Genomic DNA, 57,671 nt, shown 5'->3' with positions numbered 1-57,671 from the left:
TGCCTGTAATGCCAAGGTGATACATTTAGATATCGATGCCGCTGAGCTTGGCAAGTTGCGTCAAGCCGAGGTCGCCATCGCTGGGGATTTACGTGAAGTGCTGCCAGCGTTATCGCAAACTTTGTGCATTAATCCTTGGCTGCAGAGCGTGTATGAACTTGAGCGTCGCCACCGATGGGACTATCAGTATCCGAGCGGGCAGCACCCAGAGGATCTTATCTATGCCCCAGCTATGCTGCGCCGCTTGGCGAATTTATTACCCGAAAACAGCGTGGTCAGTTGTGATGTAGGCCAGCATCAGATGTGGGTGGCCCAGCACATGTGGTTTCGCCGCCCTGAAGATCATCTCTCTAGTGCAGGCCTTGGCACCATGGGCTTTGGTTTGCCCGCCGCCATCGGTGCGCAAGTGGCACGGCCCAATGCCACTGTGGTTGCCGTGTCTGGGGATGGCTCCTTTATGATGAATGTGCAGGAGCTCACCACGATTAAGCGCCGTAAATTGCCGGTAAAAATACTGCTGATAGATAATCAAAAGCTTGGCATGGTGAAGCAGTGGCAGCAGCTATTCTTTGAAGAAAGGTACAGCGAAACGGATTTATCGGACAACCCAGATTTTGTGCTTATGGCCTCAGCCTTTGATATCCCAGGGCGCAATATTCGCCGCGCCGATGAAGTGGAACAAGGGCTAGAGGATTTACTCAATGCTAAAGGACCTTATTTGCTGCATGTCTCAATCGATGACAGCTTTAATGTCTGGCCACTAGTGCCACCGGGTGCGAGTAATAGCGATATGATGGAACAAATGGAGAAGCAAACATGAAGCATGCACTGGAACTCACCTTACAACCTAGCCCCGAAGTGCTTGAGCGAGTGTTACGTGTTATGCGTCACCGCGGTTTTAGCGTCACTAATATGCAGATGCAAATTAATGAGGATGCCAGCATAGCCTTAGCGGTGGAAGTGGAAACCGAGCGCGCCATTGAGCTATTAAGCAATCAATTAGACAAGCTCTATGATGTTGCCGAGTGCCGCCTAATGCCAGCGCCTTTTGCGCTTAATTCGGCCCTAGTTACACAGGCCTTACCCACACAGTCTTTTGCGGCCAACGCTTAAACACTATTTTTGCTTTATAACACTATTTAAATTAATACATTTTAAAAGGATCTCACCATGCCAAAGTTACGCTCAGCAACCAGCACAGAAGGCCGCAACATGGCAGGCGCTCGTGCCCTATGGCGAGCCACAGGCATGAAAGATAACGACTTTGGCAAGCCCATTATCGCCATTGCCAATTCTTATACTCAGTTTGTCCCAGGCCATGTGCATTTAAAAGACATGGGCGACTTAGTGGCAAGCGCTATCGCAGAAGCGGGCGGTATCTCTAAAGAGTTCAACACCATAGCCGTCGATGATGGCATCGCCATGGGCCATGGCGGCATGCTGTATAGCTTGCCGTCACGTGAGCTGATCGCCGACAGCGTCGAGTACATGGTCAACGCTCACTGCGCCGATGCTTTAGTGTGTATTTCTAACTGCGACAAAATCACCCCAGGGATGTTAATGGCCGCATTAAGGCTAAATATTCCCGTGGTGTTTGTCTCTGGCGGGCCGATGGAAGCGGGTAAAACTAAGCTTTCCGATAAAATCATCAAGCTCGATTTAGTCGATGCCATGGTCGCCGCCGCCGATAGCCGCGTAAGTGAAGAAGACAGCGCCAAGATTGAGCGTAGCGCATGCCCAACTTGTGGTTCTTGCTCTGGCATGTTTACTGCAAACTCCATGAACTGTCTCACAGAGGTCCTAGGCTTATCTTTGCCCGGTAACGGCTCGATGCTCGCCACCCACAGCGATCGCCGCGAACTGTTTTTAGAGGCGGGTCGCAGGGTAATGGCGTTAACTCAACGTTATTATCATGAAAATGATGACACAGCATTGCCGCGCAGTATCGCAAGTTTTAAGGCATTCGAAAATGCCATGGCGCTGGATATCGCCATGGGTGGCTCGTCCAATACCGTGTTGCATTTATTGGCCGCCGCTCAAGAGGCGGAAGTGGATTTCACTATGGCGGATATCGACCGTATGTCTCGCAAAGTGCCCCATCTGTGTAAAGTCGCGCCTTCAACCCCCAAATATCATATGGAAGATGTCCACCGCGCAGGCGGGGTGATGAGTATTCTGGGGGAGCTAGATAGGGCTGGTTTACTGCACACCGATGTGCCCCATGTGGCGGCAAACTTGGGCGAGAATTTATCCCATGTTTTGGCGCGCTATGACTTAGTACAAACCCAAGATGAAAATGTGAAGCGCTTCTTTAGTGCAGGCCCTGCGGGTATTCCCACCACCAAAGCCTTTAGTCAGAGCTGCCGCTGGCCGAGCGTTGATGATGACAGGCAAAATGGCTGTATTCGCAGCCGTGAATTTGCTTTCAGTCAAGAAGGCGGCCTTGCTGTGTTATCGGGCAATCTCGCCCCTAAAGGCTGTATCGTCAAAACCGCTGGTGTGGATGAAGATAACCTCACTTTTGTGGGTCGCGCCCGCGTTTATGAGAGCCAAGATGATGCGGTAGCAGGCATCTTAGGCGGTGAGGTAGTGGCAGGCGATGTAGTGGTTATTCGCTACGAAGGCCCTAAAGGCGGCCCCGGCATGCAAGAAATGCTCTATCCCACCTCTTATTTGAAATCTCGCGGCCTTGGCACGCAATGCGCCTTAATCACAGATGGACGTTTTTCGGGCGGCACTTCGGGCTTATCTATCGGCCATGTGTCACCAGAGGCTGCATCTGGAGGCGCTATCGCGCTTATCGAGCAAGGGGATGAAATTATGATTGATATTCCCGCGCGCACCATAGTGCTCAATGTCAGTGATAGCGAACTTGAAGCGCGCCGTAATGCCATGAACGCCAAAGGCGTACTCGGCTGGAAACCGCTTGACCGCCAGCGGTATGTGTCGTTAGCCTTGAAAGCTTACGCATTACTCGCAACCAGCGCCGACATGGGCGCAGTGCGAGATCGCACTCTGTTGGAGGGCTAGCATGTTGGCATTAGCATCAGAAACCCAGCGGGATTTAGCCCAATATTATTTGCAGAAAATCTTGCTGTCTTCCGTGTACGACATCGTTAAAATCACGCCGCTCACTAGCCTTAATAAGCTGTCGGCGCGTTTAGGCTGTCAGGTATTTTTAAAGCGCGAGGACATGCAGCCAGTGCATTCTTTTAAGCTGCGCGGCGCCTACAATCGCATCGCTGAGCTTTCTTCGGATGAATGTCAGCGCGGTGTGGTGTGCGCCTCTGCGGGGAATCATGCCCAAGGGGTGGCCATGTCGGCGGCAAGTCGCGGCATAGATGCGATTATCGTTATGCCAAGTACCACCCCAGATATTAAAATCGATGCGGTGAAGCGCCTTGGCGGTAATGTGCATCTTTATGGCCAAGGTTTTGATCAGGCTAATGAATATGCTATGCAGCTTGCTAAGACTCAGGGGCGAGTTTATATCGCCCCCTTCGATGATGAAGCGGTAATCGCAGGTCAAGGGACTATTGCCCAAGAGATGCTACAGCAGCAGCGCGACATTGAAAGGGTCTACGTTCCAGTGGGCGGCGGCGGCTTAATCGCTGGCATCGCCGCTTATTACAAGGCCGTTATGCCACAGGTTAAAATCATTGGCGTCGAGCCAGAAGATGCCGCCTGCTTAAAGGCGGCGCTGTTAGTCGGTGAGCCTGTGACTTTACCCCAAGTGGGGTTATTTGCCGATGGCGTTGCGGTAAAGCGCATTGGCGCTGAGCCTTTTCGTCTCGCCAAAGAATACGTCGATGAAGTCATCACCGTAAGTTCAGATGAAATCTGCGCCGCCATCAAGGATATTTTTGAAGATACCCGCGCTATTGCAGAACCTGCTGGCGCGCTAGCATTAGCAGGGCTTAAGAAACACCTTGGCAAAACAGGCAAGGGCGAGAAAGTGGCGGCTATTTTAAGTGGCGCTAATGTGAACTTTCATAGCCTGCGTTATGTGTCTGAGCGCTGCGAACTCGGCGAGCAAAAAGAAGCGATTTTAGCAGTCAAGGTGCCAGAAAAACCCGGCAGTTTTCTGCGATTTTGCGAGCTATTAAATAAGCGGGTGATGACAGAGTTTAATTACCGTTTTAGTGGCCGGGATCAAGCTATGGTGTTTGCGGGTATTCGCTTAAGCAATGGCGCCGAGGAGCTGGCTGAGATTATCAAAACCCTTGAGTCGCAAGGGTTTGAAGTCCAAGACTTATCACAAGATGAAACCGCAAAACTGCACGTGCGCTACATGGTGGGTGGTCGTCCACCCGAGCCTCTGCAAGAGCGCTTATTTAGCTTCGAATTCCCAGAGCACCCCGGCGCCTTGCTTAAGTTTCTAACCACCTTGCAAAGCCAGTGGAACATCAGCTTATTCCACTATCGCAACCATGGCGCCGCGTTTGGACGGGTGTTAGCAGGCTTTGAAGTACCAGCCAGCGATGCCTTACCCTTTGCGCGCTTTTTAACCGAGCTTGGTTTTGTCTATCAAGAAGAAACCCACAGTCCAGCGTACCAGTTATTTTTGAATACGCCGGCGGTGTAAGTTTGTGAGCATGGAGTGAGTGAAAGCTGTAAGGTGGTGAACCTAGCAAGCTAAGGCATAAGGCTGCTAGGTTCATCTCTACTTGCACTCGAAATTCGCTGTGTCAAAAAAGTGTATGCTGAAACTCAATCGTACGGGCTTGCCATGGCTCATTTTTTTCATAAAAAGTCTCGTCGACATGCGCCTTTTTGTTAAATCAAAAGCCATCCCTGAGGGCTCGAACATCCCGTCCATGGGATGGACGGTCGTCTCGCCTTTCTCGTGGTGAAGCGTCATGCCTCACCTATTGAGATTAGGTGTTGTTTGCGTGATCTTAAAAATAACTCAGATACTAATGAGAGGGTATGGGGCTAAATGGCTCGAGTTGTTGTATTGAGTTAGGCAGCAGGGATGCTGCGCCCGAGCCCACAAGGAAATCTTCTTACTTGAGAAGGGACGTCGTCACTCGGGACATTAGCACAATGGCCGAGATCGCCAATTAAGCTTATTTAAAAAACATCTAAATGTCTTAAAGCTTGATGCCAGCTTCTATGAAGTTATGCCACCTCAGCCTTCAAACTTATTCTCGGTGCCAAAACACCCTATTTTGGCGTATAAATAACCACTTGAGTGTGATAGTTTGAAGTAAGAAAGAGTGAATACTCTATTTTTTGTTCGGCCCTACAGCTATATAACTAGATGATAACTAGATCCATAAGGAAAGCTCAGATGATATCAGCCCCTACAGTCAATTCATTTACCCCGCCGCGCCGCATTTTGATGGGGCCCGGTCCTTCTGATGTGTATCCTGAGGTACTGGCAGCCCAAGCTAGGCCGACCATAGGGCATTTAGATCCCCTATTTGTCGGCATGATGGATGAGCTTAAAAGCTTAATTCAATACGCGTTTCAGACTAAGAATGAAATGACGCTGGCAATTTCTGCCCCTGGTAGCGCGGGGATGGAAGCCTGCTTTGTGAATCTGGTTGAGCCGGGCGAGAAAGTGATTGTGTGCCGCAATGGCGTATTTGGCGAGCGTATGCGCCAAAATGTTGAGCGTGTCGGCGCTGTTGCCGTGGTGGTGGATAACGAGTGGGGTGAGCCAGTGTGCCCAAAAGCGGTGGAAGCGGCGCTTAAGGCCAATCCCGATGCTAAGTTTTTAGCTTTTGTTCACGCAGAAACCTCAACCGGGGCGTTATCGGATGCCAAAACCCTATGCCGCTTAGCGCAACAGCATGATTGCCTTAGCATAGTGGATGCAGTGACCTCATTAGGTGGTGTTGAGCTATTAGTGGATGAGTGGGGCATAGATGCCATCTATTCTGGCAGTCAGAAATGTCTTTCCTGTGTTCCCGGTTTATCGCCAGTGTCATTCTCGCCAAAGGCAGTGGAGAAGCTTAAAAATCGCAAAACCCCTGTGCAGAGCTGGTTTTTAGATCAATCCTTAGTGATGGGCTATTGGGGTAATAAAGACAGTGGGCTTAAGCGCAGTTATCACCATACGGCGCCTGTAAATGCGCTGTATGCCTTGCATGAAGCGTTTCGTTTATTGGCTTTAGAAGGTTTAGAGAATGCTTGGGCAAGGCATAAAAAAATGCACCTAATCTTAGCTGCAGGGCTTGAAAAATTAGGGCTTAAGTTCGTGGTAGCAGCCGAGCACAGATTACCTCAGCTTAATGCTGTGTATTTACCTCAAGGCATTGATGATGCTTTAGTGCGCACTCAGTTACTTGAAGAATACAATTTAGAAATTGGCGCAGGCCTTGGGGCGTTAGCGGGTAAAGCCTGGCGCATTGGTTTGATGGGCTTTGGCGCCCGCCGTGAAAACGTGGCGCTTTGCTTAAAGGCGCTGGAAGAGGTGATGAGCTAATCAGTTAATGGCTCAAATCATCAAAATGCTGGGCTGAAGATGGCTTGGGCGGATGGCTTTCTAGCCCCCGCCCAAGACGCTTAAGCCTGTTCGGCTAACTTCTTTTCTAATTCATTAACTTGCGCTTGCAAGGCTTCTAGCTTTTCGCGGTTTTTTAGCAGCACGTGCTGCTGTACTTCAAATTCTTCCCGAGAGACAAAATCTAACTTCATTAATTGATTTTGCAGTATTTGCTTGCTGCGCTCTTCAAATTCGCCGGCAAACTGTTTAAGTCCGCTAGGTAAGTTATCACTGAGCTGCTTGGCAACATCTTCGATTTTCTTTGGGTTAAACATAGTCATTATTCCATAACAATTTTAATTAGTGTAACCGAGCCGGCTCTTGAGAAAAAGCTTCACTCTAATACTCATGTCGATAATAGCGCTTTGGGTAAAAACCTTACGCTATATAAAGCCATTCTGCTATGATCCAGCTCCCACGCGCTTTAAGGATGCACTTTTTCAATGAAACTTAACCCCGCCCAAAACGATGCCGTCCATTATGTCTCTGGTCCTTGCCTAGTGCTGGCTGGTGCCGGCAGTGGCAAGACGCGGGTTATTATCAATAAGATTGCTTATCTGGTAGAAAAATGTGGCTACAAGGCAAGAAACATCGCCGCGGTAACTTTTACCAATAAAGCCGCCCGTGAAATGAAAGAGCGTGTGGCTCAGTCCATGGGGCGCAAAGAAGCGCGCGGTCTGTGGATCTCTACCTTTCATACCTTGGGGCTTGAGATCATTAAACGTGAATACAAGGTATTAGGGTTGAAGGCGGGTTTTTCATTATTTGACGATCAAGACACTTTGGCTTTACTAAAAGATCTCACCGAAGATGAGTTTGACGGCGATAAAGACTTACTCAAAGCCCTCGCCGGTGCCATTTCTAATTGGAAAGGCGATCTGGTTATTCCAGCTCAAGCTCGTAAGCTTGCTAAGGATGAACAGAGCCAGTTATTTAGCTTCTTGTATCAAAAATATGCCCAGCAGATGAAAGCCTATAACGCCTTAGATTTTGATGATTTGATCCTGCTTCCCACCTTGTTACTTAGGCACAATGAAGAGGTGCGCACTCGCTGGCAGACTCGGATTCAATACCTGCTGGTGGACGAATATCAAGATACCAATACCAGCCAATATGAGTTAGTCAAACTCTTAGTGGGCGAGCGTTCACGATTTACTGTGGTAGGGGATGACGATCAGTCCATCTATTCCTGGCGCGGTGCTAAGCCGCAAAACTTGGTACTGCTGGGTAAAGACTTCCCGGCACTTAAATTGATTAAATTAGAGCAAAATTATCGCTCCAGCCAACGTATTCTGCGCGCCGCTAACATCTTAATTGCTAATAATCCTCACGTGTATGACAAAGCTTTATTTAGTGAGCTTGCTTATGGCGAGCCGCTCAGGGTGTTAATTGCCGCCAACGAGGAGCAAGAAGCCGAGCGAGTAGTCGCAGAAATTGTTAGGCACAAATTTGTTGGCCGTACCCAGTTTGGCGATTATGCGATCCTCTATCGTGGTAATCATCAATCACGCTTGCTAGAGCGAGCTATGATGACTAACCGTATTCCCTATAAAATCAGTGGTGGCACCTCATTTTTTGCTCGCGCCGAGATTAAAGACATCATGGCTTACCTTAAGCTTGTGGTGAATCCCGATGACGACAACGCCTTTTTGCGAGTGGTGAATTTACCTAAGCGCGGCATAGGCCCAGCCTCCCTTGAGCGCTTGGGCAGTTTCGCCAATGAAAAGCATATTTCGCTATTTTCGGCGATTTTTGAAGGAGAGCTTAATCATCATTTAGCGCCAGCGGCGACTGCGGCTCTTTATCAATTTGGCCGTTTTATTGTTGAAACCGGCGAGATAGCCACTCGCGGTGAGCCAGTGGATGCCATTAAGCAGCTCATTCGTAAAATCAATTACGAAGATTACCTCTACGAGACCAGTAATAGCGCCAAAGCGGCGGAGATGCGAATGAAGAACATCTCTGAGCTATACCGCTGGGTGACAGAGATGCTGCAAGGGGATGAGCTGGATGAACCTATGACGCTGCCAGAAGTGGTAACCCGTTTGACGCTTCGCGACATGATGGAGCGCAACAGCGAAGACGAGGGCGGCGATCAGGTGCAGCTAATGACCTTACATGCCTCTAAAGGTTTGGAGTATCCCTTTGTGTTTATGGTGGGCACAGAGGAGCGTATCTTGCCTCATCAGGTCAGCATAGATGAAGATAACGTCGACGAAGAGCGCCGTCTTGCCTATGTGGGTATTACTCGTGCTCAGAGAGAACTGTGGTTTACCTTGTGTCGTGAGCGGCGTCAATTCGGTGAAACCATGCGCTGTGAGCCTAGCCGCTTCTTACTTGAGTTACCTCAAGATGACTTGATTTGGGAAAACCGTAAACCAGTACAAACAGAAGAGCAGAGGCAAGAGACAGGCAAGTCACATATCGCCAATTTGCGTGACATGTTTAAGAAGTAGTGTGGCGCCGACAAGTAGAGCCGGAGAAGTGATGGCTCCTAAGGAAGCCGTTCTCATTGTTTAAGAGCACTGATTTAGTCGGCAGCAGCGATTAGGCGCAGTTTTTTTGTACTTTAATGTAGTGAAGGTGTTTTTTTTCGAAGGTCTTACCTTGGCCTTGCTGGTAGCCTAATTGGCTGAGTTGACGTTTTTGCTGCATTGTATCCACCCCTTCAACGAACATATCGACCCCTAATGACGTAGCCGCGAGCTGATAGGCTTTAGTGAGTTGCAATTGCTGCTCATTGACTAAATGCTTACTGATATTGCTATCGAGTTTTAAGGCACTGATAGGCAATAAGCTTAGACTACTCAATGAGCTGTAACCTGTGCCATAACCGTTCATACCTATATTCACTGTCATCTGCGATAAATGCTGGAAGGCGCTGATATGGTTTTCTGTGTCTTGGACGAAGGATTTTTCATGGAAAAACACCCAGATATTACTGAGATCTAGCTGGCTCTTTTTAAGGGTGCGCTTTAAATTCCTTAGGCCATGTTTATGTTTAATATGCTGGCTTGAAACCGATAGATGAATGCAAATTTTACTGCTAAATTGCTCGGTCAGCGCAGCATAATGATGGTTGAGATGATCGAAAATATAGGCATCGAAATGAATGATTAGCTGGCATTGTTCGGCCAATAATTTAAGTTGATTATGAGTTTTAAGACTGCCATCAGGATGTTTCCAAGTTGCTTGTGGCTCTAAGGCGATGATAGATAAATCATTGAAGTTCATCACAGGCGCATAACTGATGGTGATTTCTTGCTGTAATAGAGCGCGTTTAAAGGCTTTTTTCATCTCGGCGGCTTGTTTTGCACGCTTGTCGATTTGGCTATCAAAAATAACATAGCAGCCTTTGCCTTTCGATTTGGCTTGATACATGGCGGCATCAGCGTCTTTAAGCAAAGATTCACTGGTTTCGTCTTTATGGCTGCCACTGAATGCAATGCCGATACTGGCGCCGGAAATAAAGTCTTGTTTGCCTAACTTATAGGGTTGGGATACCTGATGCAAAATACGATCACCGACATCCAATGCATCTTGGGTGCCTTGGATGGTATCGAGCAAGATAACAAACTCATCACCACCTAAGCGGGCTAAAGTGTCATTTTCGCGTATACAGGATTTTAAGCGCCGCGCAGTCTCGATTAAAAATTTATCACCTTCGAGATGGCCGAAGGTGTCATTAATTTGCTTAAACCTATCTAAGTCGATAAACAATAAAGCAAACTGATCTTGGCTGTGACGGCGACAATGCTTAATCGCTTGGGCTAACCGCTCCATGCAGAAACTACGATTAGGTAGGCCCGTTAAGCCATCATGTTTGGCATCGTGTAGCAATTGGGCTTCAATTTTACGCCGCTGCATAATTTCTTGTTGTAGATTGTCATTCAATTCCGCCAATGCTTGGGTTCGCTGAATAACCTTGTCTTCTAGTTCATCGTGACTGCGCTTTAAAACCTCAACAGCCATTTTTCGCTCAATGGCGTTGGCTATGTGTAAAGAGACAAAGTTGAGTAGCTCAAGATCTTTAGGTTGATAGTTCTGATCTTGGCTGATGCTATAAATGGTTAAGGCACCGGCAATACTGCCGTGGATAAATAATGGAATACCAATCCACTGATGCATAGCATGAGTTTGATTTAGGCTTGGGGCGATGGCATAGATTTCATCTTGATCTATTAAGGTTTGAATGTCTTTTTGGCTTAAGAGCTTAGGCTGCTTGGTCGCTAAAATATATTCGGTTAAGCCATCCTGCATTGGTCTTGATGCAGGATAAGTTAAATTCATCTGAGATACATAAAACGGAAATGATAGTGAAGCATCTTCTTTATTTATCAAAGCTATAAAACAGTTTTGCGCCGGAATCAGTTGGCTAATTACTTGATGTAGCTGCACATAAAAGCTATTTTGGTCAGCATTAGAGGCGGTTAAGTCAGCAATTTCAAATAAAGCTTTTTGCAAGCGCTCAGCTCTAACGCGCTCTTTAATTTCTTGTTTTACTGTCTCATAAGCATGACTGAGTTCTTTGGTGCGCTGGGTGATGGCTTGTTCAAGTTGTTCATTATGCTTTAAGCGCTCCATCACTCCTGAAATATGGTGGCAAATAAAGCCCATTAATTCGAGCTCAAGCTCGCCATAGGTGATGTCTGGATGATAGCTTTGTACGACTAATACGCCGATACTGATATTATTTCGTTTAATAGGCACGCCGAGCCACTGGTGAGAGGGGGAACCCAGATCATCAATAGCTCCAGTGGCAATCAGTTGATCAAATTGAGCTGTATCGCAAAGTAGCGGAACCCCAGTCTTAAGTACGTAGCCTGTAATCCCGCGTTCAATGATGGATGAAATCTCTTCATCAGGGTAAAGTTCACTGGGATGAGGGTCTTTTTCGTCGGCAAAAAAAGGCAAACTAATGAGGCCTGTGTTGGCATCTCGACTGGCAATAAAGAAGTTATCTGCTGGGATAAGTTTTTTAAGGTGCAGATGCACACCTTGATAAAATAAATCTAAGGATGCGGCTTTGGTGGCAATATTGGAAATTTCCAATAACGCATTTTGAATGATCTCGGCCCGCTTATATTTCCTCGCCAAGCGCTTTAGTCGAATGACTCTTTTTTGCAAGTGCTCGATATCAGATGATATAAAGGAGGGAGCGATATCCATATTCTTAATTCCCACTTAGCCTTAACGTTCTAATGTAGTTTTATCCCAGATCATATTTTTAACATACTTCCTACCTTGTTCCAATAGGGTAAAGGCTTCTTTTTGTATGAAAAATAGCAATATCAGTCAAAACTTAAGCAAACAGTAAAAAAAAGATAAAACAAGTGTAGACGTGAGGCCGTTTTAACCCTAGTATATGCGGCGCTAACCAAGGCGGGCGCCCATAGCTCAGCTGGATAGAGCGCACCCCTCCGGAGGGTGAGGCCGAAGGTTCGAATCCTTCTGGGCGCACCATTCTGTTGAATGCATGTCTAGAAGTTAGTAGAAGTTAGCAAGTATCTTAAGTGATACAGTTTGAAAGCAGTGGTGATTGTAGCTCAGTTGGTAGAGTCCCGGATTGTGATTCCGGTTGTCGTGGGTTCGAGCCCCATCAGTCACCCCATTCAAACTTACAGAATTTGTTTTACAAGATTTTCGGTGATTAGCGCGATTTTATAGCGTATCACGGCCCTTTGAAAGGGTGGAGCAGAGGGTTACCCTCAGCAAGCTTAGATAATTGAACAGATTTTCGGTGATTAGCGCAGCCCGGTAGCGCATCTGCTTTGGGAGCAGAGGGTCAGAGGTTCGAATCCTCTATCACCGACCACATTTTTGGTTTCGATTTTAGTCGAAACCTTTTTTCTTAAAAAAGAAAGATTTTCGGTGATTAGCGCAGCCCGGTAGCGCATCTGCTTTGGGAGCAGAGGGTCAGAGGTTCGAATCCTCTATCACCGACCAAACATAAAAAGCCACTCATCAGAGTGGCTTTTTTACATTTTAGCTTCAGTAAAATAAGGTAGAGGATCAGAGGTTCGAATCCTAGCTCTTTACGCAAGCAGCCGACCAAACATAAAAAGCCACTCATCAGAGTGGCTTTTTTACATTTAAGCTTCAGTAAAATAAGGCAGAGGATCAGAGGTTCGAATCCTAGCTCTTTACCCAAGCAGCCGACCAAACATAAACGTCACTGACCAGAGTGGCTTTTTTACATTTTAGCTTCAGTAAAATAAGGCAGAGGATCAGAGGTTCGAATCCTAGCTCTTTACCCAAGCAGCCGACTAAACATAAACGTCACTCACTAGGGGGGGCTTGGATTCAGTTTGCTGATGGTACTAGCCGAGTTCTTGGTATATTTTTTCTAAGATAGGCAGGTTGGCTTCGGGAAACTCATAATCTTTTAGTTGTGCTTGGTCGACCCAGACTATCTGCTGGCCTTCAACGCCAATCGCTTCGCCACTAAAATCTTGGACTAAATGTATATCGAGTAAGACTTGTTTATCTGGGTAATCATGGCTGATGGTCATAAATGCTGCGCTTGCTGTGACTGATAAGCCTACTTCTTCTTTCAATTCGCGGATCAAGGCTTGGGTGACGGTTTCATCAGCTTCGACTTTACCACCAGGGAACTCCCATTTTCCACCTTGATGTAGGTGACCATGCCGCTTAGCGAGCAATATTTGCTGCTGCGGGTTAATAATGATGCCTACGGCAACATGAATTCGCTTCATAATTTGAATTATTCCTTAAAAAAGTCTTCTTCCTCGAAGCCCGCATCGTCCAGTGAGTCTGGATCTAGAAGCCCTGCTTCAAATGGAGATTTAACCGGGATCACGTGCTTTTCTGAGGCCCAATCACCTAAGTCGATAAGTTTGCAGCGGTCACTGCAAAAAGGTTTGAATTTAGCATCGTCAGTCCATTGGACCGATGTTTGGCAGATGGGGCAGTTGACAACTAATGACATAAGATTAGGTTTCTTTGATAAGCAAGTTAAGGGTATTTTAATGGTTGGAGCTACAGGTAGCCAGCATGAATTGGATACTTTTATCTGAATGCTTTTGTTGTTCAAAATCAACAAAATGGATAGCGAAACGATTTCGGTGGCCACTAATAGTTGGGTAGCACTGGCTATCAGTAGGGAGTTTAACCCTGACGAAGGATAGAATTTGATTGCAGTCTTGCTGGTAGAAGCCTGCCTGAGCCGTAGCAGGGACAAACTCGGCGGTGCTGCGGCTAAGTTCTAGTAATAAGCAAACTGGCTCTAATAGAGCATGAAAATGAGCTAACCAGGTGCTTAAATCTTGTTGCCTATTAACCCAAGGCTTAGCTAGCCAACAATGGAGCTGAGGTAAATCAAAGTTACAACAAGCTCCGAGCATGGCAAACTTTTGCTTAAGGGCACAAATAAACTTATCTTGCTTAAGCGCAATCCCGATACGTTCAGGCTGTTGCAGTGGCTCCTTGGCTTGATTCAGCCTAGCTTTCAATGCATTAATTTGTTGGGTGTCGGCTTGGGGTAATTCTTGCCATTTATTTAACACCATAATCTGTTTATCTAAATCTTTGAGTATTTCAGACTTAAAATCGCATCTATCTGTCATTTCACATAGTGCGAATAGCGGATAGAAGCCGTGATGCTGCTGATCTGAATGAATGCAATGGGCTAATTGTTGAGCAAGGTACTCTAAACGCAGATAACTGCGTACTTTTTCATTTAAGGGGTGCTCAAAAATCAGCGATTCCATTGTGGTACTTAAAACTCCATTTTAATTGAACGTGCTTGGGTTAAATATTCCTGATGTAACCCGAGTACTGATTGGTATAAGCTGTTTAAGTCGCCAGTATTCTCAATAACCTTATTGGCTTTAGCAAGCCGCTGTTCACGACTCATTTGGCTGGCGATAATTTTTTGAACTTGCGTGGCCTCGACATTATCTCGGTGTACGGTTCGAGATATTTGTAGCGGTGGTGAAATATCCACCACTAAACAGGTGTTGACTAAACTATCTAACTCATTTTCAAATAGCAAGGGCGCAACCAGAATGACATAGTCAGATTGTGCTTGTTCAATTTGAGAAAGCATGAGCTGACGAATCATGGGGTGGAGCAAGTTATTGAGCCATTCTCTTTGTTCGGGATGGTCGAATATCTCTTGTCTAAGTGCGGCCCTGTTAAGTTCGCCGTTGGGTTGTAACATTCGCTCGCCAAAATGTTTGGTTATGGCCTTGATGCCATCACTCTCTGCAGCAACAACAGTGCGGGCGGCAATATCGGCATCGACTATGGCGATTCCTAGTGCTTTAAACATGTCTGAGACAGTGGTTTTGCCACTGCCTATGCCGCCAGTGAGGCCAACGATGAATTTTTTGTTCATTACAGTAAAGTGCCTAAATACCAATTGATAATGTCATGACCGCAAATCAAGGCTATCCAACCTGCCATTGCGATATAAGGACCAAAGGGAATTGGGTTACCTTGATTGAGTTTTTTGCTCACAATAAGCCCAATCCCGACAATGGCGCCGACCAATGAAGATAGCAATATTATCAAGGGCAGCATCTGCCAACCAAGCCAGGCTCCAAATACTGCGAGTAGCTTGAAATCACCGTAGCCCATGCCTTCCTTACCTGTGGCTAGCTTAAATAGCCAAAACACCGACCATAGGCTCATATAGCCGGCTATCGCACCTATGATGGCATCTGTTGGGCTGGTGAATAGTCCCTGTAAATTAACCAGTATACCTAACCAGAGTAGTGGCATAGTAAGCTGATCGGGCAATAGCATTTCATCGAGATCTATTCCTGTGAGCGCTATCAACACGAATGTTAGTAAGGATGCAAATAGGAACTGACTTGAAGGGCCGAAATGCCAAGCTAAGGTGGCGATCATAATGCCAGTGACTAGTTCAATGATAGGGTAGCGGGCGGATATGCTTTCGTTGCAGTTAGCGCATTTTCCCTTAAGTAAGCACCAGCCCAAAATAGGTAGATTATGCCAAGGCTTGATAGCTGCATTACATTTAGGGCAGCAAGAGTTAGGTATGACTAAGTTGTAGCGTGTTGGAAAGTTATCTATAGGTTTTTCTAAACGCTTTATACCCACATCTTTAACTATGTCTTGATGGTACTCTTGCAGGTATTGATTGCATTCTGCTTGCCATTCCCGCTTCATCATTACCGGCATACGGTGAATGACCACATTGAGAAAACTGCCAATAGTGGCCGCGAAGATAAAGCTGATACTAATAAACATTATTGGATACTGGCCCATAAGGGCAATAAATTCACTCATTGATGATTAGTCTTTTTTGTTGTTATAAAATAATTATATTGGTTAATCAGGGTTAGCTGACAATTTTACCCATCTGGAAAATAGGTAAGTACATGGCGACAATAAGTCCACCTACTAGGGTGCCGATCACCACCATCATTACTGGTTCTATCAGGCTAGAAAGCCCATCTACAGCATCGTCTACTTGCATTTCGTAGATATTAGCAACCTTATTGAGCATGTTGTCTAATGAGCCTGACTCTTCACCTATCATCACCATTTGGATCAACATATCTGGGAAAAGGTTAGTAGTACGCATGGCGACATTCATTTGCATGCCAGAAGTCACCTCTTGCTTAACTTTAAGCAAGGCTTTGCGATAAACGGCGTTTCCAGAAGCACCAGCTGCAGATTCTAGACCATCGATCAAGGGGACACCAGCCGCAAAGGTGGTGGCTAACGTGCGGGCAAAGCGCGCCATGGCACCTTTATGTAAAATATCCCCTATGGCTGGGACTTTAAGCACCAGCTCATCTACGCTATCACGCACTCTCTGCGAGTTTCTGTGAGCCCTTACAAATAGGAAAATCGCTAAACCTATGGCAGCGAAGATAACATGCCAAGAGGCCTGTAAAGCGCGGGATATACCCAGAACTAATTGAGTGAAAGCCGGAAGCTCTGCACCAAAACCTGCAAAAATATCTTCAAATTGTGGCACCACAAAGAGAAGTAATAACACTGTCACTAATACTGCAACCACAACCACAGCGGCTGGATAAAACATGGCTTTTTTAATTTTAGATTTTAATGCCTCGGCTTTTTCTTTATAAATAGCAATGCGATCGAATACTAGATCTAACGCTCCAGAATGCTCACCAGCAGCGACTAAATCTACATAAAGATCATCAAAATAGCGCCTGTGGGGCCTTAAGGCGTTCGATAGTGGGATCCCCGATTGCACATCGTTAATTATCACTCCCAATAATTCACGCATTTTAGGTTTTTCATGGCCACGACCTAGAAGCTCTAGAGTGGTAACAAGTGGCACGCCAGCTGCCAACATGGTGGCCACTTGCCTTGTCATCATGGTGATGTCCATGGCATTAATTGTGGGCTCAAATAATTTAAATAAGGGTTCAGATTTTTTACTAACGCGCTTAGGTGTAACACCTTGGGATTTTAATACGCTTTTTATTTCACTGATACTAGTGCCGCGAAGTTCCCCTGCCGTTTTTTGACCATCACGATTGAGCCCCTTCCACTGGAAAGTAAATACCTTAGGGTGATGCTTCTGTGAGTTTTTCTTGTTTGCAGGCTTTTTTCTTATACTGGCAGTCGCCATAAAGCCGCTCCTTGAAGTAAATATAACGAGAAAAGTGGTTAAGTTAAGATAGCATTAAAATTAACGGCCTGAAGATGTTGCGCTGGATAATTTATCTTAGCTAAGCGCTAAGAACTAACTATGATGCTCAATAAATATGCTTAAAAAATGATGAATTGAATAGAGTGTCGATCAGCGGGCAAGCCTGCAGGCCTAATAATAAAGGTCATTAATCTAGGAGCTGGTGATGCGATTAATCTCTGCGATACTGCTTAAGCCTTGAATGACCTTTAATAGCCCAGATTGGCGTAAATCACGCATGCCTTGCTCTTTAGCTTGACGGGCTATTTGTAATGAATTGCCACCTTCCATAATAGTGCGAGCTATTTCATCAGACATCTTCATCACTTCGTATACACCTAAGCGGCCTTTATAGCCGCCGGAGCAAAACTCACAGCCAACGGGCTTAAATACGGTGAAACCTTTATCTATATCTGCTTGTTGAAACCCTAAGCGTTGCAGCTCGGCGGTTGGAACTTCTTCAGCTTGTTTGCATTCTGGACACAAACGCCTCGCGAGACGCTGGGCAATAATTAAGTTAACTGAACTGGCGATATTATAACCAGGCACGCCCATGTTAATTAAACGGGTTAGGGTCTCTGCTGCTGAGTTAGTATGCAAGGTCGATAGCACTAAGTGACCGGTTTGCGCCGCTTTAATGGCGATTTCTGCAGTTTCTAGGTCACGTATTTCACCCACCATGACGACATCAGGATCTTGACGTAAAAAAGAGCGCAGTGCTGAAGCGAAGGTCAGGCCAGCTTTTAAATTAATGTGGACCTGGTTAACTCCTTCAAGGTTAATTTCAACCGGGTCTTCCGCGGTAGAAATATTGCGCTCTTCGGTATTGAGAATATTAAGACCTGTGTACAAGGAGACGGTTTTACCTGAGCCCGTAGGGCCTGTGACTAAAATCATTCCCTGAGGTTTGGCGAGCATTTCTTCGTAAAGCTCACGTTGATCGGCCTCATAACCTAGCTTTTCGATACCTAACTGCGCCGATGAAGAGTCCAAAATGCGCATTACAATTTTCTCACCCCAAATAGTGGGTAAGGTGCTAACACGGAAATCAATAGATTTAGTGCGGGATAGCTTCATTTTAATCCGGCCATCTTGTGGTACGCGCCGCTCGGCAATATCAAGTTTTGACATCACCTTTAAGCGGGCTGAGATACGCCCCGAAAGCGCAACCGGTGGCTCGGACACTTCATGGAGTATGCCATCAATGCGAAAACGAATGCGGTAGCGCTTCTCGTAGGGCTCAAAATGGAGATCGGAAGCGCCTTTGCGGATAGCATCGGTAAGGATTTTATTAATATAAATCACAATTGGTGCATCATCACTGCTTTCACCGCCTTGTTCTTCATGGCGGTTATCGGTATCTGTGATTTCTATACCAGCAAGTGCGGCTTCATCCATGCCGCCTAAATCTAGCCCAGTAATGTCATCTTCAGCGATTTTCTCAAGGGCTTTAGCCAGCTTATCTTCTTCCACCAGAATAGCTTCGGCGTGCAGGCCTAGGCTAAATTGAAAGTCTTCTAATGCGGTGATGTTGGTGGGGTCAGATGTAGCAATATAGAGGCGATTACCGCGCTTAAATAGCGGCAGACATTGATGTTTAGCAATGAGTTTTTTATTTAATAAGTCATCTGCTATGGCGGCCACATCGAATTCGGCTAAATCTAACAGCGGAGTGGCGTACTCTTCATGGCACAGCTCGGCAATTTCACGGGCGGATAAGTGCTTGCCGTTAATTAGGGTTGCTACTAGAGAGTGTTTGTTCTTGCGAGATTCGGCAATAGCAGAAGTCATGATTTCTTCGCTAAGGAGACCCTTGCGAATAAATAAAGTGGAGAGGCCGAGATGAAGCGCGGTTGAGGGCATCAAAGATTCCCATTTAAATGAACTAGTTCGGTAAAAAATTTCGCAAAAAGTAAAAAGCTTGAACAACTAGTTCAAGCTTTCCAATTATATTGACTAAGATACTACAGCCCTGCACCTTCTTTACAAAGTGCTGCTGTAGAACCAGTGGCTGAAGCCGCTAGACCTGAAGTGTAAGTTACTATACCTGTACCCGCAATGTCAGCTTCAACATAACAAGTGCCATCACTAAATGACACTTTTGCACCAGTGCCTTGCGACATATCTGCAGTTTTAGCAATGCCTTTAGTCGCATTAGTGCCAGTTGGTATCTCACCATTTATGGATGCACAAGCTATGCCTGATTGTACGCATGTAACAGCTTTAGTTGTAAAAGCTGAGACGCCTTTCATTGCTGCGCCGCCGTGAGCAGAACCAACATAATCTTTATAAGCTGGTAATGCGATTGCTGCCAAGATGCCGATGATCGCAACAACGATCATCAATTCGATTAGAGTGAAGCCTTTTGCGTTTTTCATTTGCTTAATAGATTTCATCTTGCTATCTCCATCGAGTCTGCCTGGCAGCCCTATCCTTACACTTATCATTACATCCTGTATTCTGCCTGCAGTCTCAAATTTAAAAGTTACATAATGGCCACGTTAACGTGGTGGTTTAGATTCAGTTGTCTATCACGTTAGTGAGGTAAACTGGCTTCTTTCGTTTGTCGTTTCGGCAAAGCTGTGATGAAACAATGGCATTTAACTTCACTATTCATTGTCATGAATTAGTGCTACTTACTGCTAATTGTCGCCTTATTTCTTTATGTACAGTTTGGCCGAAAGGCCATCTCGCCTGCGATAAAAGTTAGTATAAAGTTTCCGAAATTGAAATAGCAGCAAGGTATTAAATGTAAAAAACATTTAAACATTGTGAGTTACTATCTTTTTATAGCAACAAGTTATAACAATTTTTTGACTTTAAAGTAGGCCTTGATGTTTATTTGGCTTTTGACGGTTAATGCCTGAATATTGACGCTAGTCAAAAGCCAGTTTGGTGTGGTTACTTTCCTATAAGAAGCTTAATTTTTGCTCACTTTCATCAATGATGGAGCACTCGGATGCTATTGTTTTAATCGTAGCGATAAATCCAATGCTTTAACATGTTTGGTTAGCGCGCCAACGGAGATGAAATCAACCCCTGTTTTTGCAAAGTCAGCTAAGGTGTCTAAGGTGACATTGCCAGACACTTCTAGCTTGGCACCGGCGCCGTTGTCTTTATAAGCATTATTGATTGCCACAGCTTCAAACATCATGGTGATATCAAAATTATCTAGCATTATGATGTCACAATTGCCATCAAGGGCTGCTTTTAGCTCATCGATGGATTCGACTTCAACCTCTACCGGTTTATCATTATGTAGTTTTCGCGCCGCTTGAATTGCTTCTGCAATACCGCCACAGGCCATAATGTGGTTTTCTTTAATCAGAAACGCATCAAATAATCCAATGCGATGATTTTTACCACCACCACAAGTCACGGCGTATTTTTGCGCGGTACGCAGTCCAGGGATCGTTTTACGGGTATCGAGCAGTCGAGTGTGAGTGCCTGCAAGCTTATCCACATAATGTTTGGTTAAGGTGGCGACTCCTGAGAGCGTCTGAATAAAGTTCATTGCAGTGCGCTCGCCGGTTAAAATAACCCGTGCAGGGCCTGCAAGTTCACACAGTACTTGGTTGGCGACAACTAAATCGCCGTCATCCACATGCCAATGCAATACGACTTGACCGCCGAGTTGATTAAATACTTGCTCAGCCCATGCTTTACCACAGAAAACACCGTCTTCACGGGTGATAAGTGAGCCTTGAACGTGTTTGTCCACTGGGATTAGCATGGCAGTAATATCAGCATTGAGCATGGCGGCGACACTTTGATGTTCTGTATGGCCTAAGTCTTCATTGAGGGCGGTTTTTACTGCGTGGCGAATGTCATTTTCTAGCATAAAAATTCCTTGCTACAGGCTGAGTCTGACAACCTTTGTTTGCCATTTAGGCAGACATAGGTGATGACAGATGTTGAAGTCATGGGGGATTCTATTTAATGTCCAATAGATTAACATACTTGTATTTGGGGCTAAGTAGTTTTTTGTCAGTAAGATAGCTGTTAAATTGAGTGGCAATTTGGATTTTTAGGCGCATGAGAATCAAGTGTCTACAGGGTTAAATCATGGCTAGGGTTCTGTTTTGAGTTTAGGGTTATACCAATCAAGAAAAGTATTAATTAGGTAAACATCAGCATAAAAGAGTCAGCATTGAAGCGAGAGATAAAATGAATGGTAGCTTAAGTATTGAATTAGGCTGGGTGCAGGGGGCGCGGCAGTGTTTGTCGCCACATTTTAATGAGCGACCAGGGTTAGAGGTTAGCCTATTAGTTATTCATAATATTAGTCTGCCGGCGGGGGAATTTGGTCAGCCTTATATTGATCAATTGTTTCAAGGATGCCTTGCCATTGATGCCGATGCCAGCTTTGCTGAACTTAAAGGGGTAAGGGTCTCGGCGCATTTTTTAATTCGCCGTGATGGTGAATTAGTGCAGTATGTAAGCTGTGACGATAGGGCCTGGCATGCAGGGGTTTCTGAATTTGCAGGGCGGCAAAATTGCAACGACTTCGCCATTGGCATCGAGCTCGAAGGCACAGATTCAACACCTTATACTCAGGCGCAATATCAGTGCTTAATCGCCTTAAGCTTGGTGTTAATGACTGAATACCCTATGATTAGTCCTGATAGAATTATCGGTCACTGCGATATTGCTCCAGGGCGTAAGACTGATCCCGGCGAAAGTTTTGACTGGGTAACTTATCGAAGCGCATTACAATCGCCAGTAGCGATGTTTTAATCTGCGCTATTACTCGTGATTCTTTATAACCTTTGTCTTGGATTAGGAAAATCTTAATATGGCACTTTTTTCACTGCTTATGGCCATCTTAGTTGAGCGTTTACGCCTATTACCAGATTTATGGCAATTTGACTCTCTGATGCAGGGCTACCATAAACGTTTATGGGACAGTGAGTCGTTAGGCTCGACTAGTGGTGCTCTGCTCGCTATGGCTCTGCCAGCCATGGTATTGGCATTGTGCTTGTATTTACTCGATGGCTTATTTTTTGGTTTATTCAATCTGCTAGTGTGGATTTTTATTTCGGTGATTTGTTTCAGTCATCAAAACCTTAGAGATACCTTTAAAAAATATATTCAGGCCGCGTGTCGTGGTGATGTACAAGCAAGTTTTCGCTATGCCAGTGAGCTCGATTGTTGTGAATGTCTCGATGCTGTGGACGAGCAAGACTTAGGTGCTAAAGTCGGTCAGATATCAGCTTGGATTAATTATCGCTATTATGGCGCCGTGGCCTTATTCCTTATTTTCTTAGGGCCTGTGGGTGCTGTGCTGTATTGCACTGTGCGCTATTACAGCCAAAGAGAATTAAGCTTGAGCAATCAATTACAGCGCTGCCAAGTTGCTAAACAAGCATTAGCGCAGCAAGGTATTGTTGAGTCTAAGCTTGTGACGAGTGATGCCGTTAATGATAAGGCTGAGGACGCCAGTTATATTGAAATGCCCTTAGTACAAGAAGTGCAAAAGCTCTTGGATTGGATACCTAGTCGTATTTTTAGTTTTGGCTTTGTGTTGAGCGGCCAGTTTTCTTCAGGATTGATTATTTGGCGTAAGCTTTCATTGCAATGGCACAGCAGGGCTAAAACCTTGATCACTGAAACGGCCTTAGCTTCTGAGGCGAGTATAGTGTCTGAAATGATGGCCGATGACAGCCTAGCTAATAGCCGATCAACAACTGCGCCTTTAAGTGTGCGGGAGACCTTGGCGTTGCTTGAGCTGAGTAAGCGTAACTTTATTCTATTGCTGACAGTGCTGTCTGTGCTGACTATTTTTGGTGTAGTGAATTAAGCTGACCCGAATTTAGCACGTAAGTGAACCAAGAATACTAAATGAGAGCGACGCGAGTTGGCTCTCATTTAGTATTTGTATTATTAAGTCCCCCCAGATTAGTCCCATTGTTATTGGCATCTTTGCCACTTTCTCTCCGTGATAAGGTTGATTTCTCACTTTTTTGTCAAATGGTCTGACCCCTTAAGGCGTTTTTTCGTCTATGCTGTTGGTTTGCGCTTTGTAGCACTGTTATTCGCTAATTTGTGAGCTTGGTCTCTCTAGACAGGGTTTGGCGGATTTGATAAAGTGCGCGCTCTCATATAAATTGGTAAGACCAATTGACAGGATGATTGAGGGCCAAATGGCATATAGCAAGATTACCCAGCCAAAGATTTCTGATGTGATCATGGAGCAACTCGAACGTATGATCCTCGAGGGCAGCTTACAGCCAGGTCAGAAACTCCCCCCAGAACGCGAACTCGCGGTGCAATTTGAAGTGTCACGGCCTTCTTTGCGTGAGGCGATTCAAAAATTAGAGGCCAAAGGCCTGCTAATGCGCCGTCAAGGCGGGGGCACTTATGTTAAGGAACAACTGTGGCAGAGCCTTGCCGATCCTATCGTTGAGCTGATGCACAATGATTCGGAAAGCCAGTATGACTTGCTGGAGTTTCGCCATGCTACCGAGGGTATGATGGCGTATTTTGCTGCGCTTCGTGGCAATGATGCAGATATGCAAAATATTCAGAATTGCATTCTAGAAGTTGAAAAAGCCACCGAGATAGAGCAACAGGCCGATGCGATTGTGCGCTTTTATCGCGCGGTTGCAGAAGCTTCACATAACGTGGCCATGTTGCATCTTGTTCTCAGTTTAACCCCTGTGCTGCATAAAAATGTGGCCCAGAATCTGGAGCTTCTAAGCCGACGCGAAGAAGCCTCCAAAATGGCAAACGAACACAGACGAGCCTTGCTTGCTGCCATAGTTCGCCGTGATCCTGATGCCGCCCGCGAAGCCTCCAATGAACATTTAAGTTACATTGAAGAGATCATGCTGGCAGTGCGGGAAGAAGATAGTAGATTGCAGCGTAGTCTGCGACGTTTAAAGAGCGGCATTTAATTATAATTGTTTAATAATTTGTTTTAAAAATATGATTTAACAATTAATTTTGCCGAAGAATAGCCATACATTACCTTTGTATATTAGAGAAGGACTGCGACATGTCTGAAGATATGCTACACGATCTAGACCCATCAGAAACCCAAGAGTGGGTTGATGCGCTGCAAGCTGTTTTGGAGCAAGAAGGGCCAGAGCGTGCACACTATTTGTTAGAAAAACTCATCGACAAAGCCCGTCGTAATGGTACTCACTTACCTTATAACGCCACCACTGCTTATTTGAATACCATTCCCGCAGGCCAAGAGCCGCACATGCCAGGTAACCAAGAAATGGAGCGCCGTATTCGCGCTATCATTCGTTGGAACGCCTTAGCTATGGTATTACGTGGTTCGAAAAAAGATTTAGAGCTTGGCGGCCATATCTCCAGCTTCTCTTCAAGTGCCACGATTTATGATGTGTGTTTTAACCACTTCTTCCGTGCACCGAATGAAAAAGACGGCGGCGACTTGGTTTATTTCCAAGGTCATATTGCTCCAGGTATTTATGCGCGCTCTTTCTTAGAAGGCCGTTTAACTGAAGATCAGTTAGCAAATTTCCGTCAAGAAGTGGATGGCAAAGGTCTGTCTTCATATCCGCATCCAAAGTTGATGCCTAACTACTGGCAGTTCCCAACGGTATCTATGGGTCTTGGCCCAATTCAGGCTATTTATCAAGCGCGTTTCTTAAAGTACCTAACAGATCGCGGTATTAAAGATTGCTCTGAGCAAACGGTTTACTGTTTCTTAGGTGATGGCGAGTGTGATGAGCCAGAAGCCTTAGGCGCCATTGGTCTTGCTGCCCGTGAAGAATTAGATAACTTAGTCTTTATTGTTAACTGTAATTTACAGCGTCTTGATGGTCCTGTTCGTGGTAACGGTAAAATTATCCAAGAACTTGAAGGTGAATTCCGCGGCGCAGGCTGGGAAGTGGTTAAGGTTATTTGGGGCCGTTACTGGGATCCATTATTGGCCCGTGACACCAGCGGCAAGTTATTGCAGTTAATGGAAGAAACCGTCGACGGTGAATACCAGAACTGTAAAGCCAAAGGCGGCGCTTACACCCGTGAGCATTTCTTCGGTAAGTATCCAGAAACCGCAGAAATGGTGGCTAACATGTCAGATGATGACATTTGGCGCTTAAACCGTGGTGGTCATGACCCAGTTAAGATTTACGCCGCCCTTGAGCACGCGCAAAAAACTAAAGGTCGTCCAACGGTTATTCTGGCTAAAACCGTTAAAGGTTATGGCTTAGGTGATGCTGGCGAAGGCAAAAACATTGCCCATAACGTCAAGAAGATGGAAATCGGTGCTATTCGTTACTTCCGTGACCGCTTCAACATCCCAATCCCGGATGACAAGTTAGAAGAAATGCCTTTCTATCATCCAGGCCCAGAGTCTGATGAAGTTAAGTACCTAAAAGAGCGCCGTGAAGCGTTAAAGGGTTTCTTACCTCAGCGCCGTGAAAAGTTCAGCGAAGAAATCCAAGTACCAAGCTTAAAGATTTTCGATTCAATTTTACAAGGCTCAAACGGCCGTGAAATTTCATCGACTATGGCGTTTGTGCGCGTATTAACCGCACTGCTTAAAGACAAGCAAATCGGTAAGAAAATCGTACCGATTATTCCTGATGAAGCCCGTACCTTTGGTATGGAAGGCTTGTTCCGTCAGGTAGGCATTTATGCTCACGAAGGGCAAAAGTATATTCCGCAAGATTCTGATCAAGTGGCTTACTACCGTGAAGATAAAACCGGTCAAGTACTGCAAGAAGGTATCAACGAGTTAGGTGCTATGTCTTCTTGGGTATCGGCAGCAACGAGCTACTCGGTGAACGACATGCCGATGATCCCTTTCTACATCTATTACTCTATGTTTGGTTTCCAACGTATTGGTGATATGGCGTGGGCTGCGGGCGACATGCGTGCGCGCGGTTTCTTAGTGGGCGGCACGTCTGGCCGTACAACTTTGAACGGTGAAGGCTTGCAACATCAAGATGGTCACAGCCACATTTTGGCTAACACCATTCCAAACTGTGTGTCTTACGACCCGACTTACGGTTATGAAATTGCAGTCGTGGTACAAGATGGTATTCGCCGCATGTACGGTGAAGGCCAAGAAGATATCTTCTACTACTTGACCACAATGAACGAGAACTACGTTCAGCCAGCCATGCCAGAAGGCGCGGAAGAAGGCATAGTTAAAGGTATCTACAAACTTGAAACTGTCGCAGGCTCTGGTAAGGGCAAGGTTCAGCTAATGGGTTGTGGCACTATCTTAGAAGAAGTGCGTAAAGCCGCAGTTGCACTAGCGAAAGACTTTGGCATTAGTTCAGATGTATTCAGTGTCACCAGCTTTAACGAGTTAACTCGTGACGGCCAAGCGGCTGAGCGCTGGAACATGCTGCACCCAAGCGAAACACCAAAGCAAGCTTATATCAGTCAAGTGATCAGCAGCGATGCACCAGCCATTGCCGCCACAGATTACATGAAGCTTTACTGTGAACAGTTACGCGCCTTTATGCCAACAGACTACAAGGTACTGGGTACTGACGGTTTCGGCCGCAGTGATAGCCGCGCTAACTTACGTCATCACTTTGAAGTGGATGCAAAGTTTATCGTCATCGCCGCCCTAAGCTCATTAGTTGAGCGCAAAGAGCTTTCTAAAGATGTGCTGACTCAAGCCATCAAGGAATACGGTATTGACGTTGACAAGATCAATCCACAGTACGCATAAGGGGAATTCAAGATGGCTGAATTAAAAGAAGTTTTGGTTCCTAATCTGGATGCTGATGATGTACAGATTATTGAAATCTGCGTCGCTGTCGGTGACATGCTTGAAAAAGAAGCCTCTATCATCACGGTAGAAACTGACAAGGCAACCATGGACATTCCAGCACCGTTTGCTGGCAAGCTTGCCCAGCTCAATGTTGCGGTCGGCGATAAAATATCTGAAGGCATGTTGATTGCTATGCTAGAAGTTGCTGGTGAAGCGGCGGTTTCTGCCCAGGCTCCTGTAGCACCTAAAACAGAGGCGCCAGTGCAAGCTGCTGCAGCTCCGGCACCAGTTGCTCCAGTGGCAGCGCCTCAAGTTGCTTCAGCGCCTGCAATTATTGAAGTGAAAGTGCCAGACATTGGCGGTGACACCGATGTGTCTATTATCGAAGTGCTAGTGGCTGTGGGTGATGTGATTGAAGTCGATACGGGCTTAATCACCTTAGAAACAGATAAAGCTACCATGGACGTACCTTCACCGAAAGCCGGTGTGGTTAAAGAAGTGAAAGTCGCCTTAGGTGATAAAGTTTCTGAAGGCTCACTCGTGATTATGCTGGAAGTTGCCGGCGAAGCTGCGCCTGTCGCTCCAGTGGCAAGTGCGCCTGCTCCTGTAGCTGCGCCTGCAAGCGAACCAGCGCCAATGCCTGTTAGTCGCCCGCAAGCGCCACCAGTACCGCATCATCCAAGTGCAGCAACGCCAAATGCCACGGGCGCGGTGCATGCTTCACCTGCAGTGCGCCGTTTAGCCCGTGAATTCGGGGTTGATTTAACTCAAGTGACAGGGACTGGCCGTAAGTCTCGGATTGTAAAAGAAGACGTACAAGCTTATGTGAAGTACGAGTTATCTCGTCCTAAAGCCAATGCTGCATCTTCTGTTGCGGGTGGCGAAGGTGGTTTGCAAGTGATTGCAGCACCTAAGGTTGATTTCAGCAAGTTTGGTGAAGTGGAAGAAGTGCCTCTGAGCCGTATTCAGAAGATTTCAGGCCCTAACTTGCACCGTAATTGGGTCACTATCCCTCATGTGACTCAGTTCGATGAAGCTGATATCACTGAGCTTGAAGCCTTCCGTAAGCAGCAAAATGATGTCGCTGCCAAGAAGAAAGCCGACTACAAAATAACGCCTTTGGTGTTTATGATGAAAGCGGTGGCTAAAGCCTTAGCTGAGTTCCCAGTGTTTAACTCAAGCTTAAGCAGCGATGGCGAATCACTTATTCAGAAGAAGTATTTCCATATTGGTGTTGCGGTTGATACCCCAAATGGTCTGATGGTGCCTGTAGTACGTGATGTTGATAAGAAAGGCATAGTCGAGCTTTCTCGTGAGCTGACGGATATTTCTATCCGTGCCCGTGATGGCAAGCTAAAAGCTGCAGACATGCAAGGCAGCTGCTTTACGATTTCAAGTCTAGGCGGTATTGGTGGTACAGCATTTACCCCAATCGTTAACTACCCAGACGTGGCAATTTTAGGTGTGTCTAAATCTGAAATTAAGCCTAAGTGGAATGGTAAAGAGTTTGAACCTAAGTTAATGTTGCCATTGTCCTTGTCATACGATCACCGAGTGATCGATGGCGCCATGGCTGCACGTTTCAGTGTGACCTTGTCCGGGATCCTATCCGATATCCGTACATTGATTTTGTAAAGATTAAGGTCGCTCATTATGAGCGACCTTTTTATTGTGATCGGTTTCAAAGCAGTTGATTAGAGTATAAAATGCGCCCATCCCAATTTTTTGACCTAAGTTGAAAAGGAAATTGGAACTGAGACACAAATCTCAAACTGGCGATATCGACATTTGGGCCGATCCGTCTTCCAAACGGAATGAAAAAGATTAGAGGAAATCATGAGTAACGAAATCAAAACTCAAGTCGTCGTTTTAGGCGCAGGCCCTGCAGGTTATTCTGCGGCATTTCGTGCAGCTGACCTAGGCTTAGAAACTATCATAGTTGAGCGTTTCAGCACCTTAGGTGGTGTTTGCTTAAACGTTGGTTGTATCCCTTCAAAGGCATTGCTACACGTAGCTAAAGTGATTGAAGAAGCTAAAGCTGTTGCTGCTCATGGCGTAGTGTTTGGTGAGCCTAAAATAGATTTAGACAAGTTACGTGGCTTTAAAGAGAAAGTGATTGGTCAGTTAACTGGCGGATTAGGCGGCATGTCTAAAATGCGTAAAGTTAATGTAGTTAATGGTTTCGGTAAATTTACTGGCCCTAACACTTTAGAAGTGACTGCTGAAGATGGCACTGTAACAGTGGTGACTTTCGAGCAAGCGATTATTGCTGCCGGTTCTCGCCCAATCAAGCTACCTTTCATTCCCCATGAAGATCCACGTATTTGGGATTCGACTGACGCCTTAGAACTAAAAGAAGTACCAGGCAGCATGTTAGTCATGGGTGGCGGTATTATTGGTCTAGAAATGGGCACAGTATACGCATCACTTGGCAGTAAAATCGACGTGGTTGAAATGTTTGACCAAGTGATCCCAGCTGCAGATAAAGACGTTATTCGCGTGTTTACTAAGAAGATTAAAGAGAAATTTAATCTTATGCTAGAAACCAAGGTAACAGCAGTAGAAGCCAAAGAAGATGGTATCTACGTTACTATGGAAGGTAAAAATGCACCGGCTGAGCCAGTACGTTACGATGCGGTATTAGTGGCTATTGGCCGCACGCCAAACGGTAAGTTACTTGAAGCTGAGAAAGCAGGTGTTGCAGTTGATGAGCGTGGTTTCATTAATGTAGATAAGCAGTTACGTACCAACGTGCCGCACATTTACGCTATCGGTGATATCGTGGGTCAACCTATGCTTGCTCATAAAGGTGTGCATGAAGGCCATGTGGCCGCAGAAGTGATTTCTGGCATGAAGCATTACTTTGATCCAAAAGTTATCCCATCGATTGCTTATACAGACCCAGAAGTCGCTTGGGTTGGTCTTACTGAGAAAGAAGCTAAAGAGCAAGGTATTGCTTATGAAACAGCGACTTTCCCATGGGCTGCAAGTGGCCGTGCAATCGCATCTGATTGCAGTGAAGGCATGACTAAGTTAATTTTCGACAAAGAAACTCATCGCGTTATCGGTGGGGCTATTGTTGGTGTTAACGGTGGCGAGCTATTAGGCGAAATTGGTTTAGCAATCGAAATGGGTTGTGATGCTGAAGACTTAGCCTTAACCATCCATGCTCACCCAACCTTACATGAATCTGTAGGCCTAGCGGCTGAGATGTATGAAGGTTCAATTACTGACTTGCCTAATCCTAAGGCAAAAAAGAAGAAGTAATTGATTAGATTTTAAAAAAGCATCCTTCGGGGTGCTTTTTTTTGTCCTAAAATTCATAGCTGGTGTTATATTTGGCTGTGAAACGTTAAATATTGTAATAAGTCATCAAGGATGAAGACAGTTAAAGCCCATTGCTGAGCCACATTGACCTATCATCGAGTATCTAGCCTATGTCTTATATGTTAAGACCTTTTTTATTTTTTATGTTAGCCAGCTTATTAAGTGCTGCACCAGTAGGATCTCAGGAGTTAGTCTCTAGAGTATTTAATGCTCGAGATGGTTTAGGGAATGTGACTATTAATGACATCACGTTTGGTGGGCATGGTTTTGTTTGGCTTGGTACTCAACAAGGGCTCTATCGTGTAAGTAATACCAAGGTGAGGCGGATTGATAAAATGGCTCAGACTGGTGAGCTATTTGATAGTTACATTAACTTAGTTGAAAACATTGATAACAACCATCTATTAGTCAGCACTCAAACTCAAGTTTATCTTTATAACATTCCAAGTAATTCTTTTATCAAATTTGGCCTAGCTGTGGGCACTGAGGTGTTTGAAGATGACGGCGTGCGAGCCACGGTCAAGCTGGAAAATAAGCAGCTGTTGTTACTAACTTACTCGGGACGAGTATATGAGCTTAATGCAGAAACGTTAGGGCTTAAGCTCATTCATCAAGATAAGCTCAGCGCTATGCAGAGCTGGCGATACATCACTAAGGTTGATGATAAATTTTTATTTTCCAGTGCTTATGCTATTGAGTTTAGAACCTTTGAGGGGGCTTTGCTGGCAGAGCTACCATGGAAAGAAAGTTATGGTGCTATAAGAGGCACTTTTGTCGATAGCAGAAAAAGACTCTGGGTTTTGTCCAGTAATGGGTTATTTGAGTACGACATGAAAGTGTCGCGTTTTGTGGCACAAACTCATATTCGCCATAATCTCAGTCGCATGGTAGAAGACAGTAAAGGGCATTTATGGATTGCTAGCAGAAAAGGCTTAATCCTTTTTAAACCAGAAACTAACGAGCTTACGATCTATGAGGAAGATCTTAAAAGAGAGGCTAAGATCGATTATATTCATGATATGAATATCGATCCAAATGGCTTGATTTGGGTGGGTGGTTCAGGTGATGGCTTAGCATTATTGGCACCTGAAACTGAGTTTTTAATTGAAACCTACAGTAAAGCTTCAAAATTTGCCTTAGACAGTGAAATGGTTTGGTCTATCTATTCTGAAGGCAATAACGTGTGGTTTGGTACTGATGGTAGCCTAGTTAAAGTTGATGAGACGCTACAGCAGGCGAGTAGTATTACCCCCAAAGGAATAGAGCTCAATGACAGCATTTATAAGCTAATCAGTTTAGATCAAGATCATCTCTTGCTTGGAAGCAGCAATGGCTTATTTGTTGTTAATAAGCATACCAATGCAAGTATGACTTTCTCTCAATGGACTGGTGGACAAGAATCATTGAGGGGAAAAACGATCTTGAGTTTAGAGCTGGAAAAACCAGGCTCAGGCAAAATATGGATTGGCACGAATAGAGGTCTTTTTTATTGGCAAGCAGGAATGCTAGAGCCGAAATTATACCCTTTAGATTTAGGTGATAACCCACCCATTAAAGTGGTTGTTTTTGCAACGTTAATGGACAGTCTTGGACGATTGTGGGTCTCTGGGAATCAAATTTTTGGTTACTTAGATAACCAGGGTAAATATCACTCAAAATTGGCATTATTTCCCAACAGTAATCCATCTCATATCGGACAGTTACTTGAGGTCTCACCGGGCATTATTTGGTTTGCTTCTATCCAGCAAGGTCTCTTTGAATATCACTCAAAAACAGATGCAGTACACTCACTTTCGGATGCCTGGGCGTTAGATTGTGGTGCGATTCTTTCTTTGCAACATACTCAAGATGCAAACTTTATTGCTTGCTCTTCAATTTTAGTGAAGCAAAATATTGCCACAGGGAAAGTGACTGCATTTGATGAGAATGATGGCTTTATTTCTGATGAGTTCAACGAAGGCGCGTTATTTTACCGGCAAGATAAAGGCTTGTATTTAGGCACACCAGATGGTGCTATGTTGCTGGATGTCGATAGATTAGAAAATCGCTTCGATGATAGCCAAATCTTTCTCGAATCAGTGTCTGTATATCACGATGATGTAGTGAAAACTTATTTATTACCTGAAGAGCTTAAATGGGTTGAGCCTGGTGCGAGTTTACTGAGCTTTCAAATAACCAGTTCAGATTATTTAGATGATAGCCCTTTGAATCTTCAATATCGCTTATTAGAAAATGCGGATCCTGATGGTCATTTTCTTGCTTTAGACGGCCAAGCTCAAATTAATGTCTCAGGCTTAAGTGCAGGTCATTACGTACTTGAATTACAGCATAAAAAAAATGGTTTGTGGACCTTAGTACCTTATAGGTTTGAATTTAATGTAGGGCAAGTTTGGTGGCATGCCTCTTGGTTTAAATGGCTTGTTATTGTGGTGACCTTGGCCTCATTAATGTCTTTACTTTGGTATCGCCAATTGCAAGTTTATCGTTTTAGAAAAATGAATATTGCTTTGTTAGAAAGTGACGATAGATTAAGGCAATCTTTGCGAGGAAGTGATTCCGATTTATGGGAATGGCGTAGTGCCACCAAATTATTATACCTTGAAAATAAAGGTGGTCTGCTAGGTAAGCAAATCCATGTTGAATATGCATTAACTGATTTACCTATTCATGAAGATGACAGAGAAAGAGTGCGTGCTGAGTGGGAAGCACTACTGCAAGATAGAGGGGAAATGTTTGAGTCCCAGTACCGTTATTATAGAGAAGATGGTTCTTGGGGCTGGATTCGGATCAGAGGCCGAGTGATTGAGCATGATCCTATCTCTGGTGCCATAGAGCGAGTTGCAGGTATTTATAGTGATATTACCTTGCAGAAAGAGTTAGAAAGTGAAATTAACCTACTGGCTCAAGCATTTGAACATACGACCGAAGGTATGCTGATTTTAGATAGTGAAGAAAAGATTATCATCAGTAACTCTGCCGCCAGCCTCATTTTTGCGACAAAACCTGAGCAGTTATCAGGGGTTAGGTTAACAGAACTGATTAGCGATAATAATGCCGGTGTTAGTGTTGAAGCCTTGTTAGCGCGTGGAACATCGTGGACCGGAGAGCGTGAGCTGGTGCGCCAAGATGGAGAGCAGTGCCCTGCGTGGATGAATATTTCAGCTATGCAATCAAATAAAGGTTTAGTTAAGCATTACGTGGTGGTGTTTTCTGACATCAGTGAGCGTAAACAAAGCGAATCCACCTTAAGGTATTTAGCCAATAATGATGTATTAACAGGTCTAACTAATAGGGCCATGTTTACCCGTAGATTGACCCAAATTACCACAGTGGCAGACTTTAATAGTGAGAAGTTAGCATTATTCTTTCTTGATCTGGATCGTTTTAAGCACGTTAATGATTCTTATGGTCACAGTATGGGAGATGCACTCTTAGTTGAGGCGGCCAAGCGTTTACAGTCGTGCTTAACTGAAGAGCATGTGCTGTGCCGATTTGGTGGTGATGAGTTTGTTATTTTACTGCGCGATGCCCATGATTTAGATGTGATTAACCACATGGCAGAAAGATTACTCGCTGAGATAGAAAGGCCTTTCAAGCTGCAGGGGAAAGAGTTTTTTATCTCAACCAGTATTGGTATTAGCTTGTGGCCAGATGATAGCCAACAGCCTGAAACCCTAATAAAAAATGCTGATTTGGCCATGTATCATGCTAAAGAAGAGGGGCGTGGTAATTTTCAATATTATTCAGCAGAGCGCAATGCTGAGGCGCTGTACCATTTGAAGCTTGAGGCTGACTTACGCAAAGCCATTGAGCGCCAAGAATTTATCCTTAACTATCAGCCGCAAGTGGACATCTTACATCAAGATAGAGTGGTGGGGGTTGAGGCCTTGATCCGCTGGGAACACCCAACGGATGGTTTTATTAGGCCAGATATTTTCATCAAAGTTGCCGAGTCTTGTGGCTTAATTATTGATATTGATAACTGGGTATTTAGGCAAGCGTGCTTAGATGGTGCTCGCTGGTATAAAGAGTTTAATCAGTCCTATAAATTATCAGTGAATGTGTCGGCGGTTAGTTTTAGGCAGGTGGACTTTATTGATGGCTTAAAAGATATTTTGGCTGATACAGGCATGCCAGCACACCTATTAACGGTAGAAATTACCGAAGGCGTGTTGATGAAAGAACTGCATATTGCTAATGCGCATTTGCGTAAGCTTAAAGCTATGGGAATAAAAGTCTCTATTGATGATTTTGGCACTGGCTACTCATCGCTCGCTTATTTACGGCATTTTGAGGTGGATTGCCTTAAGATCGACCGCTCCTTCTTGATTGATATTGGCGTTAATAAAGCCGATCAAGCAATTGTCAGCAGTATTGTGGAGCTAGCGCGTAACTTAAAACTTGAAGTGGTGGCTGAAGGAGTTGAAACCCATGAGCAGTTAGAGCAAGTGTTTAGCCGTGGCTGTTATCTTATCCAGGGTTATTATTTTGCTAAGCCCATGCCTAGGGTGGAATTAGAAAAATTTCTGAGTCTGGAGCCTCTGGATCTGGAATAGTTATCTAAGTGGTTTTTTGTTTGCTAAAATATACATGTTTTGCCCATTTTCTTTAGGAAATTTCATGAGTTGGCGTTTTCCCCTTGTTATTGTTAGTTGCATTTTTTCCTCAGTCCTCTTTGCCAAAGAACGGCCCACAGTAGGGCTGGTGCTCAGCGGTGGCGGCGCCAAAGGTGCAGCACATATTGGAGTGTTAAAGGTATTAGAAGCCAACAATATCCCTGTTGATTACATTGCCGGCACCAGTATTGGTGCCTATGTAGCAGGCATGTATGCCTTAGGCTATAGCGCCAGTGAAATTGAAGCTATCATGCTGAGTTCTGATTGGTCTAAAGGCTTCTCGGATACGATTCCCCGTGAGCAGTTATCTTATCGAGATAAACAGCAACGAGATCAATTTAATATCCCCATCAGCTTAGGTTACAGCCAAGGTCAGCTCAAAGGTCCAACAGGCCTACTGCAGGGACAAACTATGTCTCAGTTATTGCAGTATTCAACGGATCTAGTGGAACAGTTTGGTGACTTTGATGAGTTGGCAATTCCCTATCGCGCGGTGGCGACAGATCTTGTTACTAGTGAGGCGGTTGTTTTAAGTAGTGGCAGCATAGTGCAAGCCATGCAGGCTTCAGCCACAGTACCAGGGGCTTTGCAACCGGCCAAAATTAATGGTCGCTTATTGATTGACGGCGGCATTGCCAACAATATGCCAGTGGATGTGGTTAAGGCCATGGGCGCTGATATTATTATTGCGGTGGATATTGGCTCTCCACTGGCAAGGCATGAGCAGCTAGATAGCACCATCGCCGTTCTGGAGCAATTGTCGAACTTTTTGACCAATGCTAGCAGTGCCCGGCAAAAAGCCTTATTGACTGATAATGACATTATTATTCGCCCTGCCATTGATAGTTTAAGCACCACAGATTTTAGCATTATGGGTTTAGCTATGAGCTTAGGTGAGCAAGCCGCGACGTTCCAAGTAACGACCTTATCAAGGTTAAGTGTCACGGATGCTGAGTTTACCACCTATCAAAACAATAAGAAGCGTAAGAGTCATAAGTGGCTAAATCAGATCCACCGTCCGCTAACTGCAGTGAAGTTTGATAATCAATCTAAGGTGAGCGAAAGCTTATTGAAAGAAAAATTTGATTTAAAGCCGGGTGATGTGGTGACCAAGGAAACCCTAGATGCAGCGTTAAAGCGGGTTTATTCGCTGAATAAATTCGAGCGTGTCGATGCTGAGTTTGATGATACTAAGGCCGGGAGGGTGCTGACTCTAAAGACTAAAGCTAAATCTTGGGGGCCAAATTATCTACAGGCGGGCTTTAATTGGGAAGATGACTTTACCTTGGACTCAGTGGTGGCGATTTCCCTTGCCTATACCATGACTGATTTAACTGACAACGATGGCGAGTGGCGTAACGAGTTAGAGCTAGGTTATAAGCAATTAGTGGCCACTGAGTTTTATCAACCCTTAGATAGAGATCAAAAGTTTTACAGCCGAAATCGATATCAATACGAGAGTCGGAAAAATGATATCTATGATGATCAAGGCCGTAATTTAAAATTCGAGAAAGACGCGAGTCGCTTCGATTTTGGCATAGGTTATAACTACTCTGATGCTGGTGTTGTAGAGTTGGGAATAGTGGCTGAAACAGGAGAGCTTACTAACGATGCCATTAGTATGCGCAATTTAGATTACTCTTCTGTAGGGGGCTACTTTAAGCTTACCTATGACACTTTGAATAGCATTAGCTTCCCCACTGAAGGCAATCGTTTTAGTTTGAATGCTTACTTAAGGGATGAGGACTTTAAAGGTATAGATCTAACTAATAATGGTGATTTAAACTGGCAAATCGAAGCCGATTGGAAAGGCGCATTGAAGCTTGGCCATCATGCTATCGTGGGTAAAATGGCTCTAGCCACGGTAGAAAATGATGGTAACTACACTTTGCAGTTATCTGAACTCGGTGGCTTCTTGAATCTGTCAGGCTTTCATAAACATGCTTTAGTGGGAGCTCATAAAGTCTTTGGTGCCTTTATTTACCAATATGATTTGGGCCGCGATGTGTTGATCACTGATCTACCTTTGTATATAGGGATGAGTTTAGAAGGCGGTAATGCCTGGTATGACAGAGAACTGGTTGATTTAGATGATCTTATTTACTCTGGCAGTTTATACTTAGGCACAGACACCACCTGGGGCCCCGCCGCATTAGGTTTTGGCTTAAGCGACAATGGCGAGAAAGCCTTTTATCTATTTATCGGTAAGAATTTCTAAGGGCTTTCCGACTTAAAACACACTAGTAAGTCATAAAATGGGCCAGTGAAAAATTCACAGGCCCATTTTTTAAAGGCTGTTAATCTATTTAAATACATCATTAATTCAATACTAATACAAGAGCTTACTCTCTAAATTGTTCCAATAATCCTGCCAATTGAGTTAAATCCTTGAGCTGATGGTGAGCCGCAGCCCAGCGGGCTTGAGTGGCTTGATTAGGGGCTGGGATAATCACAGTCTGCATAGTGGCGGCGCGGGCGGCAATAAGACCGTTGAATGAATCCTCCACCGCTAGGCAGTTCGATGGTGCTAAACCTAGGGCGTTAGCGCAATTTAAATACACCTCAGGGTGAGGCTTGCCATAGCTTAAGTGCTCAGCCGAGCAGCGCGCCTCAAAGTAATCGGCGATGTTAAGCTTATTCATTACCGCAGTAATTATGGCACTGGATGATGAAGTAGCTAGACCGATTTTAAGTCCAAGCTGTTGGCAGGCATTAAGGGCTTCAATAACTCCAGCCATAGGCTGGCCCTGTGCGCTAATTTCATTGACTACTTGGCTGACTATCTTGTTTGCTACAGCAAGATTATCGTAGTCATTTGCCGAGCACCAAGGGTGGCGGGCATACCAGTAGTGCACTACCTGATCGATCCTAAGCCCGGTGGTTTGTTCGGTATCTTCAAAGCTTAAAGGAACGCCCAATTCAGTCATCACTAAGTGCTCAGCTGTTTGCCAAGCGGGTTCAGAGTCAATCAAGACACCATCCATATCGAAAATAACCCCATGAATTTGAGTGGTTAGCATTTAGGCTCCTTAAGTGTGACTACCAGTGGTTGACACTTAGGTATCAAATTAGGTTTATTTAGCTATTTTTGTTAGTTAATCTACCTTTTTAGTCCTAAGTGGTTATTTTTTTATAAAAAAATATTTCTTAAAAGGTTAAGTCGTACTGGAGATATTTTAATCGCTGCTAGGTATGTAAGTCATTGCTTTAAATTTAAAAATATCAAGATTCAAACTAAGGTCTAGTTTTAATCTTCAGCACTAAGGTCTAAATTGACATAGGCCGTACAAATAAGTCCAGATTTAATCAGGCTAACAGTGTGAGCCGATTCATACTTTTTCAAAGCTGTAGTATACTGAATATCGGATTTCAGGCCCGAACCCGTGGAATTGTTAGCCCTTATCATTATGGCGTGCAGTTTTGCTGTGAGGCGTTAAACAAAGAGGAATGTTGCCGTGCTAGAAGCATATCGTAAACACGTCGCAGAACGTGCCGCAGAGGGCGTTGTCCCTAAGCCATTAGATGCACAACAAGTGGCTGAACTGGTTAAGTTAGTTGAAACACCTCCAGCAGGTGAAGAGGCATTCATCCTCGACTTGCTCGAAAATCGTATCCCACCAGGTGTAGATGAAGCCGCTTATGTTAAAGCGGCTTTTCTTGATGCTGTAGCTAAAGGCTCGGTGTCATCGTCTATCCTAAGCAGCGAACGCGCTGTTGAATTGCTTGGCACTATGCAAGGCGGTTACAACATAGATCCATTGATCGCTCAATTAGAAAACCCAGCACTGGCGCCATTAGCAGTCAAAGCATTATCAAACACCTTGTTGATGTTTGATTCTTACCACGACGTGGTTGAGAAAATGCAGGCGGGTAACGCTCAAGCTAAACAAGTGGTTGAATCTTGGGCCAATGCAGACTGGTTCTTAAACCGTCCTAAATTAGCCGACAAGGTTACTCTAACCGTATTTAAAGTGGCTGGCGAAACCAACACTGATGACTTGTCACCTGCGCCAGACGCATGGTCTCGTCCAGATATCCCTTTGCATGCCTTAGCTATGCTTAAAAACGCGCGTGACGGTATCGTTCCAGATGAGCCAGGCGTTGTGGGTCCAATTAAAGAAATCGAAGCCCTTAAAGGCAAAGGTCATCCACTAGTGTACGTGGGTGACGTTGTGGGTACTGGTTCTTCACGTAAGTCTGCCACTAACTCAGTGTTATGGTTCATGGGTGATGACATTCCTTATGTACCTAATAAGCGTGCTGGTGGTTTCTGTTTAGGTAATAAAATTGCCCCAATCTTCTTCAATACCATGGAAGATGCTGGCGCACTACCTATCGAGCTTAACGTAGATAAAATGGAAACTGGCGATGTTATCGACATTTATCCATACGAAGGCGCTGTTAAACGTGCAGGCTCTGATGAAGTCATCTCTACGTTCGAGTTAAAAACCGAAGTCTTGTTAGATGAAGTACGCGCCGGTGGCCGTATTCCATTGATCATTGGCCGTGGTCTTACAGATCGCGCTCGTGAAACCTTAGGCTTAGACGTATCTAAAGTATTCGTACGTTCACAAGACGTTGCCGATACAGGTAAAGGTTACACTTTAGTTCAGAAGATGGTGGGTAAAGCATGCGGCGTAGCCGGTGTTCGTCCAGGCCAATACTGTGAACCTAAGATGACTTCTGTGGGTTCACAAGACACTACCGGTCCTATGACCCGTGATGAGCTAAAAGATTTAGCTTGTTTAGGTTTCAGCGCCGATTTAACCATGCAGTCATTCTGTCACACCGCGGCTTATCCAAAGCCAGTTGATGTTGACACTCACCACACACTGCCTGATTTCATCATGAACCGTGGTGGTGTTTCACTGCGCCCTGGTGATGGTGTTATTCACTCTTGGTTAAACCGTATGCTACTGCCTGATACTGTAGGTACGGGTGGTGACTCACATACGCGTTTCCCAATTGGTGTGTCTTTCCCTGCAGGTTCTGGCCTAGTAGCATTTGCTGCAGCAACTGGCGTTATGCCACTTGATATGCCTGAATCTGTATTAGTGCGCTTTAAAGGTGAAATGCAGCCAGGTATCACGCTGCGTGACTTGGTACATGCTATCCCGCTTAAAGCCATTGAAATGGGGCTATTAACGGTTGAGAAGAAAGGCAAAATTAACGCTTTCTCTGGCCGCGTATTAGAAATCGAAGGTCTTGAAAAACTTAAAGTTGAGCAAGCGTTCGAGCTTTCTGATGCATCAGCTGAGCGTAGTGCGGCTGGTTGTACTATCAAGCTAGACAAAGAGCCAATCATTGAATATCTAAACTCTAACATAGTAATGTTAAAGTGGATGATAAGCGAAGGTTATGGCGATCGTCGTACTATTGAGCGCCGCGTCACTGCGATGCAAGAATGGTTAGCTAATCCAGTATTAATGGAAGCTGATAAAGACGCTGAATACGCTGAAATTATCGAAATCGACCTGAACGAAATCAAAGAGCCAATCCTTTGTGCGCCGAACGATCCTGATGATGCAGTACTGTTATCAAGCGTTGCACAAACTAAGATTGACGAAGTGTTTGTTGGGTCTTGTATGACTAACATAGGCCACTTCCGTGCGACCGGTAAGATGTTAGACAAGTTTGCTAAGACGCTGCCAACACGTTTGTGGATTGCGCCGCCAACTAAGATGGACAAAGATCAGTTAACTGAAGAAGGTTACTACTCAATCTTTGGCCGTGTTGGTGCACGTATCGAGATCCCAGGTTGTTCTCTATGTATGGGTAACCAAGCACGTGTTGCAGAGGGCGCGACTGTAGTATCGACTTCTACGCGTAACTTCCCTAACCGTTTAGGTACTGGTGCAAACGTATACTTGGCTTCGGCTGAGCTTGCCGCAGTAGCAGCCTTATTAGGCCGCCTGCCATCGCCAGAAGAGTATCAAACATACGCTAAAGAATTGGATGCCACCGCAGCTGATACTTACCGTTATTTGAACTTCGACCAAATTGCTTCTTACACTAAGAAAGCCGACAGCGTGATTTTCCAATCAGCAGTCTAATTTGATGAGTGGCTTGATTGATTAAGTCAGTTTGAAATAAAAAATGCCAGCAGCAATGCTGGCATTTTTGTTTATTAGCGCGTTGACTGTTATTCACATATTTATAGCGATGAATTTCTGGCTAGGCATTTCTAACCACACTCCAGCTAATCACAGGCAACTAACTAACTAACTAACTAACTACTAACCTCAATGCGATTACCGCCTTTGCTTTTTGCTTGATACATGGCGCTATCGGAGCTGGCTAATAACTGCTTTTCATCCATGCCATGCTGCGGGTATAGGGCGATCCCTATACTGGGAACTATATGCAAAGATTGTCCTGCCAATTGAAAAGGCATATTAAGGGCATTGAGTATTGCTTGGGCAATTTTTAAAATATTGTCTCTGGAACCTGCATCATCGAGTAAGATCACAAATTCATCGCCACCAAATCGAGACACTGTATCGGTTTCACGAACGCAATGTAAAATGCGCTGAGCCGTCATTTGCAGTAAAGCGTCGCCAATTTGATGACCGCAAGTGTCATTCACGGCTTTAAACTTATCTAAGTCTAGGAACAGCAGCGATATGCTATGGCCCCCACGTTTTGCATGGGTTAGGGCATTTTTAATTCGATCATCAAACAGCGCCCGATTAGGAAGCTGGGTGAGTTGGTCATACAGGGCAAGGTGCTTTAATCGAGTGAGCATCTGCTTGCGTTCAATAGCGGTAGCGATTTGAGTGGATACGAATCCCATTAACTCTTGATCTTGAATGGTATATTCAGGATCGCAAACATCACTGTGCATTATCAATACACCGATAATATCGTGTTGTTGTTTTAAAGGGAGCCCAAGCCAACTGGACTGGCTGTTAGTGAGAATTTGACGAATTTCTTCTGGGTACTTTTCCATTGAATTCAGCTTGATAAGTACAGGTTTAGCGCTATGAATAACATGATGACAGAAGATTATTTCATCTTGCTCATCGTGGTTTTGAGCTGTGTTGGAATGGCTAATTAGGTTTGAATTTTGTGTTTTTCCTCTCCGCGGCGTTAAAGCATTGTCATTAAGAGAGCCGATTGGATTGCCGTGAGTTTTATAAAGAAAGCTCAACTGGTTAGTCTTGGGTTCATAAGAGGCGATAGCGAAATTAGTTGCTGGCAGTAATTGTGCAATAATATTATGTATACCTTGGTAGAGAGTGAGCAGATCTTCAGCAAGATGTGTGGCTTCTGATATGGCGTAAAGTGCTGCTTGGCGGCGCTCGATATTTTTTCTACTACTGATATCTCGTGCTATCGCAATTCTTTGCTGATGTTTATCTGACCAGCGCGCTGACCATAAAATATCAACTACTTGACCATCTTTACGCACATAACGGTTTTCAAAATGAGTATTCTCATTACCCTGCATTATGCTTATTGCTGCTGCTAAGGTGCGCTTTCTATCGGCAGGAAAGACTAAATCTAGTACTTTCATGCCGATCATTTCTTCTGAACGATAACCGAAAATACGTTCAGCACTGGCACTAACAAATTCAAATCGCCCAGTCTTATCCACGACACACACAGCATCGATTAATAGGTCTATAAAACTACTTAAGCTTTGATATTCATCTTTATTCACATAATAACTCCCGCTAGTCGCTGTCTGTTGCACCCTCCTATAATTTTTAATAGTAGCAGTGGGTTGAGCGAGCTATTGATAATAAAGGCTGGTAAAGCGTCATGCTCACCTAACCGCGCGTGAACAAGGTTTTTAATAGCCTAGTCCAGTTAAGGTCAGTGTTCCACATCTGCTAACAACTAAGGGTAAATATAGTGAAAAGTGATCTGAGTTTATTGCTAATGCGTATTGGTTATTCAGCATGACTGTGTGCTGCATTTGTCACACATAGAAGATTGAGGCACATTATTGGAGGGGCAAAAATGACATTTCCTGATTTACAGCTAGCAGCTCAAAGCTTGCTAAATAATGCTGCAGCATTAGAGCAGAATTGTCCAACCAGCTTAGGCGTATTTCCTCTACCATTATTTTTATTACCTTCAGGGAACACTCGGCTGCGAATTTTTGAACCTAGGTATTTATCAATGATATCTGGCTCTAGCAAGGGAGGAGGATTCGCGATTGCCTGTTTTGATAAAACCTTAAAAACAGGCTTGCCGACTTGGGGAACTAGGGTGGAGGTAATAGATTTCCACTCAGGAGATGATGGTGTGCTTGTGGTTGATGTGCAAGGGCTACACTTAGTTACTTTAGAGGATGTTAAGCCCAGAAGAGATGGTTTACTTGTGGCTCAAACTCAATATAAACCTCACTGGGCTCAGCTTGAAAAGCCCGTCAGTAAAGTGAAAAGTCAGACTGCTGAGCAACAGCAGATTGATGCTCGAATGCTGTCGTTAACCAGAGTATTGAAAAACATTTTTTCAGAACATACCCAGCTCACTCAAATTTATCCACAGACATATTTTTCATCGCCTCAATGGGTTTGTGCTCGCTTTTTAGAAATACTGCCTTTATCTTTGAACGAAAAAGAAAAGTTTATTAAGCCCATGACCTTAGAGCATAGCCAAACCTTCTTGTATACCTTGGTACTAGGGGCTGAAAATAATAATTGATCTTTTTGACGCTAAACTGCGTATTGCTATACCTAGTGCAGCTGTTAATGGATAAATGATGCAAAACATGATGAGTAGCAGCATGAATAATAGCGCTCCCAATAAGGATGGCTTAATTATCACTAACCCTACTGAGCTACAGGTGTCAGCGCAGCTGTATACTTGGCTGGTTTTAGTCGCAGAAAAAAGGGACAAACAGGCTTTTACTGCGCTGTTTCAATTCTTTGCACCCAAAATTAAGGGATTTGGATTACAGCGTCTTGGCTGTCATGACAAAGCCAATGAGCTACTTCAAGAGACCATGAGCAATGTATGGCGTAAAGCGCATCTTTATGATGGTGACAAAGGCGCAGCGACAACTTGGGTTTACACTGTGATGCGTAACGCTTGCTTTGATATGTTACGACGAATAAAAACCAAGAATGAGCAATTATTAGGTGACGATATTTGGCCTGTAGATCAAGCTCAAGATGAAGCTATTACTGAGTCAGTGAGCTTTAAAGATCACTTGATGGAAAAACATATGTTAACCCATATAAATAGCCTGCCAGCACTACAGCAAACCGTGGTTAAAGGCGTTTATTATCAATCTTTATCCCAAGAACAACTGGCCCAGCAGCTTGAGGTGCCTTTAGGCACAATTAAATCGCGTTTAAGGCTTGCTCTGGCCAAGCTTAGGCAGCAAATGGGAGATGACTATCATGATTAACCACCATCCAAATACTTCTATATTGGTTGATTTTGTCGCAGGTGAGCTACCGGCCTCGATTAGCATAATGATTGCCAGTCATATGGATTTTTGCCGCCAATGCCGTCAGCAGGTACAAGTATTAACTGAGCAAGCTGCAGCATTGGAATTTGAGCCTTTGGCGGATAGCCTAAGTCAGAGTAGTCAAACCGATAACTTTGATATTGACCATGCTATGTCTATGATAGAAGCCATCACTGAATCTGATATCGATACACAGATGTCTTTGCCTCAAACCGTGACAGAAATCGCCATTGGAAAGCTGCGGATCCCTTTACCAAGAGCGATTAAATCTGTGGCATTGAAAGAGTGGCAAGGCCTAGGAAAACTGTCTAGAGCACGGCTGGATGTGCAAGATGATGAAAGGCGTATGAGTCTACTTTATATTGCCCCCGGTGGCAGTGTTCCTTGCCATACACATCAAGGGTTTGAAATTACCTTATTACTGCAAGGCAGCTTTGAAGATGAAATGGGCCAGTACCATCAAGGGGATTTTATCTGGCTCGATGGTAAGCATACCCATCAGCCGGTGACCACGGCAGGCTGTGTGTGTTTGACGGTTTCCAGTGATGCCATACGTTTCACTCAAGGAATGAGCCAATTACTTAATCCTATCGGCAAGTTCATCTACTAAAGCCTTATCGAATTGAGACAGGGTCCCAATCCTAGCCTGCTACCTTTGGAGGCTGGGGTTTGGCTGGCCTATCGTTCACCCGCAGCTTCCTTAGTATCAAACCCTCGAGCCTATCACCCAAAGCTATGGCTGCAAGGTTATAAATTACCCTGATTAATATGATTTTGTGATTCTTAAAAATAAATTGATCTTAATCCAGATGGCGAACGTATTGCTTTAATAATCTCAACTTGATGTCATTTTCCCTGATAGGGCATCTACACAATAGGACGATATCTCTATGGCACAAGCACCTTGGTTGAGCAGATTTATTACTGTTTACAGTACGCTGGGTACAGACAATTTGGCATCCTTGAGCAGTATTTATCATACAGAGGTTGTGTTTGTTGATCCTATGCACAAGGTGGAGGGGATTGCAGCCTTATTGGGCTATTTTGAACAGATGTATCAACAAGTTATAAGTTGTGATTTTGTGATAGAAGAAGTCTTGGAGGCTCCCACACAAGCGGCAGTCTATTGGACCATGACCTTGCGTCATACTGCATTAGCGGGGGGAAAGCCCATTAAGCTCGACGGGCACTCACAATTAAAGATGCAAGATCAACGAGTCATTTATCATAGAGACTACTTTGACCTTGGGGCTATGCTTTACGAGCAAGTTCCTTTGCTAGGTACTGTGATTAAATACATTAAACAGCGGGCGGGCCAATAGATGCGCATTATGATAACTGGGGCGACATCGGGGATCGGAAAAGCATTAACCTTAGCCTATGCCCAGGCTGGCCACCAAGTGATTGCCTGTGGTCGTAATGAGCAAAAGCTGATTGAGCTCAGCGCTATGGCTGTAGGTATCGAATATTTGTGTTTCGATTTAACTGATTTTGACTCTTACCCTGCTTTGACGTTAGCCCAAGGACAGCTTGATTTATTGATCTTAAATGCAGGTGACTGTGAATATATAGATGACGCCTTGGCTTTTGATGCTAAGCGTTTCGAGAAAATCATTAATATTAATCTGGTTTCAGTGGGTTATTGCCTACAAGCCTGGTTAGCCAATATTAAGCCCACAGGGCGTTTGGTATTAATCAGTTCTAGCGCTCAATATCTGCCCCTATCCAGAGCCGAGGCTTATGGGGCATCCAAAGCCGCACTGACTTATCTTGGTCGCACCTTAGCGATAGATTTAGCTAAACACAACATTAGTGTCACTGTGGTTCACCCCGGGTTTGTTGATACGCCGCTCACTAAGCGAAATCGTTTTACTATGCCTATGATAATCACCAGTGAGCAGGCGGCGACAAATATTATTCTCGGGCTGGAAAAGGGTCAAAGTGAGATTGCCTTTCCGAAGTTATTTATATTTATCATTAGAAGCTTAGCTGTATTGCCTCAGGGGCTTTGGCGCCGATTGGCCTTAAGGATGTCTTCATGAAAAAAATTGCCATCATAGGCTCAGGGATTTCTGGGTTAACTTGTGCTTATTTATTGGATAAAACCCACCAGATTACAGTATTTGAAAAAAATGATTACGTCGGTGGGCATACGGCGACAGTGGATATTGAGCATCAGGGGCAAACCTACGCCATAGATACAGGTTTTATCGTCTTTAACGACAGAACCTACCCTTATTTTAATCGCTTATTGGAACGCTTAGGCATTGCAGGGCAAGATACTGAAATGAGTTTTAGCGTGCACAATGCTCAGACGGGGTTCGAATACAATGGCCACGGTATTAATGCCTTATTTGCTCAGCGCCGAAATCTGTTTAGTCTTAAATTTTGGCGCTTAATTGGCGAAATACTTAAGTTTAATCGCCTGTGTAAGCGTGATTTTTATGCGGGTAATATTAATCCAGACGCAAATTTAGGCCACTTTTTACGTCAGCATCAATTTTCTGATTTTTTTTGTCAGCATTATATTCTGCCAATGGGGGCGGCAATTTGGTCCACCAGCTTATCTGATATGAAGCAATTTGAGCTTAAGTTTTTCATCCAATTTTTCTATCACCACGGTTTGCTTAATATTAGTGATAGGCCTCAATGGAAAGTGGTGCCCAAAGGGTCGCGCTCATACGTAGAAGCTATCTTAGCTGCACTGACAAAACCTGTGCAGACAAGTGTCGATATCGGCTCAGTCAGTCGAATCGAGGATGGCGTGCTGATTCATTTTGATAATGGTCAGAGCCAGCGTTTCGATGAGGTGATTTTTGCCTGTCATTCCGACGAAGCTTTGGGTTTACTTGCCGACCCTAGCCTAGATGAATCACGGATATTGAGCAGCATACCTTATAGTCCTAATGAGGTGGTATTACACACGGATGTTAGTGTATTGCCAGACAGGAAATTGGCTTGGGCCAGTTGGAATTACCATCTAGATGATAGCCAGTTTCGGCCTGCAAGCGTGACTTATAACATGAATATTTTACAAAATATTCAAAGCGATACTACTTTTTGCGTCACCTTGAATCAAGGCGATAAAATTGATCCAACTCAGGTGTTAAGGCGTTTTGTTTATCATCATCCAGTACTTAATGAGGTCAGTGTGGCCGCTCAGCAAGAGCGGTCATTGATATGTGGCAAAAGAGCTTGTCACTTTGTCGGTGCCTATTGGTATAGCGGTTTTCATGAGGATGGCGTTCGCAGTGCCCTAGATGTGACCCGCAGATTCGGTCAAAGCCTGTGATGAGTCAATCTTCTAGGGTGAAGCAGGGCGCAGTCGAGGAGCGCAGTGGCATCTATCTTGGCAAGGTGCGCCATCGCCGTTTTGGGGCCATTGGCCATAGGTTTAGCTACCCGCTTTACATGATGGGGCTAGATCTTGATGAACTAAACCTTGAGCACCCGCGCAGTGTTGATACTTCATCCAAAGGGGAGGGCCTGCCCACTATTCTAAGGCGCAGTATTATTTTTGGTCGTCGCTGGTTTAACCCGATCCGATTTTATGAAAAAGATTACCTTAGCAGTGAACCTGGCAGCTTAAAGCAACGTATTGGCAATAAAGTGAACTCCTTAGGGGGAGAGTGGCAGTCCAGTGGTAGAGTCTTTTTGTTGGCTCAGTGCCGGTGCATGGGGCTGTATTTTAGCCCGATAAACTTGTTTTTTTGTTATGACGATAAAGATGAGTGTCAATACATGCTGGCTGAGGTGAGCAATACACCTTGGCAGCAAAGGCATTATTATTTATTAACCTTAGGGACACAGATGAAGCTGAAGAAAGCTTTTCATGTGTCACCTTTTATGGATTTAGATATGGACTACCACTGGCGTATTCACCCGCCAGCGGACCAGGTTATGGTTCATATTGAAAATCATAAAGATATTAAAGTATTTGATGCAACACTAGCATTAACGAAACGGCCAATAACCCCAAGGAACTTATGCACCACTTGGTTACTGAGCCCTGCCATGACGGTGAGCATGCTGGTGGGGATTTACTGGCAAGCATTAAAATTATGGCTAAAACGAGTGCCTTTTATTGCCCATCCCAAGGCGAGTAAAAAATCATAATTGTGTGGTGAGGTTAGGTAATAAATTAACAGTGAGGTTGAGATGGAAGAGTTTGCAAAATCCACCACTAAATTAGACCGACAAGCGAGTTATTCCTCAGTTGAGACTAAAAATAACTATCGTAGTTTGGTGCTGAGTTTATTGAATAAAATCCAAGGTGCTAGCATTGAGCTTATTGAGGGTGCAGCCCACAGCGTTCATGGTCAAAGAGATGCCCCACTGACCGGGCAGTTGGTCGTTCATGATGCTAGTTTTTATCGGGACTTGATCACTGCTGGCAGCATTGGTGCTGCTGAAGCTTTTCTTGATGGTAAATGGACCAGTCCAAATTTAACCCGCTTAGTGCAAGTGATGGCCATAAATCAAGCTCAACTCGATGCATTAGAAAGTAAAATGCAGTGGTTAGCTAAATTAAAAAACCTCTTGTTAAAGCGAAAAAATATCAATACGGAACAAGGTTCTAAGCGAAATATTTTAGCTCATTATGATATAGGCAATGAATTGTATGAGCGCTTTCTAGATAACAGCATGCTGTATTCTTGCGCTATTTATAGCGAGCAAGCTCAGTCCTTGGGTCAAGCCCAGCAGAATAAGATGCGTGTGATCTGTGAGCGCCTTGAATTGACACAGGGGCAACATGTACTGGAAATTGGTACAGGCTGGGGCGGCTTGGCAATTTTTATGGCACAGGAATATGGCTGCCATGTCACCACTACAACTATTTCAGAGGCTCAATTTAGCTTTGCTCAGCAGCAGGTTATCGCTTTGGGCTTGAGCGATAAAATCACCTTGTTGAAACAGGATTATCGCAAGCTCACAGGCCAATACGATAAGTTGGTATCCATAGAAATGATCGAGGCTGTGGGGCATGAATATATGGCTAGCTTCTTCGAAATCTGTTCACAGCGACTTAAAGCTGATGGGAAAATGTTAATCCAAGCCATCACCATCGCTGATGGCCGTTATGAAAAGTACCGTAAAGGGGTCGATTTTATTCAAAAATACATCTTCCCTGGCGGCTGCCTGCCTTCAATCGCTGTGATGACAGCTCAGCTTGCTCAGAGAACAGATCTTGTTATTGATGAGGTTCAAGATATTGGCCTTCATTACGCCCGCACCTTGAATGACTGGCGACTAGCCTTTGAGCACAGCTGGGATGAGCTTAAGGGGTTAGGTTATAGCGAAGAGTTTAAGCGCTTATGGCTGTTTTATTTCAGTTATTGTGAAGGGGCATTTTTGGAAAGAGTGATAAGTACTCACCATCTTGTTGCTAGAAAACCTCGTTTTGTAGGCCGAGGTGACGCCGCGATTATCAATTATTAGGCTTGGTTGCCAGCACTGAGTATGAGGGAGAGATATGCAAAAATTTTGGCTGATAAATCTCATACTCTTTCAAGCAGCTTGGTTTAGTGCCGTACTTTACCCCAGTGTCGCCAGCTGGATTATGACACTGCTCTTGGCACTGCATTTCTACTTATCCCCTACGGTCAAAGCCGATGCAAAGTTGCTTATCTTAGTGCCCATAGGTGTTTGTGCCGATAAGCTGCAAATGCATTTTGGGGTATTCAGTGGCGCAACTGGGTTGTTTCCTACGTATTTATTATTACTGTGGTGTTTTTTCATTCTGAGTCTCAATCACAGTTTGTTATGGCTAACCAGAGTGCATTTAGGCATGCAGGGAGTGTTAGGAGCACTGGGTGGTGCAGGCAGTTATTGGGCGGGTATAGAAGCTGGTGCCTTGCAGACTAATTTAGCGACTCCCTTGTTATTATGCATATTGCTCTGTATCTGGGGCTTATTACTGCCAAGCCTTATTTATTGCCGCCAGGCGATATTACACCAAGATTGTTAACCCATAAGACTGCGTATAGAGGTGTTTATGTATAAATATCTATTGTTATTTATTGTCTTTAGCCCAATCGCGCCGGCCGCAGTTGTTGATGGTATGCATAAGTTGGGGGCTGGTGAAATGAGCTTTTTATTTTGGCGTTTATATCGCGCCGAACTTTATAGCCAAGATGCGAGTTTAATGGCAGCAGTTAAGCTAGATGCTGATGCTTATTTGGCTCAAAGCAAAGATAAAGCCTTACGAATTGAGTATTTTAAGCAAATAGATAAGCAAGATTTACTTGATGCCACTGAAGAGCAATGGCGCCATTTGGACTATGATCAGGCCAGTATTGAGCGCTGGTTAGTCTCCTTAAGGCACATTTGGCCAGATGTGGTCCCAGGAGATGTATTAACTCTTGTTGTCACAACGACAGGGGAAAGCCATTTCTATTTCGGCGAATACGCCATAGGCAAGGTCGAAGATGGTGATTTTGGCAGGGCATTTCTGTCAATTTGGCTGTCAAAAAAGACTTCTCAGCCGCAACTTAGGGCGCAATTGTTAGGGTTAACATCATGAAAAAAATAATGTTATTAAGTATCTTACTGCTACTTAGCGCCTGTGGTTCTGCGGGTTTAGATGACTATAAAAACACCTCTCCGCAATTAAAACTCGAGCAATTTTTTGAAGGTAAGCTCAAAGCTTACGGCATGGTATTCGATCGCAGTGGTAAGCTATTGCGCCGTTTTGAGGTTGACTTAATAGCCCATTGGGAGGGCGATAAAGGCGAAATAAAAGAATGGTTTGTATTCGATGATGGTGAAAAAACCACGAGAATATGGCAACTAGTGCGCGAAGCTAATAATACTTATAGCGGCACCGCCAGCGATATTGTGGGTACAGCCCAAGGCCGCACTCAGGGTTCAGCACTATTTTGGCAATACGAGATGAATATCGAGGTCGACGGTAGCAGTTACCAGCTACGCTTAGATGATTGGATGTATTTACTTGATGATAAACGTTTATTCAACAAGACGGATATGACTAAATTTGGTGTTAAAGTGGGTGAAATTATTCTCTATATTGAGAAACTTGATCTCAAGTAATTTTGCCTGTGGAAAGATAGCTAACAAAATGGCCAGTACCCTTAAGTGACTGGCCATTTTGTTACAGCTTGAGCACAGCAGTTACTTTTGTAACTGGGCCTTGGCCGCTTCGACTTTAGAGAAATCCAGCCCAAGTTCGAGTACGGCTTCCTTGATTAATCCTGGATTTTGCATCACTAGGGCCATTAATTGCTGTAGTTTTTCCGCAGGGATCCCTAACTGAGTAATGGCGTTCATCGCCATGAGTGGATTTTCAGTCAGGGTTTGGAATAGTTGATTAATGCTAGCGTCGCTGACATTGTGTTCTTTCAAAATGGCAATAATCGGGTTCATTGCAATACCTTGTTTGTTTTGGTGATGGTTAAAATAACGCTGAAGCCAACTCTACCACATTAGCGGTATTGAACCGCCATGGGGATAATACCAATCGTATTAATTATTTGGTCATTCAGCGGGAATTCAAAGGAGATTAATCAAGGCGGAGGCTTGAAGGCATAGTGGTGCTATGTCAAAAGTCTTCAACGCAGAGAAATCCCCTTTGAAACCCGCCTCTTGGCAGCGTCTCAAGCGTTCCACTTCATCGTTGCATTCCTGTGTAAGAATGAGGTTTGAAAGGGAATAACCCTTACTGCATTAATGCGCCTTGAATTGAAAAGCTTGAGGCGCTCTGATAGATCAAATAATTAATGTGATTGGTATAAGCCCTTCACGTGAGCCGTGTTCGGCTTTAAGGCGGGCAAGATAGTCTTGCCACAGCTGTGTTTGTTGACTGCCAAGGCGATAGAGCACTTCCCAGCTGTAAATGCCTGTATCGTGGCCATCATCGAACACGAGTTTTACCGCATAATTGCCCACGGCTTCTATGGCCTTGATATTGACGTTTTTCTTATGAGTGACCAATACAGGGCTGCCATGCTGCTGCACTTCTGCCGATGGGGAATAGACCCTAAGTAACTCACAACTTATGTCAAGGCTTTGGTTGTCATCGAAATTGACCTGAAGCAACCTAGATTGGCGTTTAAGTTTAAGGCCAACCACCTTGGGAATATGTGTATTCACGCAGGGCTCCTGGTTAGTGTGGCATGATTAATTCATTATAGAAAAAGCAAAGCGGCTTAACACCACTTTGCTTTTTCAAATGTACTCTGCTTGTTGTCATAGTCTGCTAGCACCTAGCATTACAGAATAAAGCGGCTCAAGTCTTCATCTTGCACTAAGGTATCTAAGTGCTCGGTGACATAGTCAGCATCGATAACAAAGGCGCTGCCAGACTTATCTGAAGCATCGAAAGAGATGTCTTCCATCAACTTTTCCATCACGGTATGCAAGCGGCGGGCACCAATGTTTTCAGTGCGTTCATTCACTTGCCAAGCCGCTTCTGCAAGCTTATCAATCCCTGATTCAAGGAAAGAGATGGTTACGCCTTCAGTGGCCATAAGCGCAATATATTGCTCGGTTAATGAGGCATTGGGTTCGGTTAAAATGCGTTTAAAGTCATTGGCGGAAAGCGCATCAAGCTCCACCCGAATGGGCAGACGCCCTTGTAATTCAGGAATTAAATCAGAGGGTTTTGACATCTGGAATGCACCAGAGGCGATAAACAGAATATGGTCGGTTTTCACCATGCCGTGTTTTGTGCTTACCGTACAGCCTTCAACCAATGGCAGTAGATCACGTTGCACCCCTTCACGGGAGACATCTGGGCCTGAGGTTTCGCCGCGCTTACAAATTTTGTCGATTTCATCCAAGAAGACGATGCCGTTTTGTTCAACCAGATCTATGGCCTGCTCTTTAAGATCTTCTTGATTTACAAGCTTGGCCGCTTCATCTTCAATCAATTGCTTAAAGGCATCTTTAATCTTAAGTTTCTTACGCTTAGAAGTGCTCTGACCTAGGTTTTGGAATAACCCTTGTAACTGATTGGTCATTTCTTCCATGCCAGGAGGCGCCATAATTTCAACGCCAATTTGCGGCGCGGCGATATCGATGTCGATTTCTTTATCGTCTAGCTGACCTTCACGGAGTTTCTTGCGAAAAATCTGTCTAGTGCCTGAATCGTCTTTCTTTTCGCTGTCCCAGTCTTCTTTAGCTTTTGGCAGTAGGGCATCTAAGATGCGCTCTTCGGCCAATTCTTCGGCGCGGTGACGGCATTTTTTCATCTGCTGCTCGCGGGTCATCTTTACGGCCGAGTCGGTGAGATCGCGAATGATCTGCTCGACTTCCTTACCCACATAGCCCACTTCGGTGAATTTAGTGGCTTCAACCTTGATAAAAGGCGCGTTAGCAAGTTTAGCGAGGCGACGGGCTATTTCTGTCTTACCCACACCCGTTGGGCCTATCATCAGGATATTTTTGGGGGTGACTTCTTGGCGTAAATCAGGGGCTAGCTGCATTCTGCGCCAGCGATTACGCAGCGCCACCGCGACCGCGCGCTTGGCTTTATTTTGGCCTATGATATGGGCATCGAGCTCGTGGACGATTTCTCTAGGCGTCATCTCAGACATAAGTATTCCTCTGGCTCGACTTAATAATCAAGCTGTTCGATGGTTTTGAATTGATTGGTGAAAACGCAAATATCGCCTGCGATAGTCAGCGACTTATCGGCAATCTCTTGCGCGCTTAATTCGGTGTTTTGCAATAACGCCAGCGCCGCGGCTTGGGCATAATTACCGCCTGAACCTATGGCGATAAGGTCGTGTTCTGGCTGCACCACATCACCATTACCTGTGATGATAAGCGAGGCTTCAGTGTCGGCAACCACTAGCATGGCTTCGAGCTTGCGCAGCATCTTGTCGGTGCGCCAATCTTTGGCCAGTTCCACCGCCGATTTCAGTAAATGACCTTGGTGCATTTCAAGCTTAGCTTCGAAGCGCTCGAACAGAGTGAATGCATCTGCGGTGCCGCCAGCGAAACCTGCTAATACCTTATTGTGGTACAGACGGCGCACTTTACGGGCATTGCCTTTCATTACCGTGTTGCCAAGGGAGACTTGGCCATCACCTGCGATGACGACTTGGTTATTGCGGCGTACTGATACGATAGTGGTCACGTTAATTCCTCTTAGGTAAACATCAACGGCTCAAGCATTTGAACATCAGGCTTAAAAAAGTCAGCCGTTGCAGCTAGGTAAAGTTGGTAGATTACACAGATATGGGGATGACAGGCTAAAAAACAAGAGTGGCGGCGACTCTTTTCCACTCACAATATGCCGCTATGGGTTTAGGGGCAGTCTTCCTGCTGCCTAATACCTTCCCATTAGCATCGGAGTTGCCATTTAGATAAAAAAGTCAGCATGCTCCTGCATGTGCATGATGATTAAATTCTGATAAGTTTTTGCTCCAAAGCCAGTTAGCAAGATGTCAAAACTTCGTTTGGATCAAAGTCGCAGGGTTCCACTCCCCAGTTCATTTAGTCAGATGTGGCCAAGAGGGGAAAACAACAGCATTCCAACAACATCCATGTGGGGAATGTCATTATGATGTCGGGAACATCATTGACCATGCCATCACGGCATTCGTGAGTCCTTTCACATCAGACGGGGGGACCGACTTTAGTTTAAATCAAGAGCCAAGGACGGACTTGCTGCGTGTCGTCGAGACTTTTTTATGACAGAAATGGGCCATGGCGCGCCGGTATACAGAAATTTCAGTGACAGGTTTCAAGCCTTCAGCAACTGGCTTTTCCAGGCAAGTTCAGAACAAATTTCTTGCTTACTTTTGTCCAAAAACGAGTTTGGTTAATGATTAGCCTTGCTTCTCATTATGTAAATTTTTTAGGCGTAGAAACGCTTTGTTTAATTAGACTTGTAATGTATGATTTTGAAAAATAACGATATGTATTCAGTCGCCTTGTGAAGTGCTAGCAATTGTTGACACTCTAAATTCTTACTTCGTTTTAATAAAAGGTATTCAACACTTGTGGGATTGATAAGTTTCACGTTAGCTTGTAACTTGTTAAAATTAATAATAATTTTAGCGTAAAAGAGTCGGGTGTTAAGGGGGGCTTAGGATGTTTTCCGAAATTCGCGTTAATACGCTGTTGAGTTGCTTATGACATTTAATGATACTCATACAAATTTAGAAAAACGATATTCAATTGGTCAGGAAACGGATTCGGGAAAATATTATTTGTCATTCCCAGTCTCAAATCATATGGTGGACTATGAAGAATATTATGAAATAACTAATGAGTTATATTCAACTTTTCCTAAATCAGCTCCGATGATCGAAATGCTATTAGAACGGTGTAGAAATCATGAACATGATAACTTACTACTCCAAAAGCCTGGTAAGCATCGTGGTTCAGCAACTTAACCAGCATGTATTGCAGATTCGGAGAAAAAGACTCCTCACTGCAAACCTGAATCGTTATGAGTTAAATAGAAAATTTATGTCCGCACAATTTTATTTCGATAAAATGAGTCATGGTGGTTCTGAAATTGATTTTTGGAATGCATTTTTAGACTCAGAAGTTAAGTTAAATATTGCCACTCATGAAAACCCAAATGCTTTTGCGCCTCTTGTGGTAACAGAGCCGGATGGTAATACTCCAACCGTATTGGTTTTTACAGAACATGCTCAGCCTATGGTCTCAGAAGGTCATAATTTGGTTTCTATTTATGCTTCAGAACTTGTAGGAATTTTGCATCCAGCCTTAAGTATTACTGTAAAAATGCAGTCAGGAGCAATTGTAGGTTCAAGAAAGCTGTTAGCAGCCATCAGAGAAAGCTCATAGATAATTAAGGATAGGCTGCGCGTAGTCGCGTCCTTATCCCAAGTGTGCCCTTGTTTACGTGAGTAACCTAAGACAGACCTTTAATGGCAAGCCTGTACGCAGGAGTTTCAGTGATTCACTTTTTGAGATTTAATTGTTCAGAACAAATTTTCTAGCTCTTTTTGTCTAAATTCGCTTTGATGTTGCTTATCCTAAGTGATCTAAAAAGCCTCGCAGGTATTCACTGGCGAGGCTTTTTATTTGTATTCAGCTAAATGTTAAATGCCCAAGCTAAGCCTAGCCGAGTTTGTCTTTAAGCCAGCCGTAATGGTAATAGCCCCATTGGCCTAAGCGTCTGGCCTGTGCGAAGGGCATCACGGGTAGCGGGGCTTGATAAAGGGGTAGGGCTGGTGCAGTTTTCCCTGCCATCATTTGAGCGAGACGAAAGCCTGCCTGGGCGCTAAAGGACACCCCAGCGCCGCAGTAACCTAGGCTATAACCCACGCCATTTTTGGCATACACATGGGGCATATCGTCCATGGCTGCGGCTATCCAGCCGGTCCAGTTGTAGGCGACAGCCTTGTGTTTGAGTGTTGGAAAGCACTTATCTAATGCCTGTTTTAATCTTTGACCGTAAATTGGGTTGGCGCCATCTTTACCCCACACGGCGCCGCGACCACCAAACAGAATGCGATTATCTGGCAGCAAGCGGTAATAATATTTAAGGATGCGGGTATCCATGGTCACTTGATGGGTGTTGAGTCCAGCGCTTGCCAATTCATCCGCTGAAAGGGGCTCTGTGACTATCACATTGCTTAAAATCGGCAAGAATTTATTGTCGATACGCTGATTAAAACGCTTTGGGGTGTAGGCATTACCAGCGCAAATCACTTGATTGGCAATCAACTCACCTTTGTCTGTGATGAGTCTGTGTTTGCCATCTTCTTCTATCCAATCAAGCACGCAGGATTGCTCGTTTATGGTCACGCCTTGGCGCAGCACGGCATCTTTATAGCCTAACAGCAGTTTGAGTGGATTTAAGCCAAAGCCATCTTTTAAGCGCAGGGCGCCGAAGGCTTGGCTGTGGTTCATATAGCGCTCGCAAAACGCTTGCCCCGAGATAAACTCGGCGCCATCGCCAAAATGTTTGAGAATAAACTCACTGGCGCCTTGGAGCTTTTCCATGGCCTTGGCATTGTGGGCCACTTTTAAATAGCCTTGCTCTTGAGGTTCGCAGTCAATTCCATGTTGCTTAATGAGGCCATCGACCCGCGACACGGCCTCACTGAATTCTTGATAAATCCCCTTGGCAGTATCTAAATTCCAGCGCTTTGCCATATCGGCATAACCTAAGCGGCCTGAGCCTTTGAGTACAAAGCCTGCATTGCGGGCGCTGGCCCCAAAGCCCACTCTGTTGGCTTCTAGTACATGGCAGTCAATATTAAACTCACTGGCAAGGTAATAGGCTGTCATTAGTCCAGTGTAGCCGCCGCCAATAATGGCCACCTGAGTGCGCTGTGTCCCAGTTAACGAAGGCAATAAGGCGGGGAGTGCAATAGTGCTGGCCCAATAGCTATTGGCTTGGGGCTGGCCGGCGGGATTGGCATTGATTAAGGGATCGTACATGGTGGACTCATTATTAGTTATTAGTTATTAGTTATTAGTTATTAGTAATTGGTTGC

The 57,671-nt window shown here is 44.6% G+C and carries 46 protein-coding genes and 4 tRNA genes (1 of these 50 running past the window's edge); 32 read left to right on the top strand and 18 right to left on the bottom strand.

The features are described 5' to 3' along the window. The 5 genes from ilvG to H5073_RS08275 form a co-directional block, all read left to right on the top strand. Positions 1 to 820, top strand: the 3' end of a protein-coding gene (gene ilvG / locus H5073_RS08295) for an acetolactate synthase 2 catalytic subunit (protein ID WP_182678796.1). It extends 869 nt beyond the left edge of the window; only the last 820 of its 1,689 coding nucleotides appear in the window; the start codon falls outside the window, past its left edge; its stop codon occupies positions 818 to 820. Beyond that, positions 817 to 1,113, top strand: a complete 297-nt coding sequence (ilvM, locus tag H5073_RS08290) for an acetolactate synthase 2 small subunit (RefSeq protein WP_182678794.1) — start codon at positions 817 to 819, stop codon at positions 1,111 to 1,113. The genes ilvG and ilvM overlap by 4 nt, the downstream gene beginning before the upstream one ends. A gap of 57 nt (positions 1,114 to 1,170) precedes the next feature. Continuing rightward, positions 1,171 to 3,030, top strand: coding sequence for a dihydroxy-acid dehydratase (ilvD, locus tag H5073_RS08285; protein WP_182678792.1), 1,860 nt, complete (start codon positions 1,171 to 1,173; stop codon positions 3,028 to 3,030). A gap of 1 nt (position 3,031) precedes the next feature. After that, positions 3,032 to 4,585, top strand: coding sequence for a threonine ammonia-lyase, biosynthetic (gene ilvA / locus H5073_RS08280; protein ID WP_182678791.1), 1,554 nt, complete (start codon positions 3,032 to 3,034; stop codon positions 4,583 to 4,585). A gap of 708 nt (positions 4,586 to 5,293) precedes the next feature. Beyond that, on the top strand, positions 5,294 to 6,433 hold the full coding sequence (locus tag H5073_RS08275; RefSeq protein WP_182678789.1) for an alanine--glyoxylate aminotransferase family protein: 1,140 nt from the start codon (positions 5,294 to 5,296) through the stop codon (positions 6,431 to 6,433). 80 nt (positions 6,434 to 6,513) lie between these two features. Here the strand turns inward: H5073_RS08275 and H5073_RS08270 are convergent, their stop codons facing one another. Next, the gene (locus tag H5073_RS08270) at positions 6,514 to 6,768 is read right to left on the bottom strand and encodes a ubiquinone biosynthesis accessory factor UbiK (RefSeq protein ID WP_182678787.1); all 255 of its coding nucleotides are present in this window, start codon (positions 6,766 to 6,768) and stop codon (positions 6,514 to 6,516) included. A gap of 168 nt (positions 6,769 to 6,936) precedes the next feature. Between H5073_RS08270 and rep the strand changes: the two genes are divergently transcribed. Then, positions 6,937 to 8,949 carry a DNA helicase Rep gene (gene rep, locus H5073_RS08265; RefSeq protein WP_182678784.1) on the top strand — a complete coding sequence of 671 codons (2,013 nt, stop codon included), beginning with the start codon at positions 6,937 to 6,939 and terminating at the stop codon, positions 8,947 to 8,949. 91 nt (positions 8,950 to 9,040) lie between these two features. On the opposite strand, the gene H5073_RS08260 is transcribed toward rep, so the two are convergent. Then, positions 9,041 to 11,662 carry a diguanylate cyclase domain-containing protein gene (locus tag H5073_RS08260; protein WP_182678782.1) on the bottom strand — a complete coding sequence of 874 codons (2,622 nt, stop codon included), beginning with the start codon at positions 11,660 to 11,662 and terminating at the stop codon, positions 9,041 to 9,043. A gap of 217 nt (positions 11,663 to 11,879) precedes the next feature. On the opposite strand from H5073_RS08260, the gene H5073_RS08255 reads away from it, so the two are divergent. From H5073_RS08255 to H5073_RS08240, 4 genes are all read left to right on the top strand, one after another. After that, positions 11,880 to 11,956 (top strand) — tRNA-Arg (locus tag H5073_RS08255). Between the two features lie 72 nt (positions 11,957 to 12,028). After that, a tRNA-His gene (locus tag H5073_RS08250) sits at positions 12,029 to 12,104 on the top strand. A 127-nt stretch (positions 12,105 to 12,231) separates the two neighbouring features. After that, positions 12,232 to 12,308 (top strand) — tRNA-Pro (locus H5073_RS08245). A gap of 54 nt (positions 12,309 to 12,362) precedes the next feature. Continuing rightward, positions 12,363 to 12,439, top strand: a tRNA-Pro gene (locus tag H5073_RS08240). Between the two features lie 374 nt (positions 12,440 to 12,813). Here the strand turns inward: H5073_RS08240 and mutT are convergent. The 9 genes from mutT to nadC all read right to left on the bottom strand — a co-directional run bounded on the left by mutT (position 12,814) and on the right by nadC (position 20,991). Continuing rightward, positions 12,814 to 13,212 (bottom strand): 8-oxo-dGTP diphosphatase MutT, encoded by a 399-nt coding sequence (mutT, locus tag H5073_RS08235; protein ID WP_182678872.1) that lies wholly within the window; start codon positions 13,210 to 13,212, stop codon positions 12,814 to 12,816. Positions 13,213 to 13,217: 5 nt separating this feature from the next. Next, a complete protein-coding gene (gene yacG / locus H5073_RS08230; protein WP_182678780.1) occupies positions 13,218 to 13,442 on the bottom strand; it encodes a DNA gyrase inhibitor YacG in 225 nt (74 codons plus the stop codon). 37 nt (positions 13,443 to 13,479) lie between these two features. Further along, complete coding sequence (zapD, locus tag H5073_RS08225) at positions 13,480 to 14,223, bottom strand: cell division protein ZapD (protein WP_182678778.1); 744 nt, start codon at positions 14,221 to 14,223, stop codon at positions 13,480 to 13,482. 8 nt (positions 14,224 to 14,231) lie between these two features. Beyond that, the gene (coaE, locus tag H5073_RS08220; protein ID WP_182678776.1) at positions 14,232 to 14,852 is read right to left on the bottom strand and encodes a dephospho-CoA kinase; all 621 of its coding nucleotides are present in this window, start codon (positions 14,850 to 14,852) and stop codon (positions 14,232 to 14,234) included. Continuing rightward, on the bottom strand, positions 14,852 to 15,769 hold the full coding sequence (locus H5073_RS08215; RefSeq protein ID WP_182678774.1) for an A24 family peptidase: 918 nt from the start codon (positions 15,767 to 15,769) through the stop codon (positions 14,852 to 14,854). Before H5073_RS08215 ends, coaE begins: the two co-directional genes overlap by 1 nt. Positions 15,770 to 15,821: 52 nt before the next feature. Beyond that, on the bottom strand, positions 15,822 to 17,090 hold the full coding sequence (locus tag H5073_RS08210; protein WP_182678772.1) for a type II secretion system F family protein: 1,269 nt from the start codon (positions 17,088 to 17,090) through the stop codon (positions 15,822 to 15,824). A gap of 213 nt (positions 17,091 to 17,303) precedes the next feature. Beyond that, on the bottom strand, positions 17,304 to 19,013 hold the full coding sequence (gene pilB, locus H5073_RS08205; protein WP_182678770.1) for a type IV-A pilus assembly ATPase PilB: 1,710 nt from the start codon (positions 19,011 to 19,013) through the stop codon (positions 17,304 to 17,306). 101 nt (positions 19,014 to 19,114) lie between these two features. Beyond that, entirely contained in the window at positions 19,115 to 19,546 is a 432-nt protein-coding gene (locus H5073_RS08200; protein ID WP_310734235.1) for a prepilin-type N-terminal cleavage/methylation domain-containing protein, read from the bottom strand. Between the two features lie 566 nt (positions 19,547 to 20,112). Continuing rightward, positions 20,113 to 20,991, bottom strand: coding sequence for a carboxylating nicotinate-nucleotide diphosphorylase (gene nadC, locus H5073_RS08195; protein ID WP_182678769.1), 879 nt, complete (start codon positions 20,989 to 20,991; stop codon positions 20,113 to 20,115). Positions 20,992 to 21,317: 326 nt separating this feature from the next. Here nadC and ampD point away from each other — a divergent pair, with 326 nt between their 5' ends. The 8 genes from ampD to H5073_RS08155 all read left to right on the top strand — a co-directional run bounded on the left by ampD (position 21,318) and on the right by H5073_RS08155 (position 37,017). Beyond that, positions 21,318 to 21,887, top strand: coding sequence for a 1,6-anhydro-N-acetylmuramyl-L-alanine amidase AmpD (gene ampD, locus H5073_RS08190; protein WP_182678767.1), 570 nt, complete (start codon positions 21,318 to 21,320; stop codon positions 21,885 to 21,887). A gap of 58 nt (positions 21,888 to 21,945) precedes the next feature. Then, entirely contained in the window at positions 21,946 to 22,950 is a 1,005-nt protein-coding gene (ampE, locus tag H5073_RS08185) for a beta-lactamase regulator AmpE (protein ID WP_182678765.1), read from the top strand. A 343-nt stretch (positions 22,951 to 23,293) separates the two neighbouring features. Further along, on the top strand, positions 23,294 to 24,046 hold the full coding sequence (gene pdhR, locus H5073_RS08180; RefSeq protein ID WP_182678763.1) for a pyruvate dehydrogenase complex transcriptional repressor PdhR: 753 nt from the start codon (positions 23,294 to 23,296) through the stop codon (positions 24,044 to 24,046). A 101-nt stretch (positions 24,047 to 24,147) separates the two neighbouring features. After that, a complete protein-coding gene (aceE, locus tag H5073_RS08175; protein WP_182678761.1) occupies positions 24,148 to 26,814 on the top strand; it encodes a pyruvate dehydrogenase (acetyl-transferring), homodimeric type in 2,667 nt (888 codons plus the stop codon). A gap of 12 nt (positions 26,815 to 26,826) precedes the next feature. Continuing rightward, positions 26,827 to 28,491, top strand: a complete 1,665-nt coding sequence (gene aceF, locus H5073_RS08170) for a dihydrolipoyllysine-residue acetyltransferase (RefSeq protein WP_182678759.1) — start codon at positions 26,827 to 26,829, stop codon at positions 28,489 to 28,491. A 201-nt stretch (positions 28,492 to 28,692) separates the two neighbouring features. Continuing rightward, a complete protein-coding gene (lpdA, locus tag H5073_RS08165; RefSeq protein WP_182678757.1) occupies positions 28,693 to 30,123 on the top strand; it encodes a dihydrolipoyl dehydrogenase in 1,431 nt (476 codons plus the stop codon). A 170-nt stretch (positions 30,124 to 30,293) separates the two neighbouring features. Continuing rightward, positions 30,294 to 34,739 (top strand): EAL domain-containing protein, encoded by a 4,446-nt coding sequence (locus H5073_RS08160; RefSeq protein WP_182678755.1) that lies wholly within the window; start codon positions 30,294 to 30,296, stop codon positions 34,737 to 34,739. 64 nt (positions 34,740 to 34,803) lie between these two features. Next, entirely contained in the window at positions 34,804 to 37,017 is a 2,214-nt protein-coding gene (locus H5073_RS08155; protein ID WP_182678754.1) for a patatin-like phospholipase family protein, read from the top strand. A 124-nt stretch (positions 37,018 to 37,141) separates the two neighbouring features. On the opposite strand, the gene hxpB is transcribed toward H5073_RS08155, so the two are convergent. After that, a complete protein-coding gene (gene hxpB, locus H5073_RS08150) occupies positions 37,142 to 37,819 on the bottom strand; it encodes a hexitol phosphatase HxpB (RefSeq protein WP_182678751.1) in 678 nt (225 codons plus the stop codon). A 435-nt stretch (positions 37,820 to 38,254) separates the two neighbouring features. On the opposite strand from hxpB, the gene acnB reads away from it, so the two are divergent. Further along, positions 38,255 to 40,852 carry a bifunctional aconitate hydratase 2/2-methylisocitrate dehydratase gene (gene acnB / locus H5073_RS08145; RefSeq protein WP_182678749.1) on the top strand — a complete coding sequence of 866 codons (2,598 nt, stop codon included), beginning with the start codon at positions 38,255 to 38,257 and terminating at the stop codon, positions 40,850 to 40,852. A gap of 176 nt (positions 40,853 to 41,028) precedes the next feature. Here acnB and H5073_RS08140 read toward each other — a convergent pair whose 3' ends face one another. Next, positions 41,029 to 42,462 carry a GGDEF domain-containing protein gene (locus H5073_RS08140; protein ID WP_182678747.1) on the bottom strand — a complete coding sequence of 478 codons (1,434 nt, stop codon included), beginning with the start codon at positions 42,460 to 42,462 and terminating at the stop codon, positions 41,029 to 41,031. Positions 42,463 to 42,764: 302 nt separating this feature from the next. Here H5073_RS08140 and H5073_RS08135 point away from each other — a divergent pair, with 302 nt between their 5' ends. From H5073_RS08135 to H5073_RS08085, 11 genes are all read left to right on the top strand, one after another. Beyond that, positions 42,765 to 43,454, top strand: coding sequence for an LON peptidase substrate-binding domain-containing protein (locus H5073_RS08135; RefSeq protein ID WP_182678745.1), 690 nt, complete (start codon positions 42,765 to 42,767; stop codon positions 43,452 to 43,454). Between the two features lie 82 nt (positions 43,455 to 43,536). Further along, positions 43,537 to 44,163 carry a sigma-70 family RNA polymerase sigma factor gene (locus tag H5073_RS08130; RefSeq protein ID WP_182678743.1) on the top strand — a complete coding sequence of 209 codons (627 nt, stop codon included), beginning with the start codon at positions 43,537 to 43,539 and terminating at the stop codon, positions 44,161 to 44,163. Beyond that, on the top strand, positions 44,156 to 44,836 hold the full coding sequence (locus H5073_RS08125; RefSeq protein ID WP_182678741.1) for a ChrR family anti-sigma-E factor: 681 nt from the start codon (positions 44,156 to 44,158) through the stop codon (positions 44,834 to 44,836). The genes H5073_RS08130 and H5073_RS08125 overlap by 8 nt, the downstream gene beginning before the upstream one ends. Before the next feature lie 280 nt (positions 44,837 to 45,116). Then, positions 45,117 to 45,548 (top strand): nuclear transport factor 2 family protein, encoded by a 432-nt coding sequence (locus H5073_RS08120; protein WP_182678740.1) that lies wholly within the window; start codon positions 45,117 to 45,119, stop codon positions 45,546 to 45,548. Continuing rightward, entirely contained in the window at positions 45,549 to 46,268 is a 720-nt protein-coding gene (locus tag H5073_RS08115; RefSeq protein ID WP_182678738.1) for an SDR family NAD(P)-dependent oxidoreductase, read from the top strand. Then, complete coding sequence (locus H5073_RS08110; protein WP_182678736.1) at positions 46,265 to 47,518, top strand: NAD(P)/FAD-dependent oxidoreductase; 1,254 nt, start codon at positions 46,265 to 46,267, stop codon at positions 47,516 to 47,518. Before H5073_RS08115 ends, H5073_RS08110 begins: the two co-directional genes overlap by 4 nt. Then, complete coding sequence (locus H5073_RS08105; RefSeq protein WP_182678734.1) at positions 47,518 to 48,342, top strand: DUF1365 domain-containing protein; 825 nt, start codon at positions 47,518 to 47,520, stop codon at positions 48,340 to 48,342. Before H5073_RS08110 ends, H5073_RS08105 begins: the two co-directional genes overlap by 1 nt. A gap of 42 nt (positions 48,343 to 48,384) precedes the next feature. Next, entirely contained in the window at positions 48,385 to 49,665 is a 1,281-nt protein-coding gene (locus H5073_RS08100; protein ID WP_182678732.1) for a cyclopropane-fatty-acyl-phospholipid synthase family protein, read from the top strand. Positions 49,666 to 49,699: 34 nt separating this feature from the next. After that, positions 49,700 to 50,194 carry a DUF2878 domain-containing protein gene (locus H5073_RS08095; RefSeq protein WP_182678730.1) on the top strand — a complete coding sequence of 165 codons (495 nt, stop codon included), beginning with the start codon at positions 49,700 to 49,702 and terminating at the stop codon, positions 50,192 to 50,194. A 27-nt stretch (positions 50,195 to 50,221) separates the two neighbouring features. Beyond that, positions 50,222 to 50,749: a chalcone isomerase family protein gene (locus H5073_RS08090; RefSeq protein WP_182678728.1), complete on the top strand. Its 528-nt coding sequence runs from the start codon at positions 50,222 to 50,224 to the stop codon at positions 50,747 to 50,749. Next, positions 50,746 to 51,276, top strand: coding sequence for a DUF3833 domain-containing protein (locus H5073_RS08085; protein ID WP_182678726.1), 531 nt, complete (start codon positions 50,746 to 50,748; stop codon positions 51,274 to 51,276). The genes H5073_RS08090 and H5073_RS08085 overlap by 4 nt, the downstream gene beginning before the upstream one ends. An 81-nt stretch (positions 51,277 to 51,357) precedes the next feature. Here the strand turns inward: H5073_RS08085 and H5073_RS08080 are convergent, their stop codons facing one another. The 4 genes from H5073_RS08080 to hslV form a co-directional block, all read right to left on the bottom strand. Next, positions 51,358 to 51,609, bottom strand: coding sequence for a DUF2999 family protein (locus H5073_RS08080; protein WP_011497782.1), 252 nt, complete (start codon positions 51,607 to 51,609; stop codon positions 51,358 to 51,360). A 342-nt stretch (positions 51,610 to 51,951) separates the two neighbouring features. After that, positions 51,952 to 52,335, bottom strand: coding sequence for a gamma-butyrobetaine hydroxylase-like domain-containing protein (locus tag H5073_RS08075; RefSeq protein ID WP_182678724.1), 384 nt, complete (start codon positions 52,333 to 52,335; stop codon positions 51,952 to 51,954). 119 nt (positions 52,336 to 52,454) lie between these two features. Further along, entirely contained in the window at positions 52,455 to 53,780 is a 1,326-nt protein-coding gene (hslU, locus tag H5073_RS08070; protein ID WP_182678722.1) for an HslU--HslV peptidase ATPase subunit, read from the bottom strand. A gap of 20 nt (positions 53,781 to 53,800) precedes the next feature. Then, on the bottom strand, positions 53,801 to 54,325 hold the full coding sequence (gene hslV, locus H5073_RS08065; RefSeq protein ID WP_011497779.1) for an ATP-dependent protease subunit HslV: 525 nt from the start codon (positions 54,323 to 54,325) through the stop codon (positions 53,801 to 53,803). Positions 54,326 to 55,325: 1,000 nt separating this feature from the next. Here hslV and H5073_RS08060 point away from each other — a divergent pair. Together H5073_RS08060 and H5073_RS08055 are read left to right on the top strand one after the other, a co-directional pair. Then, complete coding sequence (locus tag H5073_RS08060; protein WP_182678720.1) at positions 55,326 to 55,589, top strand: hypothetical protein; 264 nt, start codon at positions 55,326 to 55,328, stop codon at positions 55,587 to 55,589. 76 nt (positions 55,590 to 55,665) lie between these two features. Further along, positions 55,666 to 56,010: a hypothetical protein gene (locus tag H5073_RS08055; RefSeq protein ID WP_182678718.1), complete on the top strand. Its 345-nt coding sequence runs from the start codon at positions 55,666 to 55,668 to the stop codon at positions 56,008 to 56,010. A 276-nt stretch (positions 56,011 to 56,286) separates the two neighbouring features. Here H5073_RS08055 and H5073_RS08050 read toward each other — a convergent pair whose 3' ends face one another. Then, positions 56,287 to 57,615: an FAD-binding oxidoreductase gene (locus H5073_RS08050; RefSeq protein WP_182678715.1), complete on the bottom strand. Its 1,329-nt coding sequence runs from the start codon at positions 57,613 to 57,615 to the stop codon at positions 56,287 to 56,289. Between the last annotated feature and the right edge of the window lie 56 nt (positions 57,616 to 57,671).

Source organism: Shewanella sp. SR44-3, from assembly GCF_014163735.1.
GTDB lineage: Bacteria > Pseudomonadota > Gammaproteobacteria > Enterobacterales > Shewanellaceae > Shewanella.
The sequence above is the reverse complement of the archived record's forward strand: the minus strand, read 5'-3'. Positions and strand labels throughout refer to the sequence as shown.

Coding starts and splice junctions, on each gene's coding strand:
- H5073_RS08095 (WP_182678730.1), top strand. CDS start 49,700: ATGCAAAAATTTTGGCTGATAAATCTCATACTCTTTCAAGCAGCTTGG.
- H5073_RS08090 (WP_182678728.1), top strand. CDS start 50,222: ATGTATAAATATCTATTGTTATTTATTGTCTTTAGCCCAATCGCGCCG.
- hxpB (WP_182678751.1), bottom strand. CDS start 37,819: ATGCTAACCACTCAAATTCATGGGGTTATTTTCGATATGGATGGTGTC.
- H5073_RS08155 (WP_182678754.1), top strand. CDS start 34,804: ATGAGTTGGCGTTTTCCCCTTGTTATTGTTAGTTGCATTTTTTCCTCA.
- H5073_RS08115 (WP_182678738.1), top strand. CDS start 45,549: ATGCGCATTATGATAACTGGGGCGACATCGGGGATCGGAAAAGCATTA.
- H5073_RS08260 (WP_182678782.1), bottom strand. CDS start 11,662: ATGGATATCGCTCCCTCCTTTATATCATCTGATATCGAGCACTTGCAA.
- H5073_RS08085 (WP_182678726.1), top strand. CDS start 50,746: ATGAAAAAAATAATGTTATTAAGTATCTTACTGCTACTTAGCGCCTGT.
- zapD (WP_182678778.1), bottom strand. CDS start 14,223: ATGGAATCGCTGATTTTTGAGCACCCCTTAAATGAAAAAGTACGCAGT.
- H5073_RS08200 (WP_310734235.1), bottom strand. CDS start 19,546: ATGAAATCTATTAAGCAAATGAAAAACGCAAAAGGCTTCACTCTAATC.
- H5073_RS08215 (WP_182678774.1), bottom strand. CDS start 15,769: ATGAGTGAATTTATTGCCCTTATGGGCCAGTATCCAATAATGTTTATT.
- H5073_RS08210 (WP_182678772.1), bottom strand. CDS start 17,090: ATGGCGACTGCCAGTATAAGAAAAAAGCCTGCAAACAAGAAAAACTCA.
- H5073_RS08110 (WP_182678736.1), top strand. CDS start 46,265: ATGAAAAAAATTGCCATCATAGGCTCAGGGATTTCTGGGTTAACTTGT.
- ilvM (WP_182678794.1), top strand. CDS start 817: ATGAAGCATGCACTGGAACTCACCTTACAACCTAGCCCCGAAGTGCTT.
- nadC (WP_182678769.1), bottom strand. CDS start 20,991: ATGCTAGAAAATGACATTCGCCACGCAGTAAAAACCGCCCTCAATGAA.
- rep (WP_182678784.1), top strand. CDS start 6,937: ATGAAACTTAACCCCGCCCAAAACGATGCCGTCCATTATGTCTCTGGT.
- H5073_RS08050 (WP_182678715.1), bottom strand. CDS start 57,615: ATGTACGATCCCTTAATCAATGCCAATCCCGCCGGCCAGCCCCAAGCC.
- H5073_RS08125 (WP_182678741.1), top strand. CDS start 44,156: ATGATTAACCACCATCCAAATACTTCTATATTGGTTGATTTTGTCGCA.
- H5073_RS08130 (WP_182678743.1), top strand. CDS start 43,537: ATGAATAATAGCGCTCCCAATAAGGATGGCTTAATTATCACTAACCCT.
- H5073_RS08270 (WP_182678787.1), bottom strand. CDS start 6,768: ATGTTTAACCCAAAGAAAATCGAAGATGTTGCCAAGCAGCTCAGTGAT.
- H5073_RS08100 (WP_182678732.1), top strand. CDS start 48,385: ATGGAAGAGTTTGCAAAATCCACCACTAAATTAGACCGACAAGCGAGT.
- lpdA (WP_182678757.1), top strand. CDS start 28,693: ATGAGTAACGAAATCAAAACTCAAGTCGTCGTTTTAGGCGCAGGCCCT.
- H5073_RS08060 (WP_182678720.1), top strand. CDS start 55,326: ATGACATTTAATGATACTCATACAAATTTAGAAAAACGATATTCAATT.
- coaE (WP_182678776.1), bottom strand. CDS start 14,852: ATGAACAAAAAATTCATCGTTGGCCTCACTGGCGGCATAGGCAGTGGC.
- aceE (WP_182678761.1), top strand. CDS start 24,148: ATGTCTGAAGATATGCTACACGATCTAGACCCATCAGAAACCCAAGAG.
- ampE (WP_182678765.1), top strand. CDS start 21,946: ATGGCACTTTTTTCACTGCTTATGGCCATCTTAGTTGAGCGTTTACGC.
- ilvD (WP_182678792.1), top strand. CDS start 1,171: ATGCCAAAGTTACGCTCAGCAACCAGCACAGAAGGCCGCAACATGGCA.
- H5073_RS08080 (WP_011497782.1), bottom strand. CDS start 51,609: ATGAACCCGATTATTGCCATTTTGAAAGAACACAATGTCAGCGACGCT.
- H5073_RS08275 (WP_182678789.1), top strand. CDS start 5,294: ATGATATCAGCCCCTACAGTCAATTCATTTACCCCGCCGCGCCGCATT.
- pilB (WP_182678770.1), bottom strand. CDS start 19,013: ATGCCCTCAACCGCGCTTCATCTCGGCCTCTCCACTTTATTTATTCGC.
- ampD (WP_182678767.1), top strand. CDS start 21,318: ATGAATGGTAGCTTAAGTATTGAATTAGGCTGGGTGCAGGGGGCGCGG.
- H5073_RS08135 (WP_182678745.1), top strand. CDS start 42,765: ATGACATTTCCTGATTTACAGCTAGCAGCTCAAAGCTTGCTAAATAAT.
- pdhR (WP_182678763.1), top strand. CDS start 23,294: ATGGCATATAGCAAGATTACCCAGCCAAAGATTTCTGATGTGATCATG.
- aceF (WP_182678759.1), top strand. CDS start 26,827: ATGGCTGAATTAAAAGAAGTTTTGGTTCCTAATCTGGATGCTGATGAT.
- H5073_RS08120 (WP_182678740.1), top strand. CDS start 45,117: ATGGCACAAGCACCTTGGTTGAGCAGATTTATTACTGTTTACAGTACG.
- H5073_RS08055 (WP_182678718.1), top strand. CDS start 55,666: ATGTCCGCACAATTTTATTTCGATAAAATGAGTCATGGTGGTTCTGAA.
- yacG (WP_182678780.1), bottom strand. CDS start 13,442: ATGTCATTAGTTGTCAACTGCCCCATCTGCCAAACATCGGTCCAATGG.
- H5073_RS08105 (WP_182678734.1), top strand. CDS start 47,518: ATGAGTCAATCTTCTAGGGTGAAGCAGGGCGCAGTCGAGGAGCGCAGT.
- H5073_RS08160 (WP_182678755.1), top strand. CDS start 30,294: ATGTCTTATATGTTAAGACCTTTTTTATTTTTTATGTTAGCCAGCTTA.
- ilvA (WP_182678791.1), top strand. CDS start 3,032: ATGTTGGCATTAGCATCAGAAACCCAGCGGGATTTAGCCCAATATTAT.
- hslU (WP_182678722.1), bottom strand. CDS start 53,780: ATGTCTGAGATGACGCCTAGAGAAATCGTCCACGAGCTCGATGCCCAT.